This window comes from Novosphingobium sp. FKTRR1, assembly GCF_020404405.1.
Lineage (GTDB): Bacteria > Pseudomonadota > Alphaproteobacteria > Sphingomonadales > Sphingomonadaceae > Novosphingobium.
Genome location: NZ_JAIZDA010000002.1, coordinates 1 through 56,493 on the forward strand (window position 1 = coordinate 1; position 56,493 = coordinate 56,493).

53 protein-coding genes, 1 tRNA gene and 2 pseudogenes (1 of these 56 only partly in view) are annotated in these 56,493 nt (G+C 65.6%); 33 read left to right on the forward strand and 23 right to left on the reverse strand.

Annotated elements, in window-relative coordinates:
• The 13 genes and pseudogenes from LDN95_RS01775 to LDN95_RS01835 all read left to right on the forward strand — a co-directional run.
• A pseudogene (locus LDN95_RS01775) lies at window positions 1-106 on the forward strand (IS5/IS1182 family transposase); the annotation flags it as partial.
• A gap of 295 nt (window positions 107-401) precedes the next feature.
• The gene (locus tag LDN95_RS01780; RefSeq protein ID WP_226015919.1) at window positions 402-848 is read left to right on the forward strand and encodes an Rrf2 family transcriptional regulator; all 447 of its coding nucleotides are present in this window, start codon (window positions 402-404) and stop codon (window positions 846-848) included.
• On the forward strand, window positions 845-2,368 hold the full coding sequence (gene sufB / locus LDN95_RS01785; RefSeq protein ID WP_226015920.1) for a Fe-S cluster assembly protein SufB: 1,524 nt from the start codon (window positions 845-847) through the stop codon (window positions 2,366-2,368). The genes LDN95_RS01780 and sufB overlap by 4 nt, the downstream gene beginning before the upstream one ends.
• Window positions 2,365-2,736: a hypothetical protein gene (locus LDN95_RS01790; protein WP_226015921.1), complete on the forward strand. Its 372-nt coding sequence runs from the start codon at window positions 2,365-2,367 to the stop codon at window positions 2,734-2,736. The genes sufB and LDN95_RS01790 overlap by 4 nt, the downstream gene beginning before the upstream one ends.
• Window positions 2,733-3,236: an endonuclease domain-containing protein gene (locus LDN95_RS01795; protein WP_226015922.1), complete on the forward strand. Its 504-nt coding sequence runs from the start codon at window positions 2,733-2,735 to the stop codon at window positions 3,234-3,236. The genes LDN95_RS01790 and LDN95_RS01795 overlap by 4 nt, the downstream gene beginning before the upstream one ends.
• Window positions 3,237-3,293: 57 nt before the next feature.
• Entirely contained in the window at window positions 3,294-4,037 is a 744-nt protein-coding gene (gene sufC, locus LDN95_RS01800) for a Fe-S cluster assembly ATPase SufC (RefSeq protein WP_226016280.1), read from the forward strand.
• Window positions 4,034-4,771, forward strand: a complete 738-nt coding sequence (locus LDN95_RS01805; RefSeq protein WP_226015923.1) for a SufD family Fe-S cluster assembly protein — start codon at window positions 4,034-4,036, stop codon at window positions 4,769-4,771. The genes sufC and LDN95_RS01805 overlap by 4 nt, the downstream gene beginning before the upstream one ends.
• The gene (locus LDN95_RS01810) at window positions 4,768-5,982 is read left to right on the forward strand and encodes a cysteine desulfurase (RefSeq protein ID WP_226015924.1); all 1,215 of its coding nucleotides are present in this window, start codon (window positions 4,768-4,770) and stop codon (window positions 5,980-5,982) included. Before LDN95_RS01805 ends, LDN95_RS01810 begins: the two co-directional genes overlap by 4 nt.
• Window positions 5,979-6,479, forward strand: a complete 501-nt coding sequence (locus tag LDN95_RS01815; protein WP_226015925.1) for an SUF system Fe-S cluster assembly protein — start codon at window positions 5,979-5,981, stop codon at window positions 6,477-6,479. The genes LDN95_RS01810 and LDN95_RS01815 overlap by 4 nt, the downstream gene beginning before the upstream one ends.
• A 53-nt stretch (window positions 6,480-6,532) precedes the next feature.
• Window positions 6,533-6,892, forward strand: a complete 360-nt coding sequence (locus LDN95_RS01820) for a HesB/IscA family protein (RefSeq protein WP_370631642.1) — start codon at window positions 6,533-6,535, stop codon at window positions 6,890-6,892.
• A gap of 104 nt (window positions 6,893-6,996) precedes the next feature.
• Window positions 6,997-7,122 (forward strand): annotated as a pseudogene (locus LDN95_RS23270) (TetR family transcriptional regulator); the annotation flags it as partial.
• 21 nt (window positions 7,123-7,143) lie between these two features.
• Window positions 7,144-7,593, forward strand: coding sequence for a CerR family C-terminal domain-containing protein (locus tag LDN95_RS01830; protein WP_226015927.1), 450 nt, complete (start codon window positions 7,144-7,146; stop codon window positions 7,591-7,593).
• Window positions 7,594-7,660: 67 nt separating this feature from the next.
• Window positions 7,661-8,998 (forward strand): oxygenase MpaB family protein, encoded by a 1,338-nt coding sequence (locus LDN95_RS01835; protein ID WP_226015928.1) that lies wholly within the window; start codon window positions 7,661-7,663, stop codon window positions 8,996-8,998.
• 4 nt (window positions 8,999-9,002) lie between these two features.
• On the opposite strand, the gene LDN95_RS01840 is transcribed toward LDN95_RS01835, so the two are convergent.
• From LDN95_RS01840 to LDN95_RS01850, 3 genes are all read right to left on the reverse strand, one after another.
• Window positions 9,003-9,947: a hypothetical protein gene (locus tag LDN95_RS01840; protein WP_226015929.1), complete on the reverse strand. Its 945-nt coding sequence runs from the start codon at window positions 9,945-9,947 to the stop codon at window positions 9,003-9,005.
• Between the two features lie 114 nt (window positions 9,948-10,061).
• Window positions 10,062-12,053, reverse strand: coding sequence for a threonine--tRNA ligase (thrS, locus tag LDN95_RS01845; RefSeq protein WP_226015930.1), 1,992 nt, complete (start codon window positions 12,051-12,053; stop codon window positions 10,062-10,064).
• 10 nt (window positions 12,054-12,063) lie between these two features.
• Window positions 12,064-13,395, reverse strand: a complete 1,332-nt coding sequence (locus LDN95_RS01850; protein ID WP_226015931.1) for a glycosyltransferase family 39 protein — start codon at window positions 13,393-13,395, stop codon at window positions 12,064-12,066.
• 82 nt (window positions 13,396-13,477) lie between these two features.
• Here LDN95_RS01850 and LDN95_RS01855 point away from each other — a divergent pair, with 82 nt between their 5' ends.
• The 5 genes from LDN95_RS01855 to LDN95_RS01875 all read left to right on the forward strand — a co-directional run bounded on the left by LDN95_RS01855 (window position 13,478) and on the right by LDN95_RS01875 (window position 22,452).
• A complete protein-coding gene (locus LDN95_RS01855; RefSeq protein ID WP_226015932.1) occupies window positions 13,478-14,236 on the forward strand; it encodes an alpha/beta fold hydrolase in 759 nt (252 codons plus the stop codon).
• A gap of 26 nt (window positions 14,237-14,262) precedes the next feature.
• Entirely contained in the window at window positions 14,263-15,162 is a 900-nt protein-coding gene (locus tag LDN95_RS01860) for a hypothetical protein (RefSeq protein WP_226015933.1), read from the forward strand.
• Between the two features lie 27 nt (window positions 15,163-15,189).
• Entirely contained in the window at window positions 15,190-16,191 is a 1,002-nt protein-coding gene (locus tag LDN95_RS01865) for an LLM class flavin-dependent oxidoreductase (RefSeq protein ID WP_226015934.1), read from the forward strand.
• Window positions 16,192-16,394: 203 nt separating this feature from the next.
• A complete protein-coding gene (locus LDN95_RS01870; RefSeq protein ID WP_226015935.1) occupies window positions 16,395-21,119 on the forward strand; it encodes an NAD-glutamate dehydrogenase domain-containing protein in 4,725 nt (1,574 codons plus the stop codon).
• Window positions 21,120-21,210: 91 nt separating this feature from the next.
• On the forward strand, window positions 21,211-22,452 hold the full coding sequence (locus LDN95_RS01875) for an FAD-dependent oxidoreductase (protein WP_226015936.1): 1,242 nt from the start codon (window positions 21,211-21,213) through the stop codon (window positions 22,450-22,452).
• Here LDN95_RS01875 and queG read toward each other — a convergent pair.
• Entirely contained in the window at window positions 22,436-23,515 is a 1,080-nt protein-coding gene (queG, locus tag LDN95_RS01880; protein ID WP_226015937.1) for a tRNA epoxyqueuosine(34) reductase QueG, read from the reverse strand. The two genes, LDN95_RS01875 and queG, sit on opposite strands and share 17 nt — an antisense overlap.
• 96 nt (window positions 23,516-23,611) lie before the next feature.
• Between queG and LDN95_RS01885 the strand changes: the two genes are divergently transcribed.
• From LDN95_RS01885 to LDN95_RS01905, 5 genes are all read left to right on the forward strand, one after another.
• A complete protein-coding gene (locus LDN95_RS01885; RefSeq protein WP_226016281.1) occupies window positions 23,612-24,598 on the forward strand; it encodes an ABC transporter ATP-binding protein in 987 nt (328 codons plus the stop codon).
• Window positions 24,598-25,815: an ABC transporter permease gene (locus tag LDN95_RS01890; RefSeq protein WP_226015938.1), complete on the forward strand. Its 1,218-nt coding sequence runs from the start codon at window positions 24,598-24,600 to the stop codon at window positions 25,813-25,815. Before LDN95_RS01885 ends, LDN95_RS01890 begins: the two co-directional genes overlap by 1 nt.
• Window positions 25,816-25,901: 86 nt before the next feature.
• Window positions 25,902-27,236, forward strand: a complete 1,335-nt coding sequence (locus LDN95_RS01895) for a cytochrome P450 (RefSeq protein ID WP_226015939.1) — start codon at window positions 25,902-25,904, stop codon at window positions 27,234-27,236.
• A 184-nt stretch (window positions 27,237-27,420) separates the two neighbouring features.
• Window positions 27,421-27,933, forward strand: a complete 513-nt coding sequence (gene msrB, locus LDN95_RS01900; RefSeq protein WP_370631634.1) for a peptide-methionine (R)-S-oxide reductase MsrB — start codon at window positions 27,421-27,423, stop codon at window positions 27,931-27,933.
• A gap of 97 nt (window positions 27,934-28,030) precedes the next feature.
• Entirely contained in the window at window positions 28,031-29,017 is a 987-nt protein-coding gene (locus tag LDN95_RS01905; protein ID WP_226015940.1) for an esterase-like activity of phytase family protein, read from the forward strand.
• 94 nt (window positions 29,018-29,111) lie between these two features.
• On the opposite strand, the gene rpmB is transcribed toward LDN95_RS01905, so the two are convergent.
• Window positions 29,112-29,399, reverse strand: coding sequence for a 50S ribosomal protein L28 (gene rpmB, locus LDN95_RS01910; RefSeq protein ID WP_226015941.1), 288 nt, complete (start codon window positions 29,397-29,399; stop codon window positions 29,112-29,114).
• 126 nt (window positions 29,400-29,525) lie between these two features.
• On the opposite strand from rpmB, the gene LDN95_RS01915 reads away from it, so the two are divergent.
• On the forward strand, window positions 29,526-29,981 hold the full coding sequence (locus LDN95_RS01915) for a nucleoside deaminase (RefSeq protein ID WP_226015942.1): 456 nt from the start codon (window positions 29,526-29,528) through the stop codon (window positions 29,979-29,981).
• Here LDN95_RS01915 and LDN95_RS01920 read toward each other — a convergent pair.
• The 14 genes from LDN95_RS01920 to LDN95_RS01985 all read right to left on the reverse strand — a co-directional run bounded on the left by LDN95_RS01920 (window position 29,978) and on the right by LDN95_RS01985 (window position 43,900).
• Window positions 29,978-30,694, reverse strand: coding sequence for a ribonuclease T (locus tag LDN95_RS01920; protein WP_226015943.1), 717 nt, complete (start codon window positions 30,692-30,694; stop codon window positions 29,978-29,980). The genes LDN95_RS01915 and LDN95_RS01920 overlap by 4 nt on opposite strands.
• Window positions 30,691-31,119: a hypothetical protein gene (locus tag LDN95_RS01925; RefSeq protein WP_226015944.1), complete on the reverse strand. Its 429-nt coding sequence runs from the start codon at window positions 31,117-31,119 to the stop codon at window positions 30,691-30,693. The genes LDN95_RS01920 and LDN95_RS01925 overlap by 4 nt, the downstream gene beginning before the upstream one ends.
• A gap of 66 nt (window positions 31,120-31,185) precedes the next feature.
• Window positions 31,186-32,049 (reverse strand): carboxylating nicotinate-nucleotide diphosphorylase, encoded by an 864-nt coding sequence (gene nadC / locus LDN95_RS01930; RefSeq protein ID WP_226015945.1) that lies wholly within the window; start codon window positions 32,047-32,049, stop codon window positions 31,186-31,188.
• 57 nt (window positions 32,050-32,106) lie between these two features.
• The gene (locus LDN95_RS01935) at window positions 32,107-32,904 is read right to left on the reverse strand and encodes a LytTR family DNA-binding domain-containing protein (protein WP_226015946.1); all 798 of its coding nucleotides are present in this window, start codon (window positions 32,902-32,904) and stop codon (window positions 32,107-32,109) included.
• Between the two features lie 29 nt (window positions 32,905-32,933).
• Window positions 32,934-34,103 (reverse strand): sensor histidine kinase, encoded by a 1,170-nt coding sequence (locus tag LDN95_RS01940; RefSeq protein ID WP_226015947.1) that lies wholly within the window; start codon window positions 34,101-34,103, stop codon window positions 32,934-32,936.
• Between the two features lie 75 nt (window positions 34,104-34,178).
• Window positions 34,179-34,970, reverse strand: coding sequence for a DsbA family protein (locus tag LDN95_RS01945; protein ID WP_226015948.1), 792 nt, complete (start codon window positions 34,968-34,970; stop codon window positions 34,179-34,181).
• Between the two features lie 11 nt (window positions 34,971-34,981).
• The gene (locus tag LDN95_RS01950) at window positions 34,982-36,373 is read right to left on the reverse strand and encodes a M48 family metalloprotease (protein WP_370631643.1); all 1,392 of its coding nucleotides are present in this window, start codon (window positions 36,371-36,373) and stop codon (window positions 34,982-34,984) included.
• A 14-nt stretch (window positions 36,374-36,387) separates the two neighbouring features.
• A complete protein-coding gene (locus LDN95_RS01955) occupies window positions 36,388-37,380 on the reverse strand; it encodes an alpha/beta hydrolase (RefSeq protein ID WP_226015950.1) in 993 nt (330 codons plus the stop codon).
• Between the two features lie 108 nt (window positions 37,381-37,488).
• The gene (locus LDN95_RS01960; protein WP_226015951.1) at window positions 37,489-38,856 is read right to left on the reverse strand and encodes a hypothetical protein; all 1,368 of its coding nucleotides are present in this window, start codon (window positions 38,854-38,856) and stop codon (window positions 37,489-37,491) included.
• A gap of 86 nt (window positions 38,857-38,942) precedes the next feature.
• On the reverse strand, window positions 38,943-39,866 hold the full coding sequence (locus tag LDN95_RS01965) for a CoA ester lyase (protein WP_226015952.1): 924 nt from the start codon (window positions 39,864-39,866) through the stop codon (window positions 38,943-38,945).
• Entirely contained in the window at window positions 39,853-41,115 is a 1,263-nt protein-coding gene (locus LDN95_RS01970; protein WP_226015953.1) for an MFS transporter, read from the reverse strand. Before LDN95_RS01970 ends, LDN95_RS01965 begins: the two co-directional genes overlap by 14 nt.
• Window positions 41,112-41,585 (reverse strand): DUF2141 domain-containing protein, encoded by a 474-nt coding sequence (locus tag LDN95_RS01975; protein WP_226015954.1) that lies wholly within the window; start codon window positions 41,583-41,585, stop codon window positions 41,112-41,114. The genes LDN95_RS01970 and LDN95_RS01975 overlap by 4 nt, the downstream gene beginning before the upstream one ends.
• Window positions 41,582-42,325: a sterol desaturase family protein gene (locus LDN95_RS01980; protein WP_226015955.1), complete on the reverse strand. Its 744-nt coding sequence runs from the start codon at window positions 42,323-42,325 to the stop codon at window positions 41,582-41,584. Before LDN95_RS01980 ends, LDN95_RS01975 begins: the two co-directional genes overlap by 4 nt.
• Before the next feature lie 129 nt (window positions 42,326-42,454).
• The gene (locus tag LDN95_RS01985) at window positions 42,455-43,900 is read right to left on the reverse strand and encodes a DEAD/DEAH box helicase (RefSeq protein WP_226015956.1); all 1,446 of its coding nucleotides are present in this window, start codon (window positions 43,898-43,900) and stop codon (window positions 42,455-42,457) included.
• Between the two features lie 317 nt (window positions 43,901-44,217).
• Here LDN95_RS01985 and LDN95_RS01990 point away from each other — a divergent pair, with 317 nt between their 5' ends.
• Both LDN95_RS01990 and LDN95_RS01995 read left to right on the forward strand, forming a co-directional pair.
• A complete protein-coding gene (locus tag LDN95_RS01990) occupies window positions 44,218-44,421 on the forward strand; it encodes a DUF1289 domain-containing protein (RefSeq protein WP_226015957.1) in 204 nt (67 codons plus the stop codon).
• Window positions 44,422-44,652: 231 nt separating this feature from the next.
• Window positions 44,653-45,222, forward strand: a complete 570-nt coding sequence (locus LDN95_RS01995) for a TMEM165/GDT1 family protein (RefSeq protein ID WP_226016283.1) — start codon at window positions 44,653-44,655, stop codon at window positions 45,220-45,222.
• Between the two features lie 26 nt (window positions 45,223-45,248).
• Here LDN95_RS01995 and LDN95_RS02000 read toward each other — a convergent pair whose 3' ends face one another.
• Complete coding sequence (locus LDN95_RS02000) at window positions 45,249-45,803, reverse strand: MmcB family DNA repair protein (RefSeq protein WP_226015958.1); 555 nt, start codon at window positions 45,801-45,803, stop codon at window positions 45,249-45,251.
• Window positions 45,804-45,971: 168 nt separating this feature from the next.
• Here LDN95_RS02000 and LDN95_RS02005 point away from each other — a divergent pair.
• A tRNA-Arg gene (locus tag LDN95_RS02005) sits at window positions 45,972-46,048 on the forward strand.
• Between the two features lie 162 nt (window positions 46,049-46,210).
• On the opposite strand, the gene LDN95_RS02010 is transcribed toward LDN95_RS02005, so the two are convergent.
• A complete protein-coding gene (locus LDN95_RS02010) occupies window positions 46,211-46,852 on the reverse strand; it encodes a hypothetical protein (protein ID WP_226015959.1) in 642 nt (213 codons plus the stop codon).
• Window positions 46,853-47,354: 502 nt separating this feature from the next.
• Between LDN95_RS02010 and LDN95_RS02015 the strand changes: the two genes are divergently transcribed.
• Window positions 47,355-49,913, forward strand: a complete 2,559-nt coding sequence (locus tag LDN95_RS02015; protein ID WP_370631644.1) for a cation-translocating P-type ATPase — start codon at window positions 47,355-47,357, stop codon at window positions 49,911-49,913.
• The gene (locus LDN95_RS02020; protein WP_226015961.1) at window positions 49,910-50,983 is read left to right on the forward strand and encodes an AI-2E family transporter; all 1,074 of its coding nucleotides are present in this window, start codon (window positions 49,910-49,912) and stop codon (window positions 50,981-50,983) included. The genes LDN95_RS02015 and LDN95_RS02020 overlap by 4 nt, the downstream gene beginning before the upstream one ends.
• A 203-nt stretch (window positions 50,984-51,186) precedes the next feature.
• Here the strand turns inward: LDN95_RS02020 and LDN95_RS02025 are convergent, their stop codons facing one another.
• A complete protein-coding gene (locus LDN95_RS02025) occupies window positions 51,187-52,155 on the reverse strand; it encodes an alpha/beta hydrolase (RefSeq protein WP_226015962.1) in 969 nt (322 codons plus the stop codon).
• Between the two features lie 382 nt (window positions 52,156-52,537).
• Between LDN95_RS02025 and LDN95_RS02030 the strand changes: the two genes are divergently transcribed.
• The 4 genes from LDN95_RS02030 (at window position 52,538) to LDN95_RS02045 (ending at window position 55,385) form a co-directional block, all read left to right on the forward strand.
• Window positions 52,538-52,948, forward strand: coding sequence for a cupin domain-containing protein (locus tag LDN95_RS02030; protein ID WP_226015963.1), 411 nt, complete (start codon window positions 52,538-52,540; stop codon window positions 52,946-52,948).
• A gap of 7 nt (window positions 52,949-52,955) precedes the next feature.
• Window positions 52,956-53,864, forward strand: a complete 909-nt coding sequence (locus LDN95_RS02035) for a LysR family transcriptional regulator (protein WP_226015964.1) — start codon at window positions 52,956-52,958, stop codon at window positions 53,862-53,864.
• A 124-nt stretch (window positions 53,865-53,988) separates the two neighbouring features.
• Entirely contained in the window at window positions 53,989-54,546 is a 558-nt protein-coding gene (locus tag LDN95_RS02040) for a flavodoxin family protein (protein ID WP_226015965.1), read from the forward strand.
• Window positions 54,547-54,674: 128 nt separating this feature from the next.
• Window positions 54,675-55,385, forward strand: a complete 711-nt coding sequence (locus LDN95_RS02045; RefSeq protein ID WP_226015966.1) for a carboxymuconolactone decarboxylase family protein — start codon at window positions 54,675-54,677, stop codon at window positions 55,383-55,385.
• A 236-nt stretch (window positions 55,386-55,621) separates the two neighbouring features.
• On the opposite strand, the gene LDN95_RS02050 is transcribed toward LDN95_RS02045, so the two are convergent.
• Window positions 55,622-56,493: the 3' portion of an autotransporter outer membrane beta-barrel domain-containing protein gene (locus tag LDN95_RS02050; RefSeq protein ID WP_226015967.1), read on the reverse strand. Its footprint extends 4,384 nt past the window's final position; only the last 872 of its 5,256 coding nucleotides appear in the window; its start codon lies beyond the right edge, outside the window — the gene reads right to left on this strand; the stop codon is at window positions 55,622-55,624.

Here is a 56,493-nt window from a genome sequence, read left to right on the forward strand (position 1 = left end):
CCTCGCCAAAGACTGGGAACGCTCCATCGAGAGCTCGACCGCGTGGGCGAATATCGCTTCTATCCGGATGCTAACCCGCAGAATTGCGCGACTTTCAGCCGCATGACAGACTTTTGAATCGGGCTCTAAGGCGGCCATCCCCTGGGGTGGCCGCCCTTTTTTTGGTCCGGACCAGTTTTCGCTGCGCAAGCGCTTATTCGTCCTTTCAGCTACTTGCAGGCGCAACCGCCATACATCCGTCCGCCATGCGGGGTGCCCTGTGGTTTCACGCGGCGCGTCAATCATCTGCCCCAAAAGCCGAAGCCACCCCGCTTGCTTTGCCGATTCCGCAGGCCTAGGGGGAACCGGAGCGATTCGGTCCGATTTCGGATCGGGTGCCGCCCAAAGGGACTTCTGGTTCGATGCGACTGTCCAGCATGGCCGATTATGCCGTCGTCACGATGACCGCCGCAGCGCGGCATTGCGGCCACGCGCGCGTCTCTGCGCAGCAACTTGCCGACGAAACCGGCCTCCCGGTTCCCACCGTGCAGAAGCTTGTCAGCAAGCTGTCTGCCGCCGGCCTGCTCAAGGCGGTGCGCGGCGCGGGCGGCGGCCTGAAGCTGGCACGGCCGGCAGCCGCGATTTCGGTGGCCGATATCGTCGAGGCAATCGAGGGTCCGATCGCACTGGCTGCCTGCAGCGAACCTGGCCGCACGGTCTGCACGCTTGAAGATGCGTGCTGCGTTCGTCCGCATTGGCCCGCCGTCGATGCTGCCGTGCGCGGCGCGCTGGCCGACATTCCGCTCACCCGCTTTGCCACGCCGCGCCTCACCGCGCTGGCGAGCCCTGCGGCAGAGGTTGCCGCATGACCAAGGAAATCACCATTACCCAATCCCCCTTGCAGGATGCATTGATCGAAACGCCGGTCAAGGATCAGGCCGCGCGCGACGCTGCGGCCCGCGTGGCCGATTACGAGCACGGCTGGGTTTCGGACATCGAGCAGGAATACGGACCGAAAGGCCTGTCCGAGGATACCGTCCGCTACATCTCGGCCAAGAAGGACGAGCCCGAGTGGATGCTTGACTGGCGGTTGAAGGCCTATCGCCACTGGCTGACGATGCCAACGCCCGATTGGGCCAAGCTGTCGATCCCGCCGATCGACTATCAGGACGCCTATTACTGGGCCGCTCCCAAGACCAAGGATGGGCCCAAGAGCCTGGACGAGGTCGATCCCGAACTGCTGCGCGTCTATGAAAAGCTGGGCATCCCGCTGGCCGAGCAGGCCGTGCTGGCCGGCGTCGAAGGCGCGCGCAAGATCGCGGTCGATGCCGTGTTCGACAGCGTGTCGGTGGCCACCACCTTCCGCAAGGAGCTGGAAGCGGCGGGCGTGATCTTCCGCTCGATCAGCGAGGCGATCCGCGAATATCCCGATCTGGTCCGCCGCTGGCTGGGCAAAGTCGTGCCGATGCACGACAACTATTTTGCCGCGCTCAACTGCGCGGTCTTTTCCGACGGTACCTTCGTCTACATCCCCGAAGGCGTGCGCTGCCCGATGGAGCTGTCGACCTATTTCCGCATCAATGCCCAGAACACCGGACAGTTCGAACGCACCCTGATCGTGGCCGACAAGGGCGCCTATGTGTCCTATCTCGAAGGCTGCACGGCGCCGCAGCGTGACGAAAACCAGTTGCATGCTGCCGTGGTCGAACTGGTCGCGCTCGACGATGCCGAAATCAAGTATTCCACCGTGCAGAACTGGTATCCCGGCGATGCGCAAGGCAAGGGCGGCATCTACAACTTCGTCACCAAGCGAGCGCTGTGCCAGGGCGCGCGCAGCAAGGTGTCTTGGACCCAGGTCGAAACCGGCAGCGCGGTGACGTGGAAGTACCCCAGTTGCGTGCTCAACGGCGATGACAGCGTCGGGGAGTTCTACTCGGTCGCGGTCACCAACAACTATCAGCAGGCCGATACCGGTACCAAGATGATCCACAACGGCAAGCGTACCCGCTCGACCATCGTGTCGAAGGGGATCAGCGCGGGCCACAGCAACAACACCTATCGCGGGCTGGTGCGCGTGGCACCGCAGGCCGAAGGCGTGCGCAACTTCACCCAGTGCGACAGCCTGCTGCTGGGAGCCGACTGCGGTGCGCATACCGTGCCTTATATCGAGGTGCGCAACCCCAGCGCCACGATCGAGCACGAGGCGACGACCAGCAAGATCAGCGACGATCAGCTTTATTACGCGATGCAGCGCGGGCTCGATCAGGAAAGCGCGGTGGCGCTGATCGTCAACGGCTTCGCGCGCGAGGTATTGCAGCAGCTGCCGATGGAATTCGCGGTCGAGGCGCAGAAGCTGCTGGGCATCAGCCTTGAAGGAAGCGTCGGATGATTATGGCCCTGTTGCTTCTGGGCGGGGTCGAAGTGCCCGATTCGACACCTGCGCTGGATGCGGTGAAGACGTGCAACCGCGTCGAGATCCGCAAGATGATCAGCAGCGAGCCGCACCGCCGCACCGAATTTGCCGCCGCCGCCTATGCCGAGCAGCGCACCATTGCGCAGGAACGTGCGGCGATTCTGGCGGCACCGGTATCGACACCGGCCGGACAGGCCAGTACCGCCAATGCACTTGCCCAGCTTGATGGGCGGCAGAAGCAGCTTGACGATTCCCGCGCAATCGAACGGTCATGGCGTGACCTGTTCGATGAAATGCGCGCCGATTTCCTCGCCAACTGCAACGGCAGGAAGGACAACCAATGAAGCCGACACTCACCCTGCGTCCCGCCGACGAGCGTGACGACGCCCCCCGCGTACCCAAGAAGGGACGCGGCTGGAACGTCACGACATCGCGGCTCGACGCGATCCACGAAACCGCGCGCGAAATGCGCCGCAACCCGACCGCTGCGCATTCCGCGCTGGCGCTCGAGCTCGGCAAGGCCGACCTTGGCAAGTACAAGTTCAAGGGCTTTGCCGTGATCGGCTCGGCCATCGCCGACTTCGCCTGCCTGCCGCTCAAGCTGGTTGTGATGCTGAGCGAAGGCGTTGCCGCGCCCGAAATCGAGCAGCGCCGCGACAAAAGCCTGAGCGAAATCGGCCTGCGGGTGATCCGCTATGACGCGGGCGAAGTGGCCGCCGATCCGGAAGGCGCCGCGCAAGCCGTGCTGGCCGAAATGAAGCAGCGCTTCAACGAACTGCGCGCCGCCCCGCGTGCTTATGGTGCCCGTCCGCAAAGCCATCGCCCTCACGGCGGTGGCCGATAACCCGATCGCCGCGCCATCCCGACAAGCCTTGCGGAACCCGAAAGACTGCGAATGACCATGCTCACCATTGATTCCCTGTCCAACCAGATCGCTGGCAAGGCCATCCTGAAAGGGCTGTCGCTCACCATCAATCCGGGTGAGATCCATGCGATCATGGGGCCGAACGGCGCGGGCAAGTCGACGCTGGCATATACGCTGGGCGGACGGCCCGGTTACGAAGTGACCGGCGGGACGGTGGACTTCGACGGACAGGATCTGCTTGCGCTGGAGCCGCACGAACGCGCGGCAGCAGGGCTGTTCCTTGGCTTCCAGTATCCGGTCGAAATTCCCGGTGTCTCGTTCGTCCAGTTCCTGCGCGAAGCGGCCAATGCCCAGCGCAAGAACCGTGGCGAAGCGCCGCTGTCGGGGGGCGAATTCCTCAAGCTGGCGCGCGAGAAGGCCGCGCTGCTGCGCATGGATATGGACATGCTCAAGCGCCCGGTGAACGTCGGCTTTTCGGGTGGTGAAAAGAAGCGCGCCGAAATGGTGCAGATGGGCATCCTCGATCCCAAACTGGCGATCCTCGACGAGACGGACTCGGGGCTGGACATCGACGCGCTGCGCATTTGCGGCGAAGGCATCAACGCGATCATGCGCAAGCCCGACAAAGCCGTGTTGCTGATCACGCACTACCAGCGCCTGCTCGATTACGTGAAGCCCGATTTCGTCCACGTGCTGGCAGGCGGCCGGATCATCAAGACCGGTGGCCCGGAACTCGCCCTCCAGCTTGAAAACGAAGGCTATGAGGCGGTGGCGGCATGACCGCACTGGATTTCCCCACGCGCAAGGACGAGGCGTTTCGCTACGCCGATCTTGCCGCGCTGGCCCCGCTCTGGCCGGTGCCGGTGGAGCCGATCCGCGTCGCTGCGGGAAGCAGCGCCGCGCTGACCGTCATTGCCGACGATGCAACCCACGCGGTTGCCCGCGATCTGGAACTGACGATCGAGGCCGGGGCCAGCTTCGACCTGCACTTGCTCAACGTTGCGGGCGCCTATGGCCGTCTGTCGGTCAGGGCGGTGCTGGGCGAAGGCGCGCGGTTCCATCTGGGCGCCGCGCAACTGGCGGGTGGCGACCAGACCGTCGAGATCGTGACCGAGGTAGTCCACACTGCGCCCGACGCCACCTCGCGGCAGGTAGTCCGGTCGGTGCTGGCGGGCCATGCCACCGGCAACTACCTTGGCCGCGTTACAGTGGATCGCGGCGCGATCGGCACCGATGGCGAACAGTCGGTGCGCGCGATGCTGCTCGACCGCACCGCCACCGCCAACGCCCGGCCCGAGCTGGAAATCTACGCCGACGACGTAAAGTGCGCGCATGGCTGCGCGGTGGGCGAACTGAGCGCCGAAGGGTTGTTCTACCTCGCCTCGCGCGGGGTGCCACCGGCACAAGCCAAGAAGCTGATGCTGCAGGCCTTTCTGGCCGAAGCTTTCGTTGGCGCGGCTGACGGGGACGCATTGAACGCCGCATCGCTGGCGGCGCTGGAGGCCTTGCTGTGAGCACGGACACGCTGACTCGCTCGGCCACACAATGGCCCGGACTGGTGCATGCCGACGGCCGCCGCTGGCACTATCTCGACACCGCCGCCACCGCGCAGAAGCCGCAAGTTGTCATTGACGCTACCGCCAATGCGATGGGCCGCGACTATGCCACGGTGCATCGCGGGGTCTACACCCGCTCGGCCGAAATGACGCTCGCCTACGAAGCCGCGCGGCGTACCGTGGCGGCGCTGATCGGCGGCGATGAAAGCGAAGTGGTATTCACCCGCGGCGCGACCGAGGCGATCAACCTTGTCGCGCAAAGCTGGGGCGTGGCCAACTTGCGGCCCGGTGATCGCGTGCTGCTGTCTCAATTGGAGCACCATTCCAACATCGTCCCGTGGCAGTTGATCCGCGAGCGTACGGGGCTTGAGATCGACGTCTGCCCGCTGACCGCCGATGGCCGGATCGACCTTGATGCCGCCGAGCGCATGCTGACACCGGCGCACAAGCTGGTGGCCTTTGCCCATGTGTCGAACGTGCTGGGCTCGGTGCTCGACGCGCCTCGCGCGGTGGCGCTGGCGCATGGCGTGGGGGCAATGATCCTGCTCGATGGCTGTCAGGCGGTGGCGCGGCTGCCGGTCGATGTGGCGGCGCTGGGCTGCGATTTCTACGTCTTTTCCGGGCACAAGCTCTATGGCCCGACCGGCATCGGCGCGCTGTGGGCGAAGGCCGACATTCTGGCCGAAATGGGTCCGTGGCAGGGCGGCGGATCGATGATCGACCGCGTGACTTTTGCCCAGACTACATGGGCCCCGGCCCCGCAGCGCTTCGAGGCGGGCACCCCTGCGATCATCGAGGCGCTCGGGCTGGCAACCGCGGTCGATTTCGTGCGCGATGCCGGGCTCGACGCGATCCACGCACACGAAACCGCCTTGGTGGCGCAGGCGCGTGCCGAGCTATCGCGGATCAATTCGGTCACGCTGTTCGGGCCGGAGGACAGCGCCGGGATCGTCAGTTTCGCGCTGGAAGGTGTGCACCCGCACGACCTTGGCACGATCCTGGACGAGGAGAACGTGGCGATCCGCGCAGGCCATCACTGCGCGCAACCGCTGATGGAGTATCTGGGCGTTCCGGCCACGGCGCGCGCCAGTTTCGGTGTTTACAGTGATGAAAGCGACATCGCCGCGCTGCTGCGCGGGATCGAGCGGACGATGAGGATATTCGGATGAACGAGACCCCGAAGTTCGTTGTCGAGGAAGTGGAAGGCGTGTCCGCGCCGCGCCGCGCCCGTGTCGACGACATTCCCGAACCGGCCGAGCAGGCGGTCGAGGAAACCGCAGCGCAAAAGCTTGAGCGCAAGCGCGACTATCTCGACGGGTTCCTCATCGAAAAGCCGGCGGGCATTGCCCCGGGCGAGCCGGGTGGCGAGATTTACGAAGGCGTGATCTCGGCCCTGCGCGACATCTTCGACCCGGAAATTCCGGTCAACATCTACGATCTGGGGCTGATCTACGGCGTCGAGGTGGATGGCGAGGGCCACGCGGTCGTCACGATGACGCTGACCACGCCCCACTGTCCGGTGGCCGAATCAATGCCCGCAGAAGTGGAACTGCGCGTCAGTGCGGTGCCGGGCGTGCGCGATGCCGAGGTCAATCTGGTGTGGGATCCGCCATGGGATCCGCAAAAGATGAGCGATGACGCCAAGCTTGAACTTGGGATGCTGTGACACCGTACCCATATCGGTGACCTGCTGCCCTCAACGGGACAATTCCTGTGACGATCGAAACCAAGACCAAGATTCGCCAGCGCCCTGCCGCCGTGATCCTGACCCCCAGTGCCGAAGCGCGCATTGCCGCGCTGATGGCCGATGCGCCCGCCGATGCCATCGGGGTCAAGCTGTCGACCCCGCGCCGGGGCTGTTCGGGACTGGCGTATTCGGTCGACTACGTGACCAGCGCCAATCCGATCGACGAGCGGATCGAGACACCGGGTGGCACCTTCTTCATCGACGGCGGTTCGGTGCTGTACCTGATTGGCAGCACGATGGACTGGCAGGACGATGATTTCACCGCCGGGTTCGTGTTTACCAATCCCAACGCCAAGGGCACCTGCGGCTGCGGCGAAAGCTTCACGATCTGACCACCGAAGACGCCCTGACGGCGATCGCCCCTGCCCCGCGCGCCAAACGCCGGACAGGCGGCAGCGGCGGCTATCGCAAGGGTGAGGAATCGCGGCAGCGCATCCTGGAATCCGCGCTTGCCGAATTCGGCAGGGTCGGCTTTGCGGCGGCGACAACCCGCGCGATCGCGCAGCAAGCCGGCGCGACCCTGCCTTCGCTGCAATACTATTTCGGCGGCAAGGAAGGCCTCTATCTCGCCTGCGCGCATGAAGTGGCCAAACGGTTTGCCCAGCGTACCGCAAGCGCTGCTGGCGATGCGCAATCGGCTCTTGCCGCAGGCGCCTCGCCCGAAGCGATCCGCCTGCAACTGAAGCGCACGATGGCCGCAGTTGCCCACGGCCTGACCGCCACCGACGAATCGACACTGTGGAGCGCGTTTGTTGCGCGCGAACTGCTCGAACCTGGCCCCGCGTTCGAGATCATGCACAATCAATTGTGGGCACCCGGCATCGAACTGGTGGCGACGCTGATCGCCCGCTTGCAAGGACGCGGCACCGTTGACGAGCCAGCCCGGATTCGTGCGATGATGATGATCGCCAGCCTGTCGGCGTTCCAGAACGGCCGCCATGTGGCCCTGCGCGCGTTCGGTTGGGACGCTTTCGGTGCGGCCCAATTGGCCGCGATCACCGCCGTGCTCGACGCGGAAATCGATGCCCTTTGATGCGGCTTGAAAAACGTATCGATCGATAGTATTTCTCGTCCCAATGCATAACGGGAGATTTGGGACCATGACGACCGCCATCGCCGCGCTGCGCGCCAAGGTTGCCAGCCAGCGCACCGACAATCCCGTCATGTTCGGTGCGGTCGATTTCTCGATCTGGCCCGAGCGCCTGCTGAAGGATCAGCCCGAATTATCGGACTTGCGCGGCCCCTTTGCCAAGGATGCAAGCCGCCTGCTCGCCCGGTCCGACCTGATCGAGCGGATGGAGGCCTACACCATGCTGGGCGACACGGTGGCCGATCCCTATGCCGCGCTGATGCCGCAGTACGGCTTCCGCCCGCTGGTCGATATGCTGACACTGGCCTGCGACAAGGGGCTGGATGCCGTTCCCGATGCGCCTGCCGAGCTCGTGCGTTTCATCCGGTCGATGGAAGCCACTCCGGCATGGGTCAACATGGACCTGATCGAACGCGGCGCCTCGATCCAGCGCAACGCGATGGCCAACTTTGCGCCTTGGGCCATCCGCGGCGGCTTCATCGCCACGTTCATGAACAAGTACGCCGCTCTGCCGATGGCGCTGACCGGCACCCTGTCGCACAAGACTGCAGGCCGCCGGATCAAGGAAACCGCGGTGTTCTTTGCCACCAGTACGCTGCCGGGGGCGCTCCAGCGCTTCGGCCCGGGCTTCAAGGCAGCGGCGATGGTGCGGCTGATGCACTCGATGGTGCGCTTCAACGTGCTGGCACGTGCACGCTGGGATCAGCGCGTCTATGGCATCCCGATCCCGCAAGTGGACCAGATGCCCGCCGGGCTGATCTCGGACTACTTCCTGTCGGCCAAGGCGCTAAAGGAAGGGCGCAAGACCTTCAACGCCGACGAACGCGCGCAAGTCGAACTTAGCCGCTATCGCTGTTTCCTGCTGGGTCTGCCGCAAGATCTGCTGGGCGACAATCCGCAGGACGTGGTCGACATCTGGAACGCGCGGATGGTCACCATTCGCAGCGGCTTTGACGAAGCGACCTGCGGCGCCCTGCTAAAGGCAACCATGGAGACCGAACTGGTCGATACCTCCACGCCTGCCGGGGCCATCCGCGAACGCTTCGAAAAGAGCTTTTCGAAGCTCTACTTCCTGCAGAACTTCTGCGACGGCAAGGAAGAGCGCGCCCGCGATTTCGGGGTGCGGATCGACGCTGCCGACAAGCTGCGCGCAGGGCTTGTCGGGGTTCATGTGATTGGTCGGATCCGCGCGTTCGAGGCGGCCGCCAAAGTTCCCGGCCTGCGCCGCTTGGCGGACCGCCGCCTCGTTGGCAAAGTACGCAATTACCTTGGCACACTGGGCCATGCCGAATTCACCAGCGACGCCGAAAAGTACCGTCCGGCGCCGGGAGCCGTCCCGGCAACCTGAGCGATCAGGCGGCCTCGAGGAAACGCAGCAGCGCCTGTTCCAGCGGATCGGTCTCGCCATCCGCGTCGATCTGTCCGCGCAGCCAGGCCTGTTCGGTGCCGTCCACGGCATGGTCGCGTACGGCCTCGGCCACCACACCAAGCCCTGCGCCCTTGCGGCCAAAGCCGGCGCCATCGCGCGCGGCGGAAAGGAATCCGGTGGGCGTGGTGCGCACCACCCGGCCAAGGAACTGCCCGACCCGGCTTGTACGATCATTCATGAATGTTTCGAGTGCGGCGGCGCGCTCGCGGGGCAAGTCATGCGCGCCCTGCCAGCCTTGCAGGTAGTTGCCGACACCCTGCACGAACAGGCGTTCCCATTCTGAGGCGTTCGCCGCGCCCAATGTGGCATCCTTGATGCGGAACAGCATTTCAGCCTCGCTCCGGCTTACCCGCGCCGGGCCATCGCCGCCCGCCGCAAAGATCACCCGGCGCACGATCGCGCATTCGGCAGACGTGATCAGGCCAGCGTCAAGCATGCCGCCATTGCGCGTCGGCCCGGTGCCGAACACGACCGCCCGCTCGATCTGCACCAGCGCATAGGCGCGCAACCGTTCGGGCGCGCCAAGCGCCTTTTCCAGCACGCGCACCAGCACTTCCAACTCGGTCAGCGATTCGAGCCGCCCATCGTTATCGAGCCGGGCCATCAGCCAGTCCGCCGTCTCTTCTGAGACGTAGCCCTTGGGCTCGGTGCCATTGACGACGAATTCGCCGATCGCCTCGACCACGAAGTCGGTCCATTCGCGGGTGGGCGCGGTCACATGATCGTTGAGCGTCAGGATGGCGTCCGCTTCGCCGGGGTCGATTACCCCATCGGGCCATGCCTCACGACGCAAGGCCAGTACTTCGTCGGGGGTGATGGTGCCGTCGGCAACGGCCTGATCGGCAAGGGCGCGGAAATGGAGCGACATGGGCTGGGGTCCGGTCCACAGTTGACACTTTGTATCAGTCTATGCCGGAACAAGGTTAAGGGATTGGGGCATTCCGGTCCCCAATCCCCCTAATTTTGCAACCAGTTTGGCCGATCAGCGCAAGTCGGGCGCGGCACCTTCGGCCTTGAGCAAGGCGATGGCCTCGGCCAGCGGGACGACCTTCTGCTGCTGTTCACCCAGCGTGCGGATGGCGACGGTGCCTTCCTCGGCCTCGCGCTTGCCGACCACAAGCAAGTAGGGAACCTTCTGCAAGGAATGCTCGCGCACCTTGTAGTTGATCTTCTCGTTGCGGGTGTCGGTTTCGGTGCGGATACCGGCTGCGCGCAGTGCTTCGGTGGTGCTGCGAGCATAGTCGTCGGCGTCGGACACGATCGTGGCCACCACCGCCTGCACCGGTGCCAGCCAGGCGGGCAGCTTTCCGGCGAAGTGTTCAATCAGGATGCCGATGAAGCGTTCGTACGAGCCGAAGATCGCGCGGTGCAGCATGACCGGGCGATGCCGCTCGCCATCCTCGGCGATGTAGCTGGCATCAAGCCGTTCGGGCAGCACGCGGTCTGACTGGATCGTGCCCACCTGCCAGGTGCGACCAATCGCGTCGGTCAGGTGCCATTCGAGCTTGGGGGCATAGAACGCACCTTCGCCGGGCAATTCCTCCCAGCCATATTCGGCAGTGGCAAGGCCCGCTTCAGCCACGGCATTGCGCAGCTCGGATTCGGCCTGATCCCACATCGCGTCGGTACCGAAGCGCTTTTCGGGACGCAGCGCCAGCTTGATCGAATACGTGAAGCCGAAGTCCTTGTAGATGCGGTCGGCCAGTTCGCAGAAGGCACGCACTTCGGCGACGATCTGGTCCTCGCGGCAGAAGATGTGCGCATCGTCCTGCGTGAACTGGCGCACGCGCATCAGGCCATGCAGCGCGCCGTGCGGTTCGTTGCGGTGGCAGCAACCGTTTTCATACAGGCGCAGCGGCAGTTCGCGATACGACTTCAGACCCTGCCGGAAGATCAGCACGTGTGCCGGGCAGTTCATCGGCTTGAGCGCCATCCAGTCGGCCTCGCCGCTGATGACCGGACCTTCATCTTCGGTGTTGGGCACCTCGTCGGGGATGACGAACATGTTTTCGCGGTACTTGCCCCAGTGGCCGGACTGCTCCCACTGACGCGCGTCCATCACTTGCGGGGTCTTGACCTCGCGATAGCCGGCACCATCGATGGCGCGGCGCATATAGGCCTCAAGCTCACGCCAGATGCGATAGCCCTTGGGATGCCAGAACACCGAACCGTGCGCTTCTTGCTGCAGGTGGAACAAGTCCATCTCAGCGCCCAGCTTGCGGTGGTCGCGCTTGGCAGCCTCTTCCAACCGGGTCAGGTGCGCGTCCAGTTGCTTCTTGTTGAGCCAGCCGGTGCCATAGACGCGGCTGAGCATCGCGTTGTTCTGGTCGCCGCGCCAATAGGCGCCCGACACGCGCGTCAGCTTGAAGGCGTTGGGATCAAGCTTGCCGGTGCTGGCCAGATGCGGGCCCCGACACATGTCGAGCCAGTCGTTGCCCGACCAGTAGACGGTCAGCGGCTCGTCGCCCGGCAGTTCGGCGGCCCATTGCGCCTTGAATGTCTCACCTTGCGCGTTCCAGCGCGCGATCAGATCCTCACGGCTCCACACTTCGCGGCGCAGCGGCTTGTCGGCGGCGATGATCTTGCGCATCTGCGCCTCGATCGCGGGCAAGTCTTCTTCGGTGAAGGGGCGCTCTGCGGGTGCGAAGTCATAGTAGAAACCGTCGTCGGTCGAAGGGCCGAAGGTGATCTGGGTGCCGGGGAACAGCGCCTGCACCGCCTCTGCCAGCACGTGGGCAAAGTCGTGACGGACGAGTTCGAGCGCGTCTGTCTCGTCCCGCGCGGTGACCAGCGCCAGCGCGGCATCGCCTTCGAACGGGCGGGTGATGTCGAACAGTTCGCCATTTACACGCGCGCCGATGGCGGCCTTGGCAAGACCGGGGCCGATCGCGGCGGCGATGTCGGCAGGAGTGGTGCCCGGAGCGACTTCGCGCAGCGATCCATCGGGCAGGGTGATCTTCAGAAGTTCGGCCATGGCCGCGCCTTTACCCGGCAGCGCGCGCCTTGTCATGCCCGGATTGCGCGATATCGGGCGCGCCGATCCAGCGCAGCAGCAGCCACCCGGCGGTCAGGCACACGAACGGCATGACCGGATAGTGAAAGCGCGACTGGCCCGAAAAGATCACGCAGATCGCGGTAGGATACAACGCGATGCCAAAGGGCAACAGCCACCAGTCGATCAGCCGCTGGCGCGCCAGCCAGCGCGCGCGCGCCTGCACCCACGCCGCCAGCGCGAAGAGGCCAAGCAGCACGATGTAAAAGGCTTGATTGGCCAGCCGCAATACCTTGAACGCCCATGGCACGGCAGCAAAGGCGGGCGATCCGCTTTCCCATGCCCACATTCCCTCGCCATCCGGGCCCCACAGGCGGAAGGCCTTGCGCGGCATCAGCCCGACAAAGCGCGCCGGGTGCGCTTTGATCCACGCCAGCCCCAGCCGCTTGGCCTCGGCATCGTATTGGAGCTCATTCAGATCGCGGCGGGCATCGAGCGCGCGCACCACCGGATCGTCGGGGGTGAAATCGCCGGTGGCGCTTTCGTTGTTGCCGGTCAGCAAGGTGATGCCGCCATTGGTCGACACCGCCACCCACGCGCCCAGTTCGCGCTTGTTGCGCGCAGTCCACGGACTGACCACGAGCGCGGCCACACCAAGCAGCAACAGCGCTTTGCCGATGGTGGCGGGCAGGCGGCCAAGCACATTGCCCTGCCGCCACAGGCCGATCGCCAGCACCAGCGGCACGACGACGAGCGTCTGCGCCTTGACCAGCGTGGCCATGCCGAACACCGTTCCGGCCAGCACCAGCCACGGCCAGCCCGCCTCACCTGCGCGGGGCCGCGCTACCAGCAGCCAACACCCGCCCAGCAGCAAGGTGGTGTAGAACACCTCGGTCAGGGCAAGCGGCACGTACAGGATGGCATTGGGATAGATCGCATAAACCAGCAGTCCCAGCCGCGCCGCCGCTTCCGAGCCGGACAAGTGGCGCCCCAGATCGAGCAAGAGCCATGCTCCGATCGTCGCGCTCAACAAATTGAACAGGCCGACCGTCAGGATCGAGATCCCGCCCAGTCGGAATGCCAGGCTCAACGCCATCGGCCAGCCCGGCGGCCAATAGGCGGTCGGCAGGCCCGCGTTGCTCAGGTAGCCCTGCCCCCGCGCCAGCATCGCGGCGCGGGCAAAGTACCAGTCCGCATCCGAACTCGGACTGACCCAGCCGCAGATCGCCAGCACGCGCAAGGCCACGAACAGCCCAAACAGCGCGAGAACGGCGTGGCGGCTGCCGATCAGCCAATGCAGCCAGATTTGAATGCGATCTTTCATCGACGTTCGGTCTAGCACGTAGCGGGTAAAGAGAGCGTTTGTTTGCTTCCACCCGTGCGAGAGCGGCGCTAGTCTCTGTCCCATGGACTTGACCGATCTCGCTCCGTTGGCCTTTTTCGAAGGGCCCAATGGCCACCATGTGGCCTATCGCTATCTTTCGGGCAGTCGCCCCGCGCTGGTGTTCCTGCCCGGCTACATGTCGGACATGAGGGGCGGCAAGGCGCAAGCCGTGCTCGCCCATGCGGCAGCCCAAGGGCGCGCCTGCCTGCTGCTCGATTATTCGGGGTGCGGACAAAGCGAGGGCACATTTGCCGAGGGCACGCTGACCCGCTGGCGTGACGAGGTGGTGGCGCTGATCCGCGCGCTCGGCCTGCCGCGCGTGATTCTGTGCGGATCGAGCATGGGTGGCTGGCTGATGTTGCTGGTGGCCCAGACCCTGCCCGAGCGGGTGGCCGCGCTGGTCGGCATCGCGCCCGCGCCCGATTTCACCACTTGGGGCCTGAGCGCCGGACAGCAGGAGGAACTGGCCGACGGGCACGTGATCTACGAAGAAAACCCCTATGGCATCGAACTGACCCCGACCCATCCGGGGTTCTGGGCCGACGGGCAGGACAACCGGCAGCTTGAATCACCGATCGACTTCGAAGGCCCGGTGCGGTTGCTGCATGGTCAGCGCGACGATGACGTGCCGTGGGACGTGTCGCTTCGGCTTGCTGCAGCGCTGCGTTCAGCCGACGTGCAGGTCACGCTGATCAAGGACGGCGATCATCGCCTGTCGCGGGCCGAGGACATCACCTTGTTGCTGCGGACAATCGATGACCTTGTCGTGACGGCGGCCTGATCGCCCGGTTTCAAAGGTTCCTGTCGATGATCATGTTCGCGCCCTTGCTGTTTCTGGCCGATCCGCACGCGGCGTCGGCGATGCAGGTCGGGCCTAATCCGTCACAGCGGCAGGAATCGACGCTGCCCATCCCGCATCGCCGCACGATCATCGAGACCGCGCCCTCGGCCGAGGCGGGTGGGCCTGAACGCAAGCCCGCGACGACCGACCGGCTGGCCGATTGCCTTGGCCGGGCCCAGCGCGACAGCGCGGCCGGGATTGCCTTTGCGCGCGGCTGGCTGGCCGAAGGCGCCACCCCCGAAGCCCGCGTGCGCGCAAACCAGTGCCTTGGCCTGATCCAGTCCGACCTCGGCGACTTCGGCAACGCGGAACGCAGCTTTACCGACGCGCTGCAAGGTATCCCCGAGGCGCAGAAGGTTGCGGGCGTGCCCTTGCTGGCGATGGCCGGCAATGCGGCGTTGGCCGGTGGCGCGGCGGCACGGGCGCTCGACTGGTTCGACAAGGCGCTGGCGGTCACCGACTATCCCGATACCGTGGCGAGGGGCGGCATCAGCATCGACCGCGCCCGCGCGCTCGTCACCCTTGCCCGCTTTGGAGAGGCACGCAGCGCGCTGGATCTGGCAACGCGGCTTGCACCGGCCAATGCCGAAGGCTGGCTGCTTTCGGCAACGCTGGCGAGGCGGGAAATGGATCTGGCGCGCGCGCAGAAGGACGTGGAGACGGCCGCCGGGCTCGATCCGCGCGATCCGGCGATCGGGCTGGAAGCGGGCGTGGTCGCCGTGCTTTCAGGACATGATGACGCCGCGCGCAAATCGTGGGCTTCGGTGGTGCAGATCGCCCCGAACAGCGCCGAGGCAAAGACCGCGCAAGGATACCTTGAACAGTTGGGCGCGCCCCCCACATCAGCCCCACAACCGCCGCGCTGACTGGCCGACGGGCAGGAGACAAGCCGCATGCAGCTTTCCGTCCTCGATCTGGTGCCGATCATCGAAGGGGGCAGCGTGGGCGCAGCGCTGGAACAGGCGGCAGAACTTGCCCGCACCGCCGAAGCGCTTGGCTATCATCGCTATTGGGTAGCCGAACACCACGGCATGGAAGGTATCGCCGGGGGCGCGACCGCGGTGGTCCTGGCCCATGTCGGCCATGCCACTTCGACGATACGCATCGGCGCGGGCGGCATCATGCTGCCCAATCACAGCCCGCTGGTCATTGCCGAGCAGTTCGGCACGCTGGATGCGCTGTTTCCGGGCCGCGTCGATCTGGGTCTTGGCCGCGCGCCGGGCGCCGACCAACGCATCGTCCAGGCACTGCGCAAGGAAGTGAACCGCGCCGCGGAAAACTTCCCCAACGACGTGGTAGAACTGCAATTGCAGTTCACGGGCGACGCGCGCCTGCCGCTGCAGGCAACGCCCGGTCTTGGCGCGCGACCACAGATGTGGATTCTGGGCTCAAGCCTGTTCGGTGCGCAACTGGCGGCGATGCTGGGTCTGCCGTTCGCCTTCGCCTCGCATTTCGCACCCGATCACCTTGATGCGGCGCTGACGCTCTACCGCGACCGCTTCACCCCATCTGCCACGCTCGACCAGCCGCATGTCATGGCCGCGATCAACGTGCTGGCCGCGCCGACCGACGAGGAAGCCATTCTGCTGGCCAGTTCGATGGACCAGTCGTTCGTGCGCCTGCGCAGCGGCTCGCCCGGACGCCTGCCGCCGCCGATCGCGGGCTATCGCGACAGCCTGCCACCGCCCGCTCGCGCGATGCTCGACCACATGCGCCAGGTCAGCGCCATCGGCAGCGTGGCGACGGTCGCCGAACGGCTCGCCGCATTTCAGGCACGCACGCGGGCCGACGAACTGATCGTTGCCGGGGCTACATTCGATCCGGCAATGCGCCGCCGCTCACTGGCGCTGACGATGGAGGCCGTGGCTCTGTTGACCGCCGAGTTGGCCGCTTGACCGGCGCTTTAGACGTTTGCAGGCCTTAGGCGTTTCGCCGGAGCGAGGACCGACATCGCCGCTTAACATTCGCAGGCCTACAGTGGCTCGGGGCGAGCTTTGAGTAACAATTGAGCTTGTCTTGGAATGAATGATGCGAGATATTGTTAGATAATAATAGGCGCTGATAATGATTGCGCCGCGTGGATGCAGGACCGAACGCCATGGCCACAATTTCCAGACCCGGACCAACCCTTTCCGGGAGTGATAGTGTCGATCTTGCGACGGTCCTCGCCCAGCGTCTCGAAGCCTCGCTGCTGCCCGAAGAAGCGGCCGAACTGCCCGCGGGGCGGCTGGCCAGCGCCGCGCAATTCGTTTGCGAGGCAGCCCGGCTGCGCCCCGGCGCCGACGCCGCGATCGCCATCGACAGCGTGTCGGGCAACGATTCGGCGGCGCGCTATCTGCGGATCGCGGTGATCAACGACGACCAGCCGTTTCTGGTCGATTCGATCACTGCCGCCATTTCCGCGCAAGGGCTGGCGATCGACCGGCTGATTCACCCCATCGTTGCGGTGCGCCGCGATCCGTCGGGCTCCCTGATCGATCTGCCCGATGGCGATGCCATCGGCGAGCGCCGCGAATCGATGATCTACCTTGAAACCGAGCGCGCCGATGCCAAGGCCCGCCGCGATCTGCTGACCGCGCTTCGTGAAACGCTGGCCGATGTCCATGCTGCGGTCGAGGACTGGCCGCTGATGCAGGCGGCGATGCAGCGCGATGCCCGCAGCCTGCCCGATCAGGAAGGCGCGGCCTTGCTCCGCTGGCTGGCCGAAGGGATGCTGACCCAGTTGGGCCACGTCACTCGCCTGCGCGAAGCCGGACCGAATAACGGGACGACGGCCTTGCTGGCCGACGCCTTGGGCATCTGTCGCGCCAGCCCCGAGCCGTTGCTGTCCGATGCCTCGTGCGAGCGCGCCTTTGCATGGTTCGACCACGCGGGCGAGCGCGGGGCCGATGCCGTGCGCGCGCCGCTGGTGCTCAAGGCCAACCGGCTGTCGCGCGTGCATCGTCGGGTACCGCTGGACTTGTTCGTGGTGCCGGTGGTCGAGGCGGGCCGCGTGGTTGCCTTGTCGATCCACGCCGGGGTGTGGACCAGCGCTGCGCTGGCCAGCTCGCCCGATCGCGTGCCACGGATGCGCAGCCAGCTTGACGCGTTGATCGACCGGCTGGGCGTCACACCCAATGGCCATGCCGGAAAGGCGCTGATCCACGCGCTGACGGCACTGCCGCACGATCTGCTGATCAGCTTCGCCGACCCTGATCTTGAGCGCGTCGCCACAACGATGATGAGCCTGGTTGACCGCCCCCGCCCACGACTGGTGCTGGTGCAAGGCCCGCTCGCCCGCCACCATTTCGCCTTTGTCTGGCTGCCGCGCGACACCCAGTCGACCGACATCCGGCTGAAGGTGCAAGCCATGCTGGAAGCCGCGATCGGCGCCGAAGCGGTCGACTGGAGCCTGCAAGTCGATGGCAGCGCACTGGCGCTGATGCGCTTCGTGTTCGACACGCGCGACAACGCCGTCGAGCCCGACGAAACCGCGCTCGACGCGACGCTGCAGGCGATGGTGCGCGGCTGGGCCGGTGCGGTCGAAGCCGAGCTGGCCAAGACCGAAGACCCCTCGCGCGCGGCGGCCATCGCGGCGCGCTACGCCGATGCGTTCCCGATCGGCTACCGCCATGGGGCCGGGGCGGCCGAGGCGGCGCGCGACATCCGCGTGCTGCGCGGCCTTTCCGGCAACGACGCGCCCCGGCGCGCGGCGCGTCTGCATCGCCGCGCGGGCGACGAGGGGCTGTGGCTCAAACTGTACCAGCGCGAAGGCGCCATCGTGCTTTCCGATGCCGTGCCGGTGCTGGAAAACTTCGGCTTCCGCGTGCTGGAGGAAGTGCCAACCGCGCTTGATCGCGGGCGTATGGGCTTCATCCACGACTTTCTGGTCGCCCCGCCTGCCGCGACGCAGGGCGACGCGTTGCTCGAACGCGGGCAGGTGATCGAATCCGCCTTGGCCGCCGTACTGAACGGTGCGGCCGAGGACGATGCCTTCAACCGGCTGATCGTTGGGGCCGGGCTGGGCCTGCGCGAAACCGGCTGGTTGCGCGCGTGGTATCGCTATTTGCGCCAAGCCGGGATGACCTTCGGGATCGAAACCGCGGTCGATGCCCTGCGCCGCGCCAGCGGCGTCACACGCGGGTTGGTCGATCTGTTCGAGGCGCGGCACGATCCGGCGTTCATGGGCAATCGCAGCGCCGCCGAGGCGCAGGCGACCGACCAGATCCGCCTCGCTCTGGCCGGGGTTGCGGCCATCAACGACGACCGTCTGCTGCGCAGCTTCCACGCGCTGGTCGAGGCGATCCTGCGGACCAACGCCTTTGCCCCCGCCGGGCGCGAGGCGATGGCCTTCAAGCTCGATTCGGCGCTCGTCCCCGGACTCCCGCGTCCGGTGCCTTGGCGCGAGATCTTCGTTTATGCACCGCGGGTCGAGGGCATCCATCTGCGCGCAGGGCCCGTGGCGCGGGGTGGCTTGCGCTGGTCCGACCGGCGCGATGATTTCCGCACCGAAATCCTTGGCCTGATGAAGGCGCAGCGCGTGAAGAACGCGGTGATCGTCCCTACCGGCGCCAAGGGGGGATTCTATCCCAAGCACCTGCCCGACCCGGCGCGCGACCGCGAAGGCTGGCTGGCCGAAGGTCTGGCGAGCTATCAGGTGTTCATCCGCACCTTGCTTTCAGTCACCGACAACATCGTCGATGGCAAAGTCGTCCACCCCGATCAGGTGGTGATCCGCGATGGCGAAGACCCTTATTTCGTGGTCGCCGCCGACAAGGGCACCGCCACCTTCTCGGACGTGGCCAACACCATCGCCCAGTCGCGCGATTTCTGGCTCGACGATGCTTTCGCCAGCGGCGGGTCGAAGGGCTATGACCACAAGGCGATGGGCATCACCGCAAAGGGTGCATGGCTGTCGGTGCGGCGCCATTTCCTTGAGCTTGGCACAGATGTGCAGACGCAGAGCGTCCGCGTGGTCGGCTGCGGCGACATGTCGGGCGACGTGTTCGGCAACGGCATGCTGCTGTCGCAGGCGATAAAGCTGGTGGCCGCGTTCGATCACCGCCACATCTTCCTTGATCCCGATCCCGATCCGGCCAAAAGCTGGGCCGAGCGCGCACGCATGTTCGCGCTGCCCCGGTCGAGTTGGGACGATTACGACAAGGCGCTGATTTCGGAAGGCGGCGGGGTGTTCCCGCGGTCACTGAAGGCGATCCCGCTGTCGCCGCAAGTGCGCGCGATGCTGGGCGTCGACGTGGCCGAGGTCGATCCCGAGACGCTGATCTCACTGATCCTGCTCAGCCCCGCCGACTTGCTGTGGTTCGGTGGCATCGGCACCTATATCAAGGCATCGGGCGAGAACAACGTCAGCGTCGGCGATCCGACCAACGATGGTTTGCGCGTTTCGGCTTATGAAGTGCGCGCGCGCGTGATCGGCGAGGGCGCCAATCTGGGCATGACGCAGGCAGCCCGGATCGAATTCGGACTGCACGGCGGACGCTGCAACACCGACTTCATCGACAATTCGGCCGGCGTCGACTGTTCGGACAACGAGGTCAACATCAAGATCGCGCTCGCCTCGGCCAAGCGTGCCGGGCGTCTGACCGAGGACGATCGGGTCACGCTATTGCAGGCGATGACCGACGAAGTGGCTGCGCTGGTGCTTGAGGACAACCGGTTGCAGGCGCTGGCGCTGTCGATCGCCGAACATGGCGGCGCGGCAGCGGTGCCTGCCTGGTCGCGCCTGATCGACGTGCTGGAAGAAGCGGGCGACCTTGACCGCAAGACCGAAGGACTGGCGCCGGCCGAGGACTATGCGCGCCGGGCAGCAGCCGGACAGGGCCTGACCCGCGCCGAACTGGCGGTCTTGCTGTCGAGCACCAAGCTGGCGCTGCAACACGCGCTGGAGGACAGTCCGGTGGTCGACGATCCGGTGCTGGAGGCCGAGTTGTTCGCCGCCTTCCCGTCGCAGATGCACGAGGCCTTTGCCGACGACATTGCGCACCACCGGCTGCGGCGCGAGATCATCGCCACCAAGCTGGCCAACCGTATCATCAACCGGCTGGGGCCGGTCCATCCGTTCGAACTGGTCGAGGAAGAAGGTTGCACGCTGGCGCAAGTGGCAGCAGCCTTCGTCGCCGCCGAACGCCTGCTCGACATGGCCGACACATGGGCCATGCTCGACACCGCCGAAATGCCCGAGCCCTTGCGCATCGCAATGTTCGAGCGTGTCTCGCGCGGTCTTCGCGCCCATGTCGCCGATGTACTGCGCGCAGGGCGCGGTACGCTGGCACCGGACGACCTGATCGAGGATCTGGCGGGCGGCGTCGGGCTGCTGTCGCACACGGCGGCCGAACTGTTGCGCGGCGAAGCGCAGGCGCAGGCCCGGCGCATGGCGCAGGATCTGACCGCAAGCGGCATTCCCGCCGACATCGTCGCGCGGGTGGTCCACGTGTTCGACATGGATGGCGCAATCGGCCTGGCGCATCTGGCAGGGCAACTCGACGTCGACGCGGCAGCGCTGACCGGCGCTTTTGCCGACCTTGGCGCCGGACTTGGTCTCGATTGGGCGCAGCAGGCCGCCAGCCGGATGAACCCGTCCGATCCGTGGGAGCGGCTGCTGGTGGCGGGTCTGGCCCGCGATTTCCAGCAGATGCGGCTGGACTTCCTTGCGCGTGCAGGCGGCGCCGATCCATCGGCGTTCGTGAGCAAGTGGCTGGACGTCCATGCCGCGCCGGTGCGCCAGTTCCGCGCGCTGATCGGCCGCGCGCAAGCGACTGGCGCCATCGCACCGGCGATGTTGGCGCAGCTTGCCAGTCAGGCGCGCACATTGTTGTCGCGCTAAAGCTGTTCCGGCCCGGACAAATTTGCCCGGGCCGGTTGACGCAGGCCTCGTTTTGCCCAAATCGACCGCTGCAACAGGCAGGAGATGCGATGTGGGCGAAGCAATTGCGGATCGGGCAGATGTCATCATCGTCGGCGGTGGACACGGCGGTGCACAGGCGGCGATCGCGTTGCGCCAGAACGGCTTTTCCGGGTCGATCCTGCTGATCGGGCGCGAGCCTGAAATCCCCTACGAACGCCCGCCACTGTCGAAGGAATACCTCGCCCGCGACAAGACGTTCGACCGCATCTGCATCCGCCCCGCGCAGTTCTGGACCGACAAGAACGTGACCATGGCGCTGGGACGCGAGGTGGTCGCAATCGACCCCGTCGCCAAGACGGTCACGCTCGGCGATGGCGCGATCGTGGCCTATGGCTCCTTGATCTGGGCAACCGGCGGCGATCCCCGTCGGCTGAGCTGCGCAGGGTCCGACTTTGCCGGCGTACACGGCGTACGCACCCGCGCCGATGCCGACCGGCTGATGGCCGAACTCGATGCCGGGGCAAAGCGGGCCGTGGTCATCGGCGGCGGCTACATCGGCCTTGAAGCCGCAGCCGTGCTGACCAAGCTTGGCGTGCATGTCACCTTGCTCGAAGCGCTGCCGCGCGTGCTGGCGCGGGTTGCGGGCGAAGCGCTGTCCAGCTTCTATGAGGCCGAGCACCGCGCGCACGGCGTCGATCTGCGCACCAATGTGACCGTCGATCATCTTGTCGGTGCCGATGGCAAGGTCACAGGGGTCAAGCTGGCCGATGGCACGGTCCTGCCCGCCGAGATCGTGATCGTCGGCATCGGCATCATCCCGTGCGTCGCGCCGCTGCTGGCGGCGGGCGCTGCCGGGGGCAACGGGGTCACCGTGGACGAATTCTGCCGTACCTCGCTGCCCGGCATCTATGCCATCGGCGATTGCGCGGCCCATGCCAACGGCTTTGCCGAAGGCGCGACGATCCGGCTCGAATCGGTGCAGAACGCCAACGATCAGGCGACCACCGCGGCCAAGGCGATTCTTGGCGATCTGGTGCCCTACAAGGCGACCCCATGGTTCTGGTCGAACCAGTATGACCTCAAGCTCCAGACCGTCGGCCTATCGACCGGGCACGATCGGGCGGTGCTGCGCGGCGATCCGGCCACCCGCTCGTTCTCGGTACTCTACCTCAAGGCGGGCAAGCTGATCGCGCTCGATTGCGTCAACATGGTCAAGGACTATGTCCAGGGCCGCAAGCTGGTCGAAGCTGGCGCGGTGATCGCGCCCGAAAAGCTGGCCGACGCCTCGGTGCCGCTCAAGGAACTGGCATAGCCTCTGCGATCCGGTCCATGGCCCAACTGGCAGCGTCGGCCACCGCCGGGTCAGGATCGGCCAACAAGCGGTGTGCGGCCATGAACAGCGCGGGATCGCGGCTATTGCCTGCCGCGTAAAGGCAGTTGCGCACGAACCGGTCGCGCCCGATCCGCTTGATCGGCGATCCGGCAAACACCGCGCGGAACGCTGCATCGTCAAGCTGCAACAGGTCGGCCAGCCGGGGTGCCGCCAATTCGGCGCGCGGCAGGAACGCGCGGTTGGCCTGGCCTGCGGTGGCAAAGCTGTTCCACGGACAGACCGCCAGACAATCGTCGCAGCCATAGATGCGGTTGCCCAGCGCCGCGCGGAACTCGACCGGGATCGGCCCCTTGTGCTCGATCGTCAGGTACGAAATGCAGCGCCGCGCGTCGAGCCGGTAGGGCGCGGGGAAGGCATTGGTCGGGCAGGCGGACTGGCAGGCGGTGCATGACCCGCAGCGGTCAGCATGCATGCCATCGGGCGTGAACGGCAATGTGGTGTAGATCGCCCCCAGAAACAGCCACGAACCCGCCTGACGCGAGACGAGGTTGGTGTGTTTGCCCTGCCAGCCGATCCCGGCGGCCTGCCCCAGCGGCTTTTCCATCACCGGCGCGGTGTCGACGAACACCTTGACCCCGGCCCCCGGCGCTTCGACGACGAGCCACCGCGCCAGCGCCTTGAGCGCCCGCTTGACCACGTCGTGATAGTCCGCGCCTTGGGCATAGGCCGAGATGCGCGCGCGGTTGGGATGCGCCGCCAGCGCCAGCGGGTCGGCAGCGGGGGCATAGCTCATCCCCAGCGCAATCACGCTGTGCGCTTCGGGCCACAGCGAGCGGGGGCCGCGCCGGTGGTGCTGGCGCGTTTCCATCCACTCCATCGTGCCGTGGCAGCCTTCGCCCAGCCATTGCTCCAGCCGTTCGGCGCGCAAGGGCTCATCTTCGGCTGACGCGATGCCGCACGCGACAAAGCCCAGCCGCCTCGCCTCGCGCTTCAGCCGCGTGGCCAGATCGCCATGCCCAAAGGTGTCCGCAGAATTAACCAAACTTGCTGTCCCGGATGTTCACCGCCATGCCATAGCCGCATTGCCATGAAAATGGACGCGACAAGCAGCTTTTTGAAGGAACGCCCGGTAGTGGCGATGTTCAGCGATAACAGGTCGACCGAATCGAGCGCCGAACTGGCGATAGAGGCACGCGGGTTGGTCAAGCGCTTCGACGGCTTCACCGCGGTCGATGGCGTCGATCTGGCAGTGCCGCGCGGGTCGATCTTCGGTATCCTTGGCCCCAACGGCGCGGGCAAGACCACCACCTTGCGCATGTTGCTGGGCATCATCGACCCCGATGAGGGCTATCGCCGCGTGCTCGGCCACGAACGCCCCACCGAGATCGCGCGCCGTATCGGCTATCTGCCCGAAGAGCGTGGGCTCTATCCTTCGATGAAAGCGTATGAGGCGATTGCCTTTCTTGCCGCACTGCGCGGGGTGCCGCTGAAAGAAGGGCGCAAGCGCGGCCGCGAATTGCTGGAGGAAAACGGCCTCGGGTACGCCGCCGACCGCCAGATCCGCCAATTGTCAAAGGGCATGGCGCAGCAAGTGCAATTGCTTGGAACGCTGGTCCACCAGCCCGAACTGGTCGTGTTCGACGAACCTTTCTCCGGCCTCGATGCGCTCAACCAAGGCAAGTTGGAGCGGGTCATCCGCGATCTGGCGGCGCGCGGCACGACGGTGATCTTTTCCACCCACGTCATCGCCCATGCCGAACGGATGTGCGATTCGATCGCGATCATCGCCGGGGGCAAAGTGCCGTTTGCCGGGCCGGTCGATGCCGCCCGTGACCGGCTGCGCCCGCAAGTGCGGCTCGAAACGCGCGACCTGGACGGTCCATGGCGAGCGGTCTTTCCCGCAGACGCCCGGCTTGAAGGCAAGTTCTGGCACTTCACCCTGCCCGAAACCGGAGTCGAGCCGCTGTTACGCGCGCTGATCGAGGGCGATGCAGGCATCCTGTCGCTGTCGATCGAGCGCCCCGGACTGCACGATGCCTTCGTCGCCATCGCCGGAGAAGCCGCCGCGCGCGCGCTGGAGGAAAACGCTGGGGAAGAAAACGCCGGGCAAGAGGAGATGCGCTGATGCTGCTACCCGACGCCATGACCGAACGCCTGCGCGCCGCATGGGTCATCGCCCGCCGCGATTTCGTGGCGGTGGTCTTTTCCAAAAGCTTCATCTTTTTCCTGCTCGGGCCATTGTTCCCGCTGGTGATCGGCTTTGTCGCAGGATCGATCGGTGCGACGGTGCAGCGCGATCTCGACCGGCCAGTGGTGGGCGTGGCGCTGCCAGCGCATGAAGGCGACCGGCTGGTGATGGCGCGCGATGCCATGGCCGACAAGCTGGGTGGCCTGCCCGAATTCGTCGTGCTTGACCGGTTGCGTGCAGACGAGCGGTTCGATGCCCGCGCGGTTCTGCGCAATGGCCGGATCGCGGCGGTGGTTGGCGGCTCGCTTGCGGCTCCGATTTTGACCGGAACGCGTGAGCGCGTGGGCGAATTGCGCGGGCCGCTGTCGCTGCTGGCCGCGCGTGCGCAAGCTGGCGGGGCGGAGACCTATCCGCCGGTCAAGGTCGATCTGCTGGCCACCAGCGCCGCGCGCGAACGCGATGGCCGCGTGCTGACCGCGCAGGCCGGACAAGTGCTGCTGTTCCTTTTGACCATGCTGCTGGCGGGCATGGTGCTGTCCAACCTCGTTGAGGAAAAGGCCAACAAGATCATCGAGGTACTCGCGGCCTCCATCCCCATGGACGCGCTGTTTCTGGGCAAGCTGTTCGCCATGCTTGGCGTCAGTCTGGCGGGCATTGCGGTGTGGGGCACCGGCTATGGCGTGCTGGTGCTGGCAGGCGCAAAATCGATGCCGGTGCTGGCCGCACCCGCCGTCGGCTGGCCGCTGTTCCTGACTTTGGGCTTCCTCTATTTCGCGATGGCCTATTTGCTGCTGGGGTCGATCTTTCTGGCCATCGGCGGGATGGCCAATACCGTGCGCGAGGTACAGACCTTGTCGATGCCCGCGACCATGATGCAACTGGTCGTGTTCTTCCTCGCCAGTTTTGCACTGGCACGGCCGGGTAGCTGGATCGAGACGGTGTCCACCGTGTTCCCGGTAAGCTCGCCCTATACCATGCTGGCCCATGCCGCGCGCGACACTGCGCTGTGGCCGCATCTGGTGGCGCTGATCTGGCAGGGCCTGTGCGTTGTGCTGATGATCCGCTTCGGTGCACGCCTGTTCCGCCGCACGGTGATGAAGTCGGGCCCGGCGCGCGGGCGCAAAGCGAAGAAAGCGATAACCGCGCCCGCGTGAGACTGCCATTATTGACACGCATGTAGGTTGCATGGATAGTACCCGGGAGAGGGCCGCAGCGACGGCCCCCACCCCGGAGGATTCTGATGGCCACGCAACTCGCCCCCGAAGCCGCGTTTTCCTACACCACGTCGCCGGTCGCCTACCTTGCTTACGAGGAATGGCTGGCCAAAAACCCGGATGCGCGCCCGGTGCACACGCACCCCTGGGACGTCAGCCGGTCCGACATCTACGCCAACGATACCTGGCAGCCGATCTTTGCCGAAATGCGCGCACAGGCGCCGATCAACAAAGTCACCGGTACCCCCTATGGCGATTACTGGAACGTGGTCAGCCACAAGGCGATCGTTCATGTCGAATCGCTGCCCGAGCTCTTTTCCTCGTCGTGGCGCAACGGCGGCATCACCATCGGTGATCCCCCGGCCGATATGGACCCGGCCCTGCTCGAAGAACGCCAGTTGCCGATGTTCATCGCGATGGACCGGCCCGAGCACACCGGCCAGCGCCGCACGGTCGCCCCGGCCTTCACCCCCACCGAAATGCTGCGGATGGAGACCGAAATCCGCACCCGTACCGCGCAAGTGCTCGATTCGCTGCCGTGGGGAGAACGCTTTGACTGGGTCGATCGCGTCTCGATCGAACTGACCACCGGCATGCTGGCGATCCTGTTCGGCTTTCCGTGGGCCGATCGGCGGCTGCTGACGTTCTGGTCGGACTGGGCTGGCGATGTGGAATTGACGCTGGCGCGCGATCTGTCGGAACAGCGCTTTGCCATCCTTGGCGAGATGGCCCACTACTTCCAAAAGCTGTGGATCGAGCGGATGGGCAAGGCGCCCTCGCCCGACCTCATCTCGATGATGATCCATTCGCCCGCGATGAACCACATGAGCCCTCAGGAATTCATGGGCAATCTGGTGCTGCTGATCGTTGGTGGCAACGATACCACGCGCAACACCATGTCGGGCATCATCCACGCGCTCGACCGTTTCCCCGACCAGCGGGCCCTGCTTGAAGGCGATGCATCGCTGATTCCCAACGCGGTGCAGGAATGCATCCGCTTCGTCACTCCGCTGTCGCACATGCGCCGCACCGCCACCGCCGATACCGATCTGCTGGGGCACGAGATCAAGGCCGGCGACAAGATCATCATGTGGTACTTGTCGGCCAACCGCGATGAAACGGTGTTCGCCGATGCCGACAAACTGATCGTCACGCGCGAGAATGCCCGGCGCCATCTGTCGTTCGGACATGGCATTCACCGCTGCGTCGGGGCGCGGCTTGCCGAATTGCAACTTCGTGTTCTGCTCGAAGAAATGCGCGAGCGCCGCATGCGCGTACGCGTGGCGGGCCCAGTCGAACGGGTGCGCGCCAACTTCGTGCACGGTTTCCGCAAGATGGAAGTGGAACTGGAAAAGTTCTGATCGCCCGGGCCTGACCAATCCTAACAATTGCTGACAGGCCCGGTCAGCACCGGTTCAGGCGGGCGGGACTAATCAGGTCTCGTCCCGCCGGCAGGTGCCCTGTCTGCCCCCCCCCAACGCCTGCCAGCGGGACATCACCACGTACCACCTTGCGCCACCCGGCGATTGCGAACAGGCTAGCGTGATGACAGACAACTTTCCCGCCGCCCTTTCCGTCCTGAGTCGCCGTCGTGCGCTGGGATGGTTCGTTGCTGGCAGCGTTAGCGCCATGGCCACCGCCTGCGGGGCAAAGCCTGTGGCTGCAGGCAACTTTCCGGTTCATCACACCGATGCCGAATGGCGCCGCCTGCTGACCCCCAAGCAATATTACATCCTGCGCGAACAGGGCACCGAGCGGCCATTCAGTTCGGCCCTGCTCAACGAACACCGCAAGGGCACCTTCGCCTGCGCGGCCGATGGTAATCCGCTGTTCTCCTCGGCGACCAAGTTCGACAGTGGCACCGGCTGGCCCAGCTTCTGGCAACCCTTGAAAGGCGGCGTCGGCACTTCGACCGACACCTCGTTCGGCTCGGTCCGCACCGAGGTTCATTGCCTGCAGTGTGGCGGGCATCTCGGCCACGTGTTCGATGATGGTCCCCCGCCCACCGGCAAGCGCTATTGCATGGATGGCGATGCGCTCCGCTTCGTTCCCGCCTGATCAGCTCCCAGCGCGGCGCCTCCGTCGATTCTGGATTACTCACATGCCGTATTAACGGTTCCCGCAACGCCTCCGGTGTGGCAAGCGGGCGCCGCCGATGCGCCTGACCCACGTCCTCCTGCTTGCCACCATCGCGATGGCCACGGTCATCCCGCGTGAGGCGACGCCGGACCTCTATGCGCCCGGAACAATGTGGCGGACAGACGTGTTCCCGGCACTGCGACAAGGTCCGCCCATAGCCGGCCTTGGGCCCTTCACGCTGATCGGCGCGTGGGAGTTGCATTCGCGCCAGCAACAGTTCGGCAACTTTTCGGCGCTGGGCTTGCGCGCTGACGGCTCGATGGTGGCGTTGAGCGATCGCAGTGCGGTTCTGTTCCTTTCCCGCCCGGATCGTCCCGGGCCTTGGCACGCGCGTTCCAAGGTGGTGCGCGTGCCCCTCGCCAGCCCTGATCTCAATTGGGGCGATGGCGAATCACTGATCATCCTGCCGCACAGCGACAACCTGCTGATGATCGATGAGGGCACGCCCGAAATATTCGAATTCACGCCGAAGCTTCGGATCGTGGGCAAGCGGGTGATCCCGGCCTTGAGCGAATGGAGTCCGAATCAGGGACCAGAGGCTTCGGCACTGCTGGCTGATGGCCGCACCGTGATGCTGCAGGAAGGTTATACCAGCCTGTTCACACGGACCGACCACGGCGGATTCATTTTCAAAGGACTGCCCCGCACCGGCGAATCGCCCCGCCGCTTCCGCCTGGTCATGCCGCCGGGCTATCGCCCGACCGAACTGGCGCGGCTGGGCGACGGGCGCTTGCTGCTGCTGGGGCGCAAGTTCACGCTCGGCGGCTTTCGCAGCCTGATCGCTCTGGTCGATCCAGCGACGATTCGCCCCGGCGCCACTGTGACACCGCGCGTTCTGGCGCACATCACCGACCCACGGGTGCGCGACAACTACGAAGGCATGACCGTTACGCGCGAACCCGATGGCGCCAGCGCTGTCTGGCTGATCTCGGACAGCAACGACATGGTGTGGCTCCAGCGGACGCTCCTGCTCAAGCTACGGTTCGCGCCGGACAGGCTCTGATTGCCGGATTGGACGCAAGCAAAAGGCCCCGCCGAAGCGAGGCCCATGCTTGCAGGCGCGCCAAGCAGTCCGGGACCAGCCCGGACCAACCGAATCAGGCGGCGACAGGCACCTTCTTGAGATCGCGCTTCACCTTGAGGGCGCGCGGGCTCAGATCGGTGTCCGAGGTCTTGAGCAGCCAGTTGTCGAGGCCGCCGTTGTGTTCCACCGAACGCAGACCATGCGTCGAAACGCGGAACTTGAAGCTGCGGTCCAGCTTCTCGCTCAGCAGCGTGACATTCTGCAGGTTGGGCAGGAACACGCGCTTGGTCTTGTTGTTGGCGTGGCTTACGTTGTGACCGACTTGGCGGCCCTTACCGGTCAGTTCGCAGATACGCGACATGGCTGAAAACTCGCTGTGTAAGTTCGATATACCTATCGGGAAGCCGTGCGCCTTAGCGATCCAGACGGTGAAGTCAAGGATTCGCCGCCATTGCGTGACACGAACCGGCGGGCTAGCCCGAAAACCATGACCCGCTGGCCCCTTCCCGAGCCGATGCGCCGTGCGCTGGACGAAGCCGCCCGCGCGCGCGACCTCGGCGAAGTGCCGGTTGGCGCGGTCGTCGTCAAGGGTGGACAGGTGATCGCTGCCGCTCACAACGCCCCGCGAGGTACCTGCGATCCCACCGCACACGCCGAAATTCTCGCGATTCGCGCCGCTGCGGCCCAGCTTGGCAGGGACCGGCTCGATGGTTGCGATCTGTGGGTGACGCTCGAGCCTTGCGCGATGTGCGCGGGCGCCATCGTCCATGCGCGAATCGATCGGGTCTATTACGCCGCCGCAGACCCCAAGGGTGGCGCGGTGGAGCATGGCGGGCGCGTGTTCGCCCAACCCACCTGTCTGCACCGCCCCGAGGTCTATACCGGCATGGGCGAGGCCGAATCGGCCAACCTGTTGCGCACGTTCTTTCGCGAGCGGCGTTAGAAGCTGCGCCAGACCTTCAGCGGCGCGCCATCAGGCAGTCCGGGGCGGCTACACGGGTCGGGACGGAAGCTGGCGGACAGGCACAAATGCATTTCCTGCAGCCACCCGCCCGCACTGGCCTGCACCCGGATGGCCGAGGGGCGCAATCCGGGATTGGCGGCGACCATCGCTGCGCGCAGATCGCCCGCGGTCAAAGCGTCCTTGCGCGAAAGCCGCGCCATGTCGGGAAATTGCAATGCGCCGGTCAGGCTGGAAGCCTTGGCAAAGTAGTCCTCGGGCCGTTTGGCCATGCAACTGCCGTGCTTGGCCCATTCGTGCACCAGCAGCGTGGGCGACGGGGTGATGCACAAGGCCCCGCGCAGCGCCTCTGCCGATGGCTGGCTGGCGGCGCACCACTGCGGCCACTGCCCGCCGGTTCCTTCGGGCCACAGCCCGTGCAGGATGAAGCCGAAACGCCCGCTGCGCCCGCTGCACTGCGTGGCGCTGGCCGGATCGCTGCGGTGATCGCGGCAGAACTCGGGCGACCAGCTCAGCGCCAGCGTGTAGCCACTGATCGCGCTTGCCCCGGTAGCAAGGCGCTGGGGACCGTCAGGGGCGGGCAGCGGCGGCACGGCGACCACCCTGGGCACTCGGCACTGCCACGCCTGCGCCACGGCCGGAGCCGGGCCGGCAAGGGCCAACAGCGTCAGCAAAGCGCCGCGCGGGGCGCTCATTCGAAGATTGTCGTATTCACCGGCCCGTCCTGGCCCTTGCTCCTCAACCAGCGGACCGCATCGCGGCGGAAAAGAAACGCCACAGCCGTGTAATTGAGCAACGTGGCAAGAACCGAAACCGCGAAATAGGCCGGGCCGTAGGTTGCAAGGATCTTGGGCCAGCTTAACAATCCGACCAATCCCAACGCGCTGATCGCCACGAATATCCACCGGGCGATATTGCTGGCACGGCGCGCGATGAAGAACAAGAACAGCACATTGATAAGCAACCCGATCGCCATGGCCACAAGCATAAACGTCATCGGCACGCCCGTTGTGGACATTTGGCCACTGAACCGGCTGAAGTTGATTGCGGTGTTCAGCAGTCCAAGAACGATGCTGGCCACATAGAACTGTTCAAAACGGATGATCGACTGCGGTCTCATCATGCGGCCCCTGCTTGCCCGGAAGGAGCCTAACACGCCGATCCGCCCGAGCAATCTCGATTGCGGTCACAACGGCGTGAAGTCGAGGCCGATGTCGGCAGCGGGTGCGCTCTGGGTCAGGCGACCGACCGAGACGTAATCGACGCCGCTCGCGGCAATCGCGGCGATTGTGTCCAGCCGCACCCCGCCCGAAGCCTCGCACGGCACGCGGCCTGCCACCAGCGACACAGCGGCGCGCAGCGTGTCTGGCCCCATGTTGTCGAGCAACAGGCGGGTCGCCCCGGCACTGAGAGCGGGCTCGATCTGGTCGAGGTGGTCGACTTCGCAGATGACGTCGCTGACGCCCGCCGCCAGCGCGCGCCGCACGGCCTCGGCCACGCCGCCCGCCACGGCCACGTGGTTGTCCTTGATCATCGCGGCATCCCACAGCCCCATGCGATGGTTATGCCCACCGCCGCAGCGCACCGCGTACTTCTCCAGATGGCGGAAGCCGGGGATGGTCTTGCGCGTATCGAGCAACTTTGCCCGCGTCTGCCCCATCGCATCGACATAGCTGCGGGTCAGCGTGGCCACCCCGGTCAGGTGCTGCACCGTGTTGAGCGCGCCGCGTTCGGCGGTCAGCATCGCGCGGGCATTGCCGGTCAACCGCATCAGCGCGGTACCGGGCTGCACCCGCGCGCCCTCCTCCACCAGAATCTCGATCGCCATGCCGGGATCAAGCGCGCGAAAGAAAGCCGCCGCGATGGGCAGCCCGCACACCGTCACGGCATCGCGGCTGTCCATCACCCCGGCAAAGCGTGCGCTGGCGGGGATCACGCTTTCGCTGGTCACGTCATGCCCGCCCCCGGGCAGGCCCTGCCCCAGATCTTCGGCAAGCGTTGCGGCGACGAAGGCTTCGCAATCGAAGCCGGGAAGGACAAACAGGCTCATGCCGCTGTCCTTACCATGCCGCCATGGCCTGTCGAGACAGACCGCGCCGATCCGGGCTCAATGGACGAAGCGGGCGACCACTTCGCGGTACGAGCGGCTGACCTTGACCTCGGCACCGCTGGTCAGCACCAGAAAGCATTCGCCGTTGGTATGCGGTCGCACCTGCCGCACCTGATCCAGATTGACGATCTTCGACCGGTGGACCCGCTGGAACACGCGCGGGTCGAGCCTGCGCTCGAGATCCTTCATCGTTTCGCGCAAGATCAACGAGTTATCGCCGGTATAGATGCACATGTAGTCGCCCGCCGCCTCGATCCGCTCGATCGTGTCGACATCGACGCGGAAAATCTGGCCGCGATCCTTGATGTTGATGAGCTTCTCGAACCGGCCGACCGCAGGCTCGGCATCATCGGGCATGTCGGACATGGCATCGGGCGCCACTTCGGCCAGCACGTTCTTGAGCTTCTGGACTTCTTCCAGCCCACGCTTCTCGGCAAGCCGGGTGCGGGCGCGGTCAAGCGCGTCGGCCAGCCGGTCCTGATCGACCGGCTTGAGCAGGTAATCGACCGCATTGGCCTCGAACGCCTTGAGCGCGTGTTCGGAATGGGCCGTCACGAACACGAACAGCGGCGGGTCGATCTCGATCACGCCCTGCACGACGCTGAAACCGTCAAAACCGGGCATCTGGATATCGCAGAACACCAGATCGGGCTTCTCGGTCTTGATCTTGCGGATCGCCTCGCGCCCGTTCGAGCAGGTATCGATCACCTCGACGTCGGGGAAGGCCTGCAGCCGCAACTGGAGGCCCTGGATCGCGAGTTTCTCGTCATCGACGAGGATCGTGCGAATGGTCATGCTGGTCCTTTTCTGGCCTCGCGCCCGGGCTATCCGGCCAGAGCCGGGTTGCGCGGACGGGATACCTGGGCCGGGACGTCCTCGCGGGCTTCGAACGGCAGTTCGATCACCACGGCAAGGCCGCCTTCGGGGCGGTTGGCAATGTCAAAGCGCTGGTCTTCGCCATAAGCCTGGACCAGCCGGTCGCGAATGTTGGCAAGGCCAACCCGGGTGGAATCCGTGCTCTGCGGCGAAGCGCCTTCGCGGGGGGTATCGATCAATGTCGTGGCGTCGGTGCCCGCTGGCAAGCCCGGACCGGTGTCCGACACGGTGACGCGAAGCGCCTGACCGACGAGTTGCGCATCGATGGTGATCTGCGCGCCTTCCTCAAGCGGGCTGACCGCGTACTTGATCGCATTTTCCACCAGCGGTTGCAGCAGCAAAGAGGGCATCAGCGCGTTGCGCACGGCATCATCGATGCGGAATTCGGTGCGCAGCCGCTCTTCAAAGCGCATCCGTTCGATATCGAGGTAGAGCTTGAGCGTCTCGACCTCTTGCGCGACGGTCACCCGCGCGGTCGGCTCGTTGATCAGGGTGTAGCGCAAGAACGAGGACAGGCGCGACAGCATCGCGTTGGCCGGTTCGGTCTGCTTCAACAGCACCAGCGTCGAGATCGAATTGAGCGTATTGAACAGGAAGTGCGGGTTGAGCTGATAGCGCAGCATTGCCAGTTGCGCGCTGATCGCCTGCTTTTCCAGATGGAGCAGCTGGTCGTTCTGCTCTTCGACCTGAATATAGAAGTTGATCGCGTAATAGAGCGCGGCCCACGCTCCCAGCAGCGTCAGGTCAAGGTAGAACACACCAAGGAATAGCGGGGCAAAGCCGGCATCGCTGCCCGACCGGTACAGGCTGATCACCCACGAATCGATAAAGGCGTACAAGCCCACCGCGATCGCCAGCACGAACGACGTGACGCCCCAGGTGAGCAGCGGGCGCCTGTGGATCAGCGTGCGGAAAATCACCGACAGGATCAGCGAAATAGAAAAGCCGGTGATCGTCACGATGACGACGATGACAAGGAACGACAGCGGTTGCCCGTTGGCCAGCCCCGACATCACGCGCAACAACATGGCGCCGCCCCAGCCAAGGAACTGCAGGCGCCAGAAGGCACGGTTCTTGTTGCCGAAAAACGGCGTGGGGCGCAGCGGCAGCATGGCCATGACCGCCATCCTAACCCCTTTGCCGCCGCAGCGCCATGGCCGCTGGCAACGACAGATGGTGCAAGATCGGAGGCGTCATCCCTTGCGCGCGGCGTCAACCGCCTGCTGCAGGCGATCGCGTCCGACGGCGCCCGGGATCAGTTCACCGCCGATAACCCAAGCCGGAGTGCCGTTGACGCCCAACTGGCGGGCAAGGCCAAGGTTGTGTTCCAGTTCCTTGCCGACCTGCTGCTGCGCGGCGAAGGCCTTGGCAGCATTGAGGTCCAGCCCGGCCTTGGCGGCGGCGGCGGAAATGGTTTCGGGTGACGGACGCTCGCCAGCGAACATGGCATCGTGATAGGCGGCGTACTTGCCCTGTGCGGCGGCGGCCAGCGCCATGCGCGCGGCCGGTTCGCTTTGCGGCGAGATGATCGGCAATTCGCGGATCACCACCTTCAGATCGGGATTGGCCGCCACCAGCGCGCGCAGATCGGCCACGCTGCCCCGGCAATACGTGCAGGCAAAGTCGGTAAACTCGACCAGTGTGACTTTGCCCTGCGGATTACCCAGAACCGCCCCGGAAAAGGGGGTTTCCAGCGTCCCGCGCAAGGGTGCGATGCGGGCCTGCGCCTCACGCGCTTGCAGTCGCTCCATCGCTTCGGGCAGGACTTCGGGGTGGTCGAGAATGTAGCTGCGCACCAGCGCTTCGATCGCTGCGCGCTGACGCGTGTCGATCCCGGCACCCGAAAGCTGCGCGGCCAGCGCCGCGTCGTTGGCCCCTGCAGCGCTGGTCTGGCGGCTTTTGACATACCAGCCATAGCCGGCCGCCAGCAGCAGCACGATGCCAAGGATCAGGGCGAAGGGGCGCAGGCGCGAAGGGACCGTCATGGGAACGCGCGTTACCGCTTCTTGCCCCGGCGCTCAATCAGCGCGCGGGCAGTCATCGCGATATCCTGTGCGCGCAGCCAGTCGGGCGTGCCCTTGGGCAGCGCAGTCTCGGCCGATTCGGCGCTGCGCAAGGCTTCCGGCAGACGCAATTCCATCAATTGCTGTTCGGCGCTGGCCAGCCGTGCGCGGGGAGTGTCGCCCTCGGCCTCGTAGACCACGCCGAGTTGATACCAGGCGAACGGGTTGTCGCGATCCTTGGCCACGGCGGCCTTGAGCACGCGCTCGGCTTCGGCGAAGTTGCTCTTGTCTTCGGTCGCGAGCAGCGCATGGCCAAAGGTTGTGGCGATCAGCGGCTGATTCTGCGTCAACGCAACCGCGCGGCGCAAAGGCGGGATGGCATCGACCGGGCGGCCCGATTCGAGCAAGACCTGCCCTTTCAACTCCAGCGCATAGGGATCGTCGGGATTGCTGGCGAGGATCGCGTCGGTTTCGGCCAAGGCCTTGTCCATGAACGCCTCCTTGTGGAAGGCATAGGCGCGGGCATAGCGCGAGGGCGTGTCGGTCATGTACGCGGGATAAGCGTTGAGCGTGGCCTGAGGCTCGGCCAGATAACCCAGCAGCTTGGCCTTCACCCGCAAGAAGCGCTGTTGCAGCACCGGATCTTCTGGCTTGTTCCACGCAGGATCGCGTTCAAAGGAATCCTGCAAGGTGGTCAGCCGGTCGGCGGTCATCGGGTGTGTGCTGTAGAATTCACTGTCGGCGCTGCGGGTGAACCCGGCGCGATATTCGTAGTTCTGCAGCTTCTTGAAGAATTCCACCGAGCCCCGGCCCGAAAGCCCGGCCTTGGACAGGAACTGCACGCTGGCGGCGTCCGCGCTCGATTCCTGTGCGCGGCTGAAGGCAAGGTACTTGCCCAGCGCGGCCTGTTGCCCGGCCATGAAGATGCCCATCCCGGCGTCGGCCGATCCGCCTGCCGCCGCCGCCGCGCCCAGCAGAAGGCTGAGCAAGGTGATGCCCATCGCCGGCTTCTCGCCCTCGCCGTTGCGAATGACGTGGCCGCCGGTGATGTGGCCGAGTTCGTGCGCCAGTACGCCCTGCACTTCGCTGACATGCTCGGCCGCGCCAATCAGCCCCGAATGGACGTAGATCGTCTGCCCGCCCGCGACGAAAGCGTTGATCGACCCGTCATTGAGCAGGACGACATCAACGTTTTTGGGATCGAGCCCGGCGGCGGTGACGATGGGGGTGGTGATATCGCGAAACAGCGCCTCGGTTTCGGCATCACGCAACATGTCCTGCGCGCTGGCTGCAGGCGCCACGATCACCGCGAGCGCGGCCAGCCCGGCGGTCGCAAGGCTGCGCGCCAGAGTCCGGGGCGACGGGCGAAGGTTGAGCGATCTCATCACGTTGGGCAGGGTTAGCATGGGTTTGGATGAACCGTCGGTGAAGCGACTGTCGCAGGGCCAACGGACGGCTGAACCCGCCCGAGAAAGTCGAGCACTTCGGCCAGCACCCGGCCATCGCGCGCAAACGGGCGTGCCAGAACCTTGAGCGGGGCTTCGTGGTTCATGCCTTCAAGCACGACCGCGCGGTGCGGCGCGCCCACCCGGTCGAGCGCGGCGGCGAGCGCGCGGGTGTTGCGCGGTCGCACCCGGCGATCGTCGGCGCCATGCACCAGCAGCAGCGGCGGGGCGTCGGCATGCGCATGGTTGACCGGTTGGGTTGCGGCAAGGTCAGCAATATGGCCGAAAGTTGCGGTCGATGCAGGATCGTCGAGCGGCAGGAAATCGGTCGGCGCCGACAGCGCGATAACGGCGCGCAGAGCGGCAGGCTCCAACCCCACCGCACCCAGCCAGCGCGGATCGAGCGCCAGCATCAGCGCATTGTAACCGCCCGCCGAATGGCCCATCACGGCAATGCGTCCGGGGTCGAGGCCGTGCCGCGCGGCGTTGTCCACCACCCAGCGCAGCGCCCCCGCGCCATCCTCAAGCATTGCCGGATGCCGCCCTTGCGGCAGCAGGCGATAGCCCGCCAGTACCACCGCAAAGCCATGGTCAGCCAGCGTGCGGGCGATGAAGCGGTAATCGTGCGGATCGCCGCTCATCCACGCGCCGCCATGGATGAACACGACGACCGGCAGCGGATTGTTCAGCGCTCCGGCGGGGCGCCTGGCGGGCACCAGTACTTGCAGCTTTTGCGCAGGGTTCGCACCGAAGCGCGCGGATTCGACCAGCCGGACGGTGCGATTTCCGCCGCGCATGATCCGGTCCGCCGCATTGAGCAGGGCCACCGGATTGCGCGACAGCGCGCGCGCAAAGGCCGCATATCCCATTCCGCCAACGAGCAAGGGCGCGGCAAATGCCCATTCCGCCCATGCCATGTCGGCCATATCGAAATCGAAAATCGCCAATGCATCCGCCAATCGGAAAGATCAGCGGCCGGGCTAGCAGTCCTTCGGCGCGGCGCGAAGGGGGATAACACCACGACTTCGCGCCATTTCGGGGGATTTTGGCAAAACTCAGTCGAGCAGGCGGCGCGCGGCCTTTTCCAGCAGGGCTTCATCGTCGCTGACATCGCCCAGCAGCGCGACATCCCCGCCGGGCAGGCGGCGCACGAGGACAAGCGCGAACTCGGCACCCTCCCCGCCCAACTCGCTCAGCGCGCGGATGGGCAGGCGGCGCAGCGGCTCGGCCAGCGATGCCACCCCGCGCGAGGCAGCAGGCTTGTCGGCTCCGTCGGGCGCGATGTCGGCGCGGCGCAGGCCACGTTCGAGCGTGACCACGCCCTTCAAGCCGCCCGGCGCAGCAGCGAGGTACCCGGCAAGCTCGCCCGCCTTCAACCCGATGCGGTCGGCATGGCCCAGCGCGCTGGCGTATTCGGTCAGCCTTGTCTTGTCGTAATCGGCACCGAACACCAGCTTGACCAGCGGGATCAGCGGCGCCCGTTCCTGCATGACCAGTCCCGCCTCGGCAACGATCCGGGCATATTCATCGGGTGCGCTGCGGGCGGCCAAAGCGAAGTCCCAGGCTCGGCTGATCGCCGCGTACAAGGCACCGCGCGTGCGGTCCTCGCTCGATCGCGCGGCAGCCGCCAGCGCACGCGCGGCTTCCAGCCATTCGGACAACGGACGCGCCTTTTCAACCACCTCCGGCTGCCCGATGCCGGGCTCAGACAGGGTGCCAAGGCCGGGAAACGGCACAATCTGGCCTGCATCGACGTCCGCCAGCGCGAATTCGCCAAGGTCGAGCACCGCCGGCCCATCGGCCCAGCCACCGAGCGGCGGGGCGGGACGGCGACCGATGCTCGGCTCTTCCAGCGCGTTGCCAAGGTCGAGCAGCAGCGCGTCGGTTGCTTCCTGGTCGGCCAGCTCCTTCCAGTTGATCACGCCATAGATGTAGTCGATCGTGGTATCGTCGGACGAAAACGGCAGCAGGATGCCGCGATACAGGATCGTGCGGCCACGCTGGTTGACGAACTCCGCTTCGAACCCGATCGGCGCCTGATTGGCGATGATCTGCAGATAATGGTCGGTGATCCGCGACAGCAGCGACCGGCCCGGCACATCGGTCAGGCGCGCGGGCAGACCTTGGGTGTCGCATTCCTGCGCCAAAGTTTCGCCCAGAAAGACGATCGCCGGATCACCAAGGCCACGGTCGAAATGCAACAGCACCGAGTGGTCCGCAAAGTCGGGCAGCGGGCGCTTGAGCACCGCGTCGGCCGACGGGAAGGCAGCCTTGCCCAACAACGCGGCCCAGTAATTGTAGGCGCGCACCTGCATGCGCCGTTCATCGGCAACAGGCGCCGTCGGCGGGCTGATCTCGATAGCGAGGTCGGTATCCTCGGTCGCTTCGCGCGAGTCGGCGCGGTTATCGTGAAGACTGTCCATTGGTAGGCCGTTCCTTGCCACGCTCGTCGCCAACCCTTGTGGCGCAACATGGTAAAGAAGACGTGAAGTTGCGCCGCGACTTTAGCTCAGGTCAATTGGTGCGAAATGCGGGCAGCAATTGCTTCGGCCTTGGCGATCAGTTGCAAGGCAATGTCACGGTGGAGCAATTCCGCCATCTTTCCATTGACCCGCAGCGCTCCGCGACCGGCATTGGCTGGATCGGCGAAGGCGGCAACAATCGCGCGCGCTTCGTCAATCGCAGCAGCATCGGGCGCGAACACCCGATTCGCGATTGCCAATTGGGCCGGGTGGATCAGTGTCTTGCCGTCAAAGCCGAAATCGCGCGCTTGTGTGCATTCGTCCTCCAGCCGCGCCGCATCGTCGATGGCGTTGCAAACGCCGTCCAGCACCAGCAAGCCATTGGCGCGCGCGGCCAGGACCGCCTGCACCAGCACCGGCACGAACGCGGCCCGGCCCGGCAACTGGGCGATGCCGGTGTCCTTGGCCAGATCGTTGAGCCCGAGCACGAACCCCGCCAAACGCGTGGTCGCGGCCATCGCGGCGATCCGCTCAAGCGCCAATACCGCGCGCGGCGTTTCGATCATCACCCACAGCGCAACCGCGGCGGGATAGCCAGCCGCGTCCATGGCCTGCGACAATGCGGCGATGTCGTCTGGCGAATCGACTTTGGGCGCCAGCACCGCGTCGAGCGGCGCGTCGGCCAGCCCGGTCAGGTCGGCCGCGCCCCATGGCGTAGACAGCGCATTGATCCGCCCGATCAGGCGCCGGTGGCCGAAACCGCCCGCCTTCGCCTCGGCAACCAGCGCGGTGCGCGCAGTATCCTTGGCTTCGGGCGCCACGGCATCTTCCAGATCGAGCGCGACCGCATCGGTATCGAGTTCGCGCGCCTTGGCCATCGCACGGGCGTTGCTGGCGGGCATGTACAGCACCGAACGCAAGGGGGCCGCGCCGGCCACAAGTGTCGAAGCAGGATTATCAAGGCTGGCCATGCAAAGTCTCTCCCGGTTCGATGCGTCCTTCTTCGCGCGTCGGCATCGGCGCGAACAGGCGCAGCAGCAGTGTTGCCGCCATCCACAGCGCCGCCCAATACAGCGCGCCGGTGGTGCTCAGTCTGTCGGCAACGCTGCCCCAGCCCCATGCTCCCAGCGCCATGCCGCCAAAGGTGACCGACTGGTAGATCGACAGGCAGCGCGCCAATATCGTTTCGGGCGAGCGCATCTGCATCGCCACGTTCAGGCTCGTCATCGCCAGAATCCAGCCAGCCCCGCCCAGCAACGCCGCCACCAACCCGACATCGAGCGCGCGGCTTTGCGCAACCAGCAGCAGCGCCGTGACAAATGCCACGGTCCCCGCGGAAACCACCGCCTCGCTGCCAAACCGGCGGCGCAGCTTGCTGACCCACAATGCCGCCGTGATCGAGCCGGTGCCGAATGCACCCAGCATCAGGCCATAGGCGATCTCGGAACCCTTGATCTGCTGGCGCACCAGCACCGGCAGCAGCGCCTGAAACGCCGCAGCGCCAAAGCCGAACAAAGCGCCGCGCAGCAATACCTTGCGGATCGGCTGCGAGCGCAAACAGAAGGCCAGACCTTCGCCGATCGCCTGCCCGATGGGCTGGCGGTGTTGCGGGGTCGGCGGCATTTCCGGGTGCCAGCGCGCCAGCACCACGATCATCGCAAGATAGCTGACCGCGTTGATCGCGAACGCCAGACTGACGCTCCACAACGACAGGATAAGGCCGCCGAGTGCCGGGCCTACGCTGCGCGCCACATTGAACGATATGGCGTTGAGCGAAATCGCCTGCGGCAGTTCGCTGCGATCGACCTGCAGGCGGACCGAGGCCTGCCATGCCGGGCCGTTGAGCGCGGTGCCGATGCCAACCAGCAGCGTCAGGGCGAGCAGATTTGCCGGGGTCAGCCACCCGGCATAGCCGACCAGCGCCAGCACCGCCGAGACGACCAGCATGCCGATCTGCGCCGCCAGCATCACCAGCCGCCGGTCGAACGCGTCGGCCAGCGCGCCCGCCACCGTGCCGAACAACAGGATCGGGATGGTGGCAGAGGCTTGCACCAGCGCGACCGGCAGGTGGCTGGTGGTCAGTTCGGTCATCGCCCAGGCCGCCGCGACCGCCTGAATCACCGAGCCAACGTTGGATGCCATGTTGGCAATCCAGATCGCACGAAATATGGGAAAACGGAACGGGCCCAGCGCGCCGCCCGGTTGCAGCGCCGACTTCACAACAGATAGCGGACCTTGATCGGGGTCACCAAGGCCGCTTCGCCCAGCGGAAACTCTGCGGCATCGAAGCGTGGCGGCCCGAAGCGGATCGGCGCATCGCGCGAAAATCCGAAGCCCTCGCGCGGGACCATCAGCACTTTGTCCATTCGGCCATTGGCGTTCTCGTCATGGAACAGCGCGATGGCGTAACGGCCGGGCAGCACATGGCGGAACACCACGCTGGGCCCGTCGGCGGCCGTGGCGGTGACGTGGCGGGCCTGCGGGTCTTTCTGGCAGTCGGGGAACGTGATCGGGTCGGCGGTCAGGCAGGCCTGAATCAGCCCCCGCGTCGAGCGCAGCCCCTCGATATCGACGGTCACGGTAGATGGCGAGGGCATCGTCGCACCGCCCAGCAGGGGCGCCGTCGCACCCAGCAGTGCAGAAGCGGCAGCACGGCGGGTCTTGCGCCAGTGGCGGGCGGGAAGGGTCATGGTGCCGAAAGTCCCTTGTCGGTGCCGCACAAGCGGTCCCAGAAGCGGAAATAGAGGCCGTAGTTGCAGCGGTACAACTCGTGATGGCGGTGATGATGGCTGGCGGTGATCAGCCAGTTGCCGATGCGCGAATGGACGATCCAGCGCGGAAACATCTCCCACCCCATGTGGTTGGTCACGCCCATCACGGTCATGATCAGCAGCACAAGGCCCAGCATCCCGATGTGGATCGGGATCACGAACACCAGCGCGGGCACAAACAGGCCGACGACGGCGGCCTCGACCGGATGGAAGTTCATCGCTGCCCACGCGGTCGGCGGACGGCTGGCATGGTGGATGGCGTGGATACGGCGGAACACGGTCGGCCGGTGCATCCAGCGGTGCGTCCAATAGAACCAGCTATCGTGCAGGAACAGGTAAAGCAGCAACGAAACCGGCATCCACCACAGCGGCAGTGCATGCGGATCGGCATAGATGCGAGTCCAGCCATGGCGCTGCCAGCCCCAGGCGACAACGCCCGCAGGCACGCCATAGATCGCAGCCGAGGCCAGACTCCAGCCGATTTCGCGGCGGATCTGCTGCCCGAGGCCAGCATAGTGGCCGGGCCGCACGCGCGCGGTAAGCGCCGCAAACAGGCCGCTGGTGGCCAGATAGCGCACGGCGACAATGATCGTCATCGCCAATGCCGACAGTGCCAGACCATCGGCACCTGTGCTGGAAAGGGAAATGGCGCTCGGCATCGTGGCTGCCCTTTAGGTCAAAATGACCAGAAGGGACAGCATCTTGATGACCGAGCGCCGCATTTCATGCGCGCCCTGCCGCCTTGGCAGCAGCCTTGGTCGATACCATGGCCGGCGAGGCACTTGCTATCAGACGGCGCGACGCACCTTGTTGCGGTGCTGGCCGACCGTGTTGGGGCCACGCGGACGGAAAAAGCGCTTGGCCTGACCTTCGGCACCCTCGCGGTCGGTGCGCGGAGCGTCGCCTGCAGGACGCTCGCCACGCGGCGCGCTGGTGCGCGGACGGTCGTCGTGCTGCTTGCGCTCGTCACCGCGCGGCGGACCGCTGCGACGCTGCGGCTGCTGGCGATTGCGATCGCCGCGATCGCGGTGCACGCGCTCTTCGCTGGCCGGACGCGGGGTTGGTGCGGGCAGGCGCGCCGCTTCGGCCTGGAAGCCTTCGGGCAGCGGCAACGGCGCCAGCTTCACGCCGGTCAGCTTCTCGATGTCACGCATGTAGGCCTTTTCATCGGGCGCACACAGGCTGATCGCGACACCATCGGCGCCGGCACGCGCGGTGCGGCCGATGCGGTGAACGTACTGTTCGGCCACGTTGGGCAGTTCGAAGTTGATGACGTGGCTAACGCCCGTCACGTCGATCCCGCGTGCGGCAATGTCGGTTGCGACCAGCACCGGGCAGGCACCCTGGCGGAACGCTTCCAGCGCGGCGGTGCGCTGGGCTTGCGTCTTGTTGCCGTGGATGGCGCGGGCGTCGATCCCGGCGGCCCCCAGATGGCGGGCAACACGGTCGGCGCCATGCTTGGTGCGGGTGAACACGATGGCGCGTTCCAGCGACTTGTCGGCCAGCATCGCGCGCAGGCGCAAGCTCAGCAGACCCTGCTTTTCGGCCTGATTGACGAACGTGACGTACTGTTCGACACGCTCGGCGGTGGTGGCCTGCGGGGCCACTTCGACGCGCACCGGGTTCTTGATGAACTGGCGACCCAGTTCCTCGATCGACTTGGGCATCGTGGCCGAGAAGAACAGGCTCTGGCGCTTGGCCGGCAGCATGTTGGCCACCCGCTTGAGCGCGTGGATGAAGCCGAGGTCCATCATCTGGTCGGCTTCGTCGAGCACGAAGATCTCGACCCGGCCAAGAGTCAGCGCGCGGTTGTCGATCAGGTCAAGCAGACGGCCGGGCGTTGCCACCAGAATGTCGGTGCCCGTCGTCAGGCGGCGCGCCTGCTTGTTGATGGGAATGCCACCGAACACGCAATCGACCTGCAGGTTCAGGTTGCGGGCATAGCCCTTCATGTTGTCGGCAATCTGCGCGGCCAGTTCGCGGGTCGGCGAAAGCACCAGCATGCGGCACGAAGCCGGCTTGCGCGGGGTCGGATCGGCGGCCAGCCGGTGCAGCGAAGGCAGCGCAAAGGCAGCGGTCTTGCCGGTGCCGGTCTGGGCGATGCCCAGCAGGTCGCGCCCTTCGAGCAGCGCTGGAATGGAATCGCGCTGGATCGGGGTGGGATCGGTGTAGCCCTTGGTGGCCAGAGCGCGCAAAATGGGCTCGGCAAGGCCGAGGTCAGAAAAATAGGACATGAGAAGCCAATGCTTTCAATGGGCGCACGCCAAGAAGCCTGCGCGGCAGGGGTCGTTCGAAGCGACCCGTGCGTGAAGGGGAAGCGGCGGAACGACATCCGTTCGACCGGGGCGGATCGCGCCGTGAAATCGGCGGAACTCACGCTAGCCCGGGCCTGTGGCGCATTACGCCATCGGAGCCGTCGCAGGCCCTCTAGTCGCTGCAGCGCACAAATGCAAGAAAATTACGCTCAACTTTGGTGTTGATACGCAAACTGGCTTGTTCGGAAGTGGCGACGCGGCCATTGTCCGCGCCGTCCTCTCTTTGGAACACGCGCTTGTCCGATGAAGCTGCCAGCGAGCCGGTTAGTCCCTGCACCGGCGTCTGCACAATCGATCCGGTCGCGCGGACGTGCCTTGGCTGTGCGCGGACGCTTGCCGAAATCGAGCGTTGGTTCGGCGCGACGCGGGCCGAGCGTCAGGCTATCCTGCGCGCGGTCGCGGGGCGGAAAGCCCTTGCCGATGCAGCGGGTGGTGGCTAAAGCCACCGCACGTCACTTGGGGAGTAGCCACCGCTCAGGCGGTCCATCCGCGTCAACATGCTTGGTCGAGAGACCATGGCGCAGGCAAAATGGTATTCCGAGGCAGCCTCTATCGGCCAGCCTCAGGCCATTTCGGGCAAGACCAATGATCGATGGCCATTCGTCCTTGCCGGGCGAGAATGGTCCTTCGGTTGTTGTCTTGCATTCGCCCGGCTCAGGAATGTCCCGATGATCGAAGCGCTCACCACCTCCACCGCCATCGTTGCGCTCGCCGAAATCGGCGACAAGACACAATTGCTGGCGATCGTCCTTGCCACCCGTTTCCGCAAGCCATGGCCGGTGATCGGCGGCATTCTGGTGGCAACCCTCGCCAACCACTTCCTCGCCGCACTTGTCGGCGCGACCGCAGCATCGTTCCTCGACAGCACCTGGTTCCGCGCCGCCGTGGCCGTGGGCTTCATCGCGATGGGCCTGTGGACGCTGGTACCCGACAAGCTGGACGACGATGATGGTACGGCGGGTGTTTCACGGCACGGAGCATTCCTGACGACGCTCGTGGCCTTCTTTCTGGTCGAGATGGGCGACAAGACGCAAATCGCCACGATCGGCCTTGGCGCACGGTTCCACGATGCCATTGCCGTCACCATCGGCACCACGCTGGGCATGATGCTGGCCAACGTCCCGGCGGTGTTCCTGGGTGAAGGACTGGTGCGGCGCGTCCCGCTCAATGTCGTGCGCATGGTTGCGGCGGCGCTGTTCATCGTGCTTGGTGGCTGGCTGCTGTGGCATGTTCTGACCTGATTACCGCCACGATGGGCGGGGCCTGATCAGGCCCCGCCTTCGCGCCACCATCCTCCTTGCGGGTCGAGTGCGGCCGTCAGGCGACGCAGCGCAGCGCGGGCCAGTCGCTCGATCTCGGCCTTGCGGCGGGCCGCAGCCAATGGCTGGGATGCTGCGGGGCGCAGGATCTCGGCATCATAGCCATCGCCCACGATGACCCCGCAGCGTTCGGGCAGGAATGCGGGGGTTTCGAGGACGGTCCGATCCAGATGCGGGGCAAGCCCCCAGTAAAACCGGTCGCAATGGTCCAGATATTCGGTCCATTTGGCATCGCCCAGCAAATCGGCGCGCGCTACCTTGATCTCGACGATCACCACATGCCCGCGTGCATCAATACCCATCAGATCGGCGCGCCGCCCATTGCGCAGCGGCATTTCGGCCAGACACCAGATGTCGTTGCGCGCAAACAGGCGGCAGATGCCCCGCGCCACTGCCAGCGCCTCGCGCTCAAGCGCCGTTGTGGCCACGCCTGCGAGCGCCGCCGAAACGCCATTTCCGCCTGCAATACCGGCATCTGTAGACATGGCTGCCGAATCGATCATGGGTTCAGCGTAGGAACATAAAGAGAACTTGTAAAGTGCTGCGATGTGCGCGGCGAGCGCCCGAATTGCGGAATCGGCCACAATCGAGGCACCAAGTCCGCTTTGCGCGAACCATTACCGCAAAAAGACTGGCAAGCCGCATCGGGCGCTGCTAGGCGCTCATCCAACGCATCCGTAGCTCAGCTGGATAGAGTACTGCCCTCCGAAGGCAGGGGTCACAGGTTCGAATCCTGTCGGGTGCACCAATATTTCAATAGCCCGGCGGTTGATTGCGGACGCCGAACTGGAAACGGGGGCGCTCCCGCTGCCCTACCGCGTCGGATCGACGCGCGATGGCTCAGCTGGCCAGAAACTCCACAGCAAAGACGGCTTGCTGTTTGCCTGACCGGGCCTTGACTTCCAACCGTTCAATTCGCCTCGGCTACCACCCGCATCGCCCGTTCGATCCCGGCCCAGTCCGGCGCGTGGCTGCCGGTGTGGTTGGGCATGCCTGCGCGGGTCAGGCAGCCTTTGGGGGCGGCGTAGCTGTCGATCCGCCGTTCGGGGTCTTCGCGCCACTGGATGTTGAAGGCCCACAGCTTGGGGAAGAATTCGAGCCCGCTGTAAGGCAAGTGGTCGTGGATCCACCAGGCCAGCTTGGTCCAGTTCCCCTCCTCCTCATCGGCAAAGGCATCGACGAAGGCGGGCACCACCACGCACGCGGTCGCGCCCATGCGGCCTTGCGCATCGCGGCGGTCCCAGATGTGGCCGGCATAGTTCAATTCGTTGCGCGCGCAGTTGTAGCCTTTGGCATTGCCCAGCGCGTTGACCTCGCAATTGCGATAGGCCGAGCGGATGGCGATGCGGCCAAAGGCATCCTGCAACGGCTCGAGCAGATCCTCGCACAATCGCGTGCCCGCCGCGATGGCAAGGTCCGGGTCATCGGGCACGTTGCCCAGTCCGTGGATCGCGGCAATGTCGGAAAACAGGAAATCGCGCATGAAAAACGAGCGCGACAGCCGCACCCGACCAAAGGCGGTCAGGCTGTTGACGGACTTGGGCGGTTTCATGCGGTTTCCACTCCTGAACGCGCTTGCATCTTGATCTTCTGCCTGCTCGCCATGCGGTCACAATGAAACTCTGTGGGTTTGCAGACCCGATTGCGATCGATCTCTCGACTATAGGGAGTTAGAGTTTCCCGCGATCAGTTCAACAGGAATGGCGCGGGGCTGGAGCCCGGCATAGTCGGGTGGCGTAAAGACGCGTATTGTTGCGCGATCACGACACATGAAGCCCATTGTACCGCTTCCGACGCGGCAAGAGCCGGAACAATCGGCAGCGACAAGGGTTTACGATCGTGATCAAAAATGCACCTTCACGCGCCGTTGCGCAGTGTTTCGGCAAAGCGTCGCGCACGCTGCTGCTGCCCGCCGCGCACAGGCGGAGCGCTCCAAATCACCGCACCCCTCGGCCACCGTTTCATCCACCAGCCGACGACCGGTTGCGCTGCATGCCATCGCAGCCTTTCGGGCGAAAGCGGGGAATGATGCGAAGGTGGGGGTGAAGATGGCCATGGCGGATGACACTGGCCTGACTTCAGCCGAAGCTGCGGCACGGCTGGCGTCCGATGGCCCCAATGAGCTCGCCCGCGCGGGGCGGCGCTCGGTCCTGCGGATTGCGCTGGGGGTGCTGCGCGAGCCGATGCTGCTGCTCCTGCTGCTGGGCGGTGGTGCCTATCTGTTGCTCGGAAGCCTGACCGAGGCGCTGATCCTGCTGGCCTTCGCCACTTTCTCCATCGCCGTCACCGTCGTTCAAGAGGCGCGGACAGAGCATGTGCTGGAGGCGTTGCGCGATCTCTCGGCCCCGCGCGCGCTGGTCATCCGGGGCGGCGCGCGCCTGCGCGTTGCCGGGCGCGAGGTGGTGTGCGGCGATCTGATCGTGCTCGAACAGGGTGACCGGATCGCTGCGGACGCGCGGCTGGTGGAAGCCCATGATCTGCAGGCCGACGAATCGTTGCTGACCGGCGAATCCCTGCCCGTCGACAAGGTTGCGGCGAAAGAGGGCTTCGACGACACGGCCCCTCGTCCGGGCGGGGAGGGTTTGCCGTTCCTCTATTCCGGCTCGCTCGTCACGCGCGGAAGCGGGATCGCGCGCGTTCTGGCAACGGGGCCGCGCAGCGAAATCGGGCGGATCGGCCAGTCGCTCGCGGGCCTTGAGACCGAAGCGCCGCGCCTGGCCCGAGAAACCACGCGGATCGTGACCTGGTGTGCGGTGGGTGGCGGCGCGGTGGCGCTGTCGGTCGTTCTGCTGTTCGGGCTGCTTCGCGGTGGATGGATCGAGGCGGTGCTCGCCGGGATCGCCATCGGCATGTCGATGCTGCCCGAGGAGTTTCCGGTGGTGCTCACCGTGTTCCTGGCGATGGGTGCATGGCGGATCGGCAAAGTCGGTGTGCTCACCCGCCGCGCTGCCGCGATCGAGACTCTGGGTTCGGCAACCGTACTGTGCACCGACAAGACCGGAACCCTGACCGAAAATCGCATGTCGGTGGCCGCGTTGTGGTTACCCTCGGGAGAGGCCTTTGCGCTGAAGGCGGGTGTCGCTGTCCCCGAAGGATTTCAGGCGCTGATCGAGACTGGAGCGCTGGCCAGCGCCGAAACCCCCAGCGATCCGATGGAGATTGCGCTCCTCGGCGCGCGCGGCACGGACGCGCCATTGAGCGAAACGCACGGCAATCTGGTGCAGGCCTACGCCTTGCGCCCGGACTTGCTGGCGATGTCGAATATCTGGGATGATGGACAGGAACTGCGGCTCTCCGCCAAGGGCGCGCCCGAAGCGATTGCCGGGCTGTGCCGCCTCTCCCAGGCCGATCATGCGGCGATGAAAGCGGCGGTCGAGGCCATGGCTGAGCGGGGCATCCGGGTACTGGCCGTTGCCACCGCCGCTCCACAAGATCGCAACTGGGCCAAAAGCCAGCAGGACTATCACTACACGCTGGCGGGGCTGACCGGACTGGCCGATCCCTTGCGCGCCAGTGTTCCAGCCGCCGTGGCCGAGTGCCGCAGTGCGGGAATCCGCGTGGTGATGATCACCGGCGACCACGCGGCGACAGCTCGCGCCATCGCAATCGAGGCCGGAATCGCTGATGGCGATGTCCTGACCGGCGATGACCTTGCCGCGCTCGATGACGCCGAACTGGCGCAGCGCCTCAAAACAGTCACCGTATTTGCCCGGATCATGCCCGAGCAGAAGCTGCGCATCGTGCAGGCGTTCAAGGCGTCGGGTGAGATCGTCGCCATGACCGGGGACGGGGTGAACGATGCCCCCTCGCTCAAGGCGGCGCATATCGGGGTGGCCATGGGCCAGCGCGGTACCGATGTGGCGCGCGAGGCTGCCGCGATCGTGCTGCTGGAGGATGATTTCGGTGCGATCGTGCAGGCGGTGCGGCTTGGGCGGCGGATCTATGACAATATCCGCAAGGCGATGGCCTTCATCTTCGCGGTGCACGTGCCGATTGCCGGCCTTGCGCTGATCCCGCTGCTGTTCGGCCTGCCGCTGCTGTTCGGCCCGATCCACATCGCGCTGCTCGAAATGGTGATCGATCCGGTCTGCGCGCTGGTGTTCGAGGCCGAGGAGGACGAGGCCGATATTATGGCGCGCCCGCCGCGCGCGCCAGACGAAGCGCTGTTTTCGCTGCGCATGATCGCGTGGAGCGTGTTTCAGGGCGGCGCGGCCCTTGCCATGCTGGCGGCCGTGCTGTTCGTGGAGACCGCAAACGCCATGCCCGAGACCGAACTGCGCGCGCTGATGTTCTTCGCGCTAATCGCTGCGGTTCTGGCGCTGACTTTCGTCAACCGCTCGTTCAGCGCCTCGCTGGGTCAGGCGCTGCTACGCCCAAACCCGGCTCTGCGCGTGGTTCTGCTGGCGATCGTGGCAATCACCGGTGCGATCCTGTTCATCCCGGCAGCGCAGACCCTGCTCAAATTCGGAACGATCGCGTGGGGCGACATGGCGCTGGCGGTCGGGCTGGGCGCGTTGTTGCTGGCCTTGCTTGAGGCGGGCAAATTCCTGCTAGGCCGTTTCCTTGCGCGCCGGGGGGATAGGACGCCGCTTTTCCGCGAGGGAGCTGCATGACCGGACCGCCGGACCCGCACAGCGCAATGGAGCGCGGCTTTCTCCTGATCCTGCTGGTTTGCGCGACGCTTGCCTTTGCCTGGCTGGCGGGCCCCTTCTCAGGTGCGATCCTGTGGGGCGTGATCGCCGCGATTCTCTTTGCCCCACTCAACGCCGCGCTGCTGCGCCGTGCGCCGTGCCGCCCCAATCTGGCAGCGGCGATCACGCTTCTGGCCATCACCGCGGTCGCGGTCGTTCCCGCCATGCTGCTGGGTGCAGCGCTGCTGAGTCAGGCCGCAGCGACCTATGGCAGTCTGCAATCGGGCGAGATCAGCTTCGCGCGCAGTTTTGCAGCGGCGGAACAGCATCTGCCGCAAGCTTTGCACGGCTGGCTTGAACGCCTCGGCCTTGGCGATTTCATCATGGTGCGCGACCGGATCGGCCGGGTGATCGCAAGCAGCCTCCAGCCGCTGGCAGGCCGGGCGCTCGACATCGGGCAATGGGCGTTCGCGTTCTTCCTGTCGCTTGGGGTGATGCTGTACCTCACCTTCTTCCTGCTGCGCGACGGTGCGCGGATCATCGACCGGATCGAAAGCTGCCTGCCGCTAGCGCCCGATCAGCGCCGCCTGCTGACCGCACGGTTCGTCGAGGTCGTCCGCGCCACCATCAAGGGCAGCCTGATCGTCGCGGTATTGCAAGGCATGACCGGCGGCCTTGCCTTCTGGATGCTGGGGATCGGTGGCGCGCTGCTGTGGGGCGTGGCCATGGGGGTGTTCTCACTGTTTCCCGCCATCGGCACCGCGTTCATCTGGGTTCCGGTTGCCGCGTGGTTGCTGTTCACGGGCGAAGTGTGGCGCGGCGGTGCCTTGTTCCTCGTCGGCTTCTTCATCGTCAGCAGTGTCGACAATGTGGTCCGTCCGATTCTCGTCGGGCGCGATGCACGGATGCCGGATTACATCGTCCTGATCGCGACATTGGGGGGGTTCGAATTGATGGGCTTCAATGGTTTCGTGATCGGACCGGTGATCGCCGCGCTGTTCTTGGCTGTCTGGGACATCTTCCGCAACGCCCGGCCAACAGGCTCGGGATGAGCACACCCGGCCCCGGAAACCGCAGGCCGAGGTGCTCAAGACCTTTACCACAGGGGCAAGCCAAACCAGCCTCAGACAATGCCGGCGCTCTCGCCGGGGCGATGTGGAGACCCACCAAGCGGCAGGAGCTTCCCCCATGGCTGCACGCAGCGACATAGGGGACAACAGGACCGCGGCTGCGCGCTTTTCGCCGCCCGAGACGATCACACGAGATGCGCGCGGAAGAAGCTCTCCAGCTTGTCGAAGGGGATGGCTTGCACGTTGTCGTAAAGATCGACGTGGCTGGCGCCGGGAATGATCATCAGCTCCTTGGGCTCTGCTGCCGCGGCAAAGGCGGTTTCACTGAAGTAGCGTGAGTGCGCCTTTTCGCCATGGACGAACAGCACCGGGCGCGGGGCGATCTCCTTGATGTAGGTCAGGATCGGCATGTTCATGAACGAGAGCGGCGTGGTCAGCGCCCAGGCGTTGCCGGAGTTCACGGCGCGCGGGTGGTAGCCGCGCGGCGTCATGTAATAAGCATGATAGTCGAGCGCGAACTGCGGTTCCCCACCCTTCAGCTGGTTGTACTTCGGCCCATAGGCCGGGGCGCCCCGGGCGGCGTCGTCCCAGCGCTGGCGGCTGAGTTGCTCCAGCGTCTGGCTGCGCTGTTCGGGTGTCACGCTGTCGAAGTAGCCCTTCGCCATCAGGCGGGTCATGTCATACATCGTGCTGGCGACCACGGCCTTCACCCGCTTGTCCACCGCCACGGCATTGAGCGCCAAGCCGCCCCAGCCACAGATGCCGATCACGCCGATCCGTTCGCGATCGACCAGATGGTGAAGGCCCAGAAAATCGACCGCCGCGCTGAAATCCTCGGTGTTGATGTCGGGTGAGGCGAGATTGCGCGGATGCCCGCCGCTTTCCCCGGTGAACGATGGGTCAAACGCCAGCGCGACAAAGGCGCGCTCGGCCATGGTCTGGGCGTAAAGTCCGGAGGACTGCTCCTTCACCGCGCCAAAGGGCCCGCCGACGGCCAGCGCGGCGAGACGCTGGCCGCCATGGTCCTTCGGGCTATACAAGTCGCCGGTCAGCGTGATGCCATAGCGGTTCTGGAAGGTGACCTTCTGGTGCGCCACTTTGCTGCTTTGCGGGAAAACCTTGTCCCAAGTGCTCGAGTCCGGTGTGCTCGACATGTCGATCGCCTTTGCGGAAAGAGGGAGGATGGAGGCGCTTGCTGCAAGACCGACCGCGCCTGCCCCCGCCAGCCTGAAGAGCGCGCGACGATCCCAACCTCGGGTATCGGTTTGCGGCGGATGCGGATATTTTTCAGGCATGGGGGGCGCCTTCGGATTGTTGAGCGGGTTGTGGGGCGGACGGCGGCAGCTTTCGCGCGGCAGGCGCGGGCCGATGGCCGATGGCCGATGGCCGATGCAGGCCTTCGCCTTAGCGCATGGGGCAATGCCGCCGGTCATGAAGTTTGTCGCACGAGGCGATGAATGAAAATCATCGCGGCGGTAGGGCGAGCGGGCCTATCACGTGGCAGGACTCGCATTGCCTCGAGTCAGGAGAACGCCCTTGATCCTCAAGCACGCCGGATCGACCCCCTCGCAGATTGGCCCGGCCGAATGGTTCACCGGTGCGGTGCGGATCGACATGCTCAACGCCGCGCCCGAACCGGCGCGCCATTCCTGCGCGGCGGTCACGTTCGAACCGGGCGCGCGCACCGCGTGGCATACCCACCCGCTGGGCCAGACGCTGATCGTGACGGCGGGTTGCGGCTGGACGCAGTGTGAGGGGGAACGGGTGCACATCATCCGCGCAGGCGACGTGATCTGGTGCCCGCCCGGCCACAAGCACTGGCATGGCGCCACCAGCACCACGGGCATGACCCATATCGCCGTGCAGGAGGCGCTGGATGGCACCCCGGTGCATTGGCTGGAACAGGTGAGCGAAGAGGATTACCTCGAGGGCTTGGACGCAGTATAGGCCACATATGGCTTTTGCGCGCACCGATCTGGCCGACCTTGGCGTGTTCCTTACCATCGCCCGCCACCGCAACTTTCGGCAGGCAGGGGTGGAGCTTGGGGTCAGTGCCTCGGCGCTCAGCCATGCGCTCAAAGGGTTGGAGGAGCGGCTTGGCGTCAAGCTGCTCAACCGCACCAACCGTTCGGTCACGCTGACGGCGGCGGGTGAGGATCTGTTCGGTCAGATCAGCCAGCCCTTTGCCGATCTGCTGGCGGCAGAAAGCGTGCTCAACCATCATCGCGTTCAGCCGCGTGGGCGCATCCGGTTAAATGTGCCCGAAGTTGCCGCAGACATGCTGCTGGCGCCGGTATTGCCCGCGTTCATTCAGCGTTGGCCCGAGATCGCGCTGGACATCTGCGTCGAGGACCGGCTGCTCGACGTGTTCGATGGCGGGTACGATGCAGGCATCCGTTTTGGCGGCACCGTGCCCGATGACATGATCGCGCAGCGGCTGTCGGCCGAAATTCCGTGGGCGGTGGCGGCATCGCCCGCCTATCTGGCGCAGGCCGGTGTGCCCATGCACCCCGCCGATCTGGCGGCGCACCGTTGCCTGCAAATCCGGCTGGGGGATGACCGCATCTACCGCTGGGAATTCGACCGGGGCGATGAGCATCTGGCGCTGGCGGTGCCGGGGGCGATCACGCACAACTCGGCCACACTGGCGCGTCGGCTGGCACTGCAGGGGGTGGGTCTGGTCTATGCCCCGCTGGCCAGCCTTGGCGCTGAACTGGGCAGCGGCACATTGCAGCGCGTGCTGGAGGACTGGGTATCGCCGGGGCCTGCGCTGCACATATACTACCCCGGACGGCGCAACCTGCCGGTGGGGCTGCGCCTGCTCGTCGATCTGATCCGCGAGATGCAACCGCTGGGGTTCTGATCCCCGGCCCACGATGAATTTTCTTCAACGCCCCATGGAGCACGCGCCGTCTCACGCCAAGGGCGCCTGTCGGCGTATGGCCTGCCTTGCGCGCCGACCGACGGGCACCATTGGTGAAAACGCCATGAAAATCGCAGTTCTGTATCACAGCGGCTATGGCCATACCGCCAAGCTGGCGCAGTTTGTCGCGCAAGGCGCAGAAGCCGTCGATGGCGCCAAGGCCGAACTCTTCGCGCTGGGTGACGAGGCGCTGGACTGGGATGCGCTGGCCGCAGCCGACGCCATCATTTTTGGCTCGCCCACCTATAACGGCTCCATTTCCGCCCGTTTTAAGGCGATGATGGAAGAGAGCACGCGCAACGCCTGGATCCCGAAGCGGTGGGTCAACAAGATCGCCGCAGGCTTTACCAATTCGGGCGCGATGCATGGCGACAAGCTCAACTCGCTGACCACGATGGCCCTGTTCGCAGCGCAGCAGGGGATGATCTGGGTCGGGCTCGACGTGTTTCCGGGCAAGACCGACGAAGAACTCAACCGCATCGGCGGCTGGCTGGGCGCGATGGCGCAATCCGACGATGCGCCCGCCGATATCACCCCGATCCAGAGCGATCTCGACACCGCTGCCTATCTCGGCACGCGGGTAGCGCAGATCACGGCGCAATTCCTGCGCGGACAACAGTAACCGAGCTTGCGCTGGCAGGTATCGGTCATGCCGACAACGGCGCCATGCCCTGCATCGCATTGCCCCATCCAGCAGATCAACGAAGCCGGGGCGACTTGGCTTCGCTGCGCCAAGAGGAGACCTGAGCCATGGCTGATGACACCGCCCCCCTGTTCGCCGTGATCGACAAAGTGGCGCCCGTGCTGGTGCCCTATACCCAAGATCGCATCATCGATGAGCTGTGGCACCGCCCCGGCCTTGCCCCGCGTGATCGGGCGATCGTCACTGTCAGCGCGCTGGTCAGCCGCAACGCTACGGTGGCCTATCCCCATTATCTGAACAAGGCGCTCGACAGCGGACTGACGCCTGCCGAGCTGTCCGAACTCATCACCCATCTGGCCTTTTATGCAGGTTGGCCCTTTGTTTTTGGCGCCGTGGGTGTGCTGGCGGGCATCTATGCCGAACGCGGGATCGGTGCGGATCAACTGCCCGCGATCAACCCGGATCTGCTGGCGATGGATGCCGCCCTGCCCGATGAGGACGCGCGACAGGTCTTTATCGCCGACGCCGTGGCGCCGGTGTCGCCCTCGCTTCAGCACTTTACCGACGACTTGCTCTACCATGAGGTGTGGCGGCGGCCGGATCTGGCGCAGCGTGACCGTTGCCTCGCCACGGTGGTGGCGCTGGCCGCTCAAGGCCAGGCCGGCTTTCTGCCGTTCTACCTCAATCGGGCCGTTCTGCAGGGCGTGACCAGGCAAGAATTCGGCGAGGCGCTCGCCCACGTCGCGTTTTATGCCGGGTGGGGCAACGCCATTGCGGCCGCAAGCGCGGCAAAGGCATTCTACGAAGGATTAAGCTGAAGCCAGAGCTTGGCTTGTCGCAGCAGATGCCGTCATGCGGCCAGGATGACACCCGCCGGAGCGGTCTGGCAGGCCGCCTTGAGCGAGCCGCAAAACGATCGGTTCGGCACACACCGCGATCCCGATTGGCCGGATAGCGCGCTAAATCGGGTGCCGGTTTCGTCCGGTGCGGGTTGGGCGCTTGGCCCCGGCAAAGGCATGCCGGGACCAATCCGCGCGGCGGTGCGAGCGCGCGCTCAGAACACAGCGCGCAGGCCGCCCGATGCGCTGATGCGCGTTGCGCCGTCGCTCGCTTCGCCCAGCCCCTGCGCAAACAGGCTCATGCCCGGCCGCAACCGATAGCCGATGCCGATCTTGGCGATGCCGGCGACACGCTCGCGCCGGGCACCGCGCGTCACCAGAGCATCACCAAGATCGGCGAATTCGGCGCGGGCCAGCGCACTGCGACCATGCACCTGATAGCGCACGCTCAAATCAAGCGATCGCGACCAGCGAGACACGTCCGGCCCTTCAAAGCGCAGACCGCCATCGATGAAGCCGGCGGTGCGGTGTCCCGCCCGCACATCAAGCGCGAACACGCTGTCGGCAAGTTCTTGGACGGCGTCACGGTGCGTCCGCACCCACATCGTGCCGGCATGGGGCGTGAGCTGCCAGCCCCTACCCAATGCGCGTGTCGTCTGAAGTTGCAGGTCGATGCCCCAACTGTGCAGTCCGTACCGGCCCGTGCTCTGCACCGCGCCGGGCAGCGAACGGTTGGTGGTGGCATCGCTGTGGTCATGGAACACCGTGACTGCAAGTCGCGACCGGCCTGCGACAAGCCCGAGGTTGACGCCACCGAACATTCCGTCGGCCCGGTTGGTCGCATCCAGCGACGAAATGCGCTGCTGCTGGTTCAAATAGCCGACAAACCCGGCGATCGAAACGCCGTGCCAGGCATAGCCGAGCCCGCCAAGAAGACCGGCGCCGTTGATCTGGGTCGCGCCCACGCCGCGCATGACACTGCCGTCAAGCCTGCGCCAGTTGGCCAGTCCTTGGCCAAAGGCAAAGCCGTGGCCGGGGGTCAGTTCGGCGCTGCCTTGTGCGCGCAAGGCGTCTGACAACATCAAGC

What these genes read in the sequence shown, in the direction of transcription:
- LDN95_RS01805 (WP_226015923.1), top strand. Translation starts at nt 4,034, where the DNA reads ATGACCGCACTGGATTTCCCCACGCGCAAGGACGAGGCGTTTCGCTAC.
- LDN95_RS01920 (WP_226015943.1), bottom strand. Translation starts at nt 30,694, where the DNA reads ATGAGCGCCCCGCGCGGCGCTTTGCTGACGCTGTTGGCCCTTGCCGGC.
- LDN95_RS01925 (WP_226015944.1), bottom strand. Translation starts at nt 31,119, where the DNA reads ATGAGACCGCAGTCGATCATCCGTTTTGAACAGTTCTATGTGGCCAGC.
- LDN95_RS01835 (WP_226015928.1), top strand. Translation starts at nt 7,661, where the DNA reads ATGACGACCGCCATCGCCGCGCTGCGCGCCAAGGTTGCCAGCCAGCGC.
- LDN95_RS01795 (WP_226015922.1), top strand. Translation starts at nt 2,733, where the DNA reads ATGAAGCCGACACTCACCCTGCGTCCCGCCGACGAGCGTGACGACGCC.
- LDN95_RS01815 (WP_226015925.1), top strand. Translation starts at nt 5,979, where the DNA reads ATGAACGAGACCCCGAAGTTCGTTGTCGAGGAAGTGGAAGGCGTGTCC.
- LDN95_RS01895 (WP_226015939.1), top strand. Translation starts at nt 25,902, where the DNA reads ATGGCCACGCAACTCGCCCCCGAAGCCGCGTTTTCCTACACCACGTCG.
- nadC (WP_226015945.1), bottom strand. Translation starts at nt 32,049, where the DNA reads ATGAGCCTGTTTGTCCTTCCCGGCTTCGATTGCGAAGCCTTCGTCGCC.
- LDN95_RS01905 (WP_226015940.1), top strand. Translation starts at nt 28,031, where the DNA reads ATGCGCCTGACCCACGTCCTCCTGCTTGCCACCATCGCGATGGCCACG.
- LDN95_RS02010 (WP_226015959.1), bottom strand. Translation starts at nt 46,852, where the DNA reads ATGAAACCGCCCAAGTCCGTCAACAGCCTGACCGCCTTTGGTCGGGTG.
- LDN95_RS01885 (WP_226016281.1), top strand. Translation starts at nt 23,612, where the DNA reads ATGTTCAGCGATAACAGGTCGACCGAATCGAGCGCCGAACTGGCGATA.
- sufC (WP_226016280.1), top strand. Translation starts at nt 3,294, where the DNA reads ATGCTCACCATTGATTCCCTGTCCAACCAGATCGCTGGCAAGGCCATC.
- LDN95_RS02045 (WP_226015966.1), top strand. Translation starts at nt 54,675, where the DNA reads ATGGCTGATGACACCGCCCCCCTGTTCGCCGTGATCGACAAAGTGGCG.
- LDN95_RS01855 (WP_226015932.1), top strand. Translation starts at nt 13,478, where the DNA reads ATGGACTTGACCGATCTCGCTCCGTTGGCCTTTTTCGAAGGGCCCAAT.
- LDN95_RS02035 (WP_226015964.1), top strand. Translation starts at nt 52,956, where the DNA reads ATGGCTTTTGCGCGCACCGATCTGGCCGACCTTGGCGTGTTCCTTACC.
- LDN95_RS01935 (WP_226015946.1), bottom strand. Translation starts at nt 32,904, where the DNA reads ATGACCATTCGCACGATCCTCGTCGATGACGAGAAACTCGCGATCCAG.
- LDN95_RS02040 (WP_226015965.1), top strand. Translation starts at nt 53,989, where the DNA reads ATGAAAATCGCAGTTCTGTATCACAGCGGCTATGGCCATACCGCCAAG.
- LDN95_RS02000 (WP_226015958.1), bottom strand. Translation starts at nt 45,803, where the DNA reads ATGATCGATTCGGCAGCCATGTCTACAGATGCCGGTATTGCAGGCGGA.
- LDN95_RS01950 (WP_370631643.1), bottom strand. Translation starts at nt 36,373, where the DNA reads ATGAGATCGCTCAACCTTCGCCCGTCGCCCCGGACTCTGGCGCGCAGC.
- LDN95_RS01790 (WP_226015921.1), top strand. Translation starts at nt 2,365, where the DNA reads ATGATTATGGCCCTGTTGCTTCTGGGCGGGGTCGAAGTGCCCGATTCG.
- LDN95_RS01870 (WP_226015935.1), top strand. Translation starts at nt 16,395, where the DNA reads ATGGCCACAATTTCCAGACCCGGACCAACCCTTTCCGGGAGTGATAGT.
- msrB (WP_370631634.1), top strand. Translation starts at nt 27,421, where the DNA reads ATGACAGACAACTTTCCCGCCGCCCTTTCCGTCCTGAGTCGCCGTCGT.
- LDN95_RS01965 (WP_226015952.1), bottom strand. Translation starts at nt 39,866, where the DNA reads ATGGCCAGCCTTGATAATCCTGCTTCGACACTTGTGGCCGGCGCGGCC.
- LDN95_RS01915 (WP_226015942.1), top strand. Translation starts at nt 29,526, where the DNA reads ATGACCCGCTGGCCCCTTCCCGAGCCGATGCGCCGTGCGCTGGACGAA.
- LDN95_RS02015 (WP_370631644.1), top strand. Translation starts at nt 47,355, where the DNA reads ATGGCGGATGACACTGGCCTGACTTCAGCCGAAGCTGCGGCACGGCTG.
- LDN95_RS01890 (WP_226015938.1), top strand. Translation starts at nt 24,598, where the DNA reads ATGCTGCTACCCGACGCCATGACCGAACGCCTGCGCGCCGCATGGGTC.
- LDN95_RS01865 (WP_226015934.1), top strand. Translation starts at nt 15,190, where the DNA reads ATGCAGCTTTCCGTCCTCGATCTGGTGCCGATCATCGAAGGGGGCAGC.
- LDN95_RS01860 (WP_226015933.1), top strand. Translation starts at nt 14,263, where the DNA reads ATGATCATGTTCGCGCCCTTGCTGTTTCTGGCCGATCCGCACGCGGCG.
- sufB (WP_226015920.1), top strand. Translation starts at nt 845, where the DNA reads ATGACCAAGGAAATCACCATTACCCAATCCCCCTTGCAGGATGCATTG.
- LDN95_RS01780 (WP_226015919.1), top strand. Translation starts at nt 402, where the DNA reads ATGCGACTGTCCAGCATGGCCGATTATGCCGTCGTCACGATGACCGCC.
- LDN95_RS02025 (WP_226015962.1), bottom strand. Translation starts at nt 52,155, where the DNA reads ATGTCGAGCACACCGGACTCGAGCACTTGGGACAAGGTTTTCCCGCAA.
- LDN95_RS01980 (WP_226015955.1), bottom strand. Translation starts at nt 42,325, where the DNA reads ATGCCGAGCGCCATTTCCCTTTCCAGCACAGGTGCCGATGGTCTGGCA.
- LDN95_RS01940 (WP_226015947.1), bottom strand. Translation starts at nt 34,103, where the DNA reads ATGGCCATGCTGCCGCTGCGCCCCACGCCGTTTTTCGGCAACAAGAAC.
- thrS (WP_226015930.1), bottom strand. Translation starts at nt 12,053, where the DNA reads ATGGCCGAACTTCTGAAGATCACCCTGCCCGATGGATCGCTGCGCGAA.
- LDN95_RS01960 (WP_226015951.1), bottom strand. Translation starts at nt 38,856, where the DNA reads ATGGACAGTCTTCACGATAACCGCGCCGACTCGCGCGAAGCGACCGAG.
- LDN95_RS01975 (WP_226015954.1), bottom strand. Translation starts at nt 41,585, where the DNA reads ATGACCCTTCCCGCCCGCCACTGGCGCAAGACCCGCCGTGCTGCCGCT.
- LDN95_RS01945 (WP_226015948.1), bottom strand. Translation starts at nt 34,970, where the DNA reads ATGACGGTCCCTTCGCGCCTGCGCCCCTTCGCCCTGATCCTTGGCATC.
- LDN95_RS01840 (WP_226015929.1), bottom strand. Translation starts at nt 9,947, where the DNA reads ATGTCGCTCCATTTCCGCGCCCTTGCCGATCAGGCCGTTGCCGACGGC.
- rpmB (WP_226015941.1), bottom strand. Translation starts at nt 29,399, where the DNA reads ATGTCGCGTATCTGCGAACTGACCGGTAAGGGCCGCCAAGTCGGTCAC.
- LDN95_RS01985 (WP_226015956.1), bottom strand. Translation starts at nt 43,900, where the DNA reads ATGTCCTATTTTTCTGACCTCGGCCTTGCCGAGCCCATTTTGCGCGCT.
- LDN95_RS02020 (WP_226015961.1), top strand. Translation starts at nt 49,910, where the DNA reads ATGACCGGACCGCCGGACCCGCACAGCGCAATGGAGCGCGGCTTTCTC.
- LDN95_RS01850 (WP_226015931.1), bottom strand. Translation starts at nt 13,395, where the DNA reads ATGAAAGATCGCATTCAAATCTGGCTGCATTGGCTGATCGGCAGCCGC.